Origin of the sequence: Marinomonas phaeophyticola (assembly GCF_026966905.1) — a bacterium.
GTDB classification, from domain to species: domain Bacteria; phylum Pseudomonadota; class Gammaproteobacteria; order Pseudomonadales; family Marinomonadaceae; genus Marinomonas; species Marinomonas phaeophyticola.
This window is the reverse complement of record NZ_JAPUBN010000017.1, coordinates 1-57,671: the sequence shown is the minus strand read 5'-3', so window position 1 is coordinate 57,671 and position 57,671 is coordinate 1. Positions and strand designations below refer to the sequence as shown.

The window sequence follows — 57,671 nt, the reverse complement described above, 5'->3', positions numbered from 1 at the left end:
ACACCGCCCTTTCACGGCGGTAACAGGGGTTCGAACCCCCTATGGGACGCCATTTTTACTGATTTATTTTGTTGCAAGCGTTATAGAGCAGCGGATAAATGTGCGGGAATAGCTCAGTGGTAGAGCACAACCTTGCCAAGGTTGGGGTCGCGAGTTCGAGCCTCGTTTCCCGCTCCAATTTTTACTGATGATGTTAGGCATTGGCTTAAGATTATTAAAGCCTAGAAATAGGTTGTTGCGTCCCATTCGTCTAGAGGTCTAGGACACCGCCCTTTCACGGCGGTAACAGGGGTTCGAACCCCCTATGGGACGCCATTTTTACTGGTTTATTTTGTTGCAAGCGTTAAGAGGGCGGCAGATGAATGTGCGGGAATAGCTCAGTGGTAGAGCACAACCTTGCCAAGGTTGGGGTCGCGAGTTCGAGCCTCGTTTCCCGCTCCAAATTTTACTGATGATGTTAAGCGTTGGCTTAAGGTTATTGAGACCTAGAAATAGGTTGTTGCGTCCCATTCGTCTAGAGGTCTAGGACACCGCCCTTTCACGGCGGTAACAGGGGTTCGAACCCCCTATGGGACGCCATTTTTACTGATTTATTTTGTTGCAAGCGTTAATAGGGCAGCAGATAAATATGCGGGAATAGCTCAGTGGTAGAGCACAACCTTGCCAAGGTTGGGGTCGCGAGTTCGAGCCTCGTTTCCCGCTCCAATTTTTACTAATGATGTTAGGCATTGGCTTAAGATTGTTGGAACCTAGAAATAGGTTGTTGTGTCCCATTCGTCTAGAGGCCTAGGACACCGCCCTTTCACGGCGGTAACAGGGGTTCGAACCCCCTATGGGACGCCATTTAATTTTTAATTTTTCTGTGTTATCAGAAATAAACGTACGTCCCATTCGTCTAGAGGTCTAGGACACCGCCCTTTCACGGCGGTAACAGGGGTTCGAACCCCCTATGGGACGCCATTTATTTGCGTTAGACTATTTTATCGCAATTAAATCAAGTAATACTTATGGCTACCTTTCTTAACTACTCTCCATCCAATACCCTTTCCTTAGTAGATAGAAGCATTTCCTATGGAGATGGTTTGTTCGAAACAATTTTAGTCTCTAATGGAAGTGTTCAAAATTTAAATGGACACCTTTCAAGATTGTCTAAAGGCTGCTTGGCCCTACGGATACCTTTTGGTTCGGATGATCTTTCTAAATTGGCTTTTTTTCTAAATGACCTTGCCTTATCTTACACTCGTTCCCATGTTTTTAAAGTGATAGTAACGAGAGGTGAGGGCGGTCGTGGGTATTTACCCAGTGCCGTCGCCGTTCCTAATGTTATCATTTCCACCTCAATGGCTCCCGACTATACCAAAATTGCTCAATCGGGTGTGGCCCTTGGCGTTTCCTCTGTGCCTTCAAATATTAATCGTTACCTTGCTGGTATAAAGCATTTAAATAGATTGGAAAATGTGATGGCCAAGACAAACTTAACTGAAGGTTGTTTTGAAGATGTGATGCTCGATGCTAACGGGTTTGTGGTTGAGTGTATTCAGAGTAATTTATTTTGGTTTGCTGAAGGGGGGCTGAAAACACCCTTATTAGATGGCAGTGGTGTCCAAGGAACCATGCGGAGTCGGATTTTGGTCGAAAACGAGTGCTTTCCTGTTGAAATCGGCCGCTATCTTGTTAAGGATATGCAGGCGGCGGACGAAATTTTTATCACCAATAGCTTAATGGGTATAGTGCCTATTACGAATTTTATTGGACAATCGTTTCCAATCGGCATTAATACCCGTAAAATCAAAGTCCTTTTGAATTGTTAAGCTAGGTAGTGCATGTCTGTTATAAAGTGGTTATGGCGTTTATTATTAATTGCGATCATGCTGATTGGTGTGTTTGCAGGAGGTTTATATTATGGAATTACTCAGCCTCTAATGCTTAATGAGCCAATGATTTATGAAGTGAAGCCTGGTTATACAACAACAAGAATTGGCTCTCAAATGGAGGCGCGTGGATGGATATATCATTCACTTCTAATGAGAGTCGCATCAAGACTAAACCCCCAATGGGTATCGAAAGTGGGTGAGTATGAAATTACTCCGCAAATGAATGTATTGGATGTATTAGCTAAATTTGATTCTGGTGACGCGATTCATTACAAAGTGACCTTGCTTGAAGGGCATACCACTCGTGAGTTTATGGATACCCTGACGAAAAAGGGAAATATTAAAATGACCCTGAGTGGTCTTTCCAACATAGAAATATCTAGAAAGTTGAATCTTCCATATCCGAATTCAGAAGGACTTTTTTTTGCTGATACCTATCAATACTACAAAGGCGATACGGATGTGGCCATTTTAAGGCGATCTCATAAAAAGCTGATGGATGTACTAGAGGGGGTGTGGAAGGAAAAAGACAGCAATTCCCCCTAAATGATTCCTATGAAGCGCTTATTCTAGCATCGATTATTGAAAAGGAGACAGGGGATGCGTCAGAAAGGCCTCTTATTTCAAAAGTATTTGTAAATAGGTTAAGAAAGAATATTCGCCTTCAAACCGACCCCACTGTTATTTATGGATTAGGTGAAGCATTTGATGGCAATTTAACAAGAGCTCACCTTAGAGCCGAAAATCCTTACAATACGTATCGTATCTTTGGTTTGCCTCCTACACCTATTGCCAATGTTGGTAAAGAATCTATTGTGGCAGCGGTTTCTCCAGGAGAAACGGATGCCTTGTATTTTGTGGCCAAAGGGGATGGAACCCATGCGTTTTCTCGTACTTTAAGAGAGCATAATAATGCTGTTGCGCAGTATCAGCGTTTTCAACGGCGTTCAGATTACACTTCATCACCAAAAGAAAAATAGCAGGGTTATAGGGTATGAGAGGTAAATTTATTTCTTTAGAAGGGGGTGAAGGTAGCGGTAAGTCAACCAGCCTTGCGCACATTTTGTCTTGGTTAGATGAGAGAAATATTCCCTTCATCACGACTCGTGAGCCAGGGGGAACCCCTCTTGCGGAAGAAATTCGTTCTCTTGTGCTTAATGAACGAGATGAAAAAGTCCATGATATGACAGAACTGTTGTTGGTCTTTGCATCAAGAGCACAACATATTAATGAAAAAATAAAACCGGCTCTTGATTCTGGAGTCTGTGTGATTTCAGATCGATTTGTTGATTCCTCTTTTGTTTATCAGGGTGTCGCTCGACAAGGAAATTTAGCCATAATTTCAACCTTAACGGATTGGGTGGTTGGTCAGTGTCTACCAGATAAAACCATTTTATTGGATGTGCCGGTAGAGATTGGTTTGGCGAGAGTGCAAGCAAGGCAGAAAATAGATCGTTTGGATAAAGAATCTGTATTATTTCATGAGTCAGTGCGTTCAGGATTTATGGACAGGGCAAAGGCGGATGTTAAGCGTTTTTCTGTTATTGATGCCAGCCAAGCATTAGACCTCGTATTAGGTGACATTGATGATGTTTTGACACAAATATTTGAATCGAGTGTGAATTAATGTCTTTGCCTGCCTGGTTACAAAAAGAATATCAGCAGCTTTTGTCGCTAAAAGAGTCCCGGGCATTATCTCATGCCATCCTCATTATTGGGCCTGAGGGAGTAGGCCAAGAGGTGCTTTCCTCTCAATTTGCTATTGACCTAATGTGTGAGCGATCTTCTAATGCATGCGGGGTCTGCCATTCTTGTGAATTAATGAAGGCTAATACACATCCTGATTTTTATGTTATTGATGGTCGTATCGAAAGCATTAAAGTGGATCAAATCAGAACATTAAGCAAAAAAGTTTCTCAGAAATCGCAAGTGGGCAAAACAAAAGTATTGCATATGATGCATGTACAAAATATGAATGCCAATGCGTCAAATGCTTTACTTAAAATACTTGAAGAGCCGCCAAGCGGAACCTTCTTTTTATTGACGGCTTTTCAAGCAGCCAGTTTACTGCCTACTATTCGCAGTCGCTGCTTGTTAGTTAATGTACCCACACCAAACCAACTTGAAGTAAGAGAGTGGCTTGAATTGCGGTATCCAGAAAAGAGGCTAGACACACTTTTTTGGCTAACTCAGCAGGCGTATGAGTTAGCGGAATTGGCGGATTCAGGAAAGGACCGTTTCTATTTCGATTTTCCTGATGCTTTTCAAAGTGGCATGCAATCTCAATCAGAGTTAGCGATTTTTTTAAATGCCGTGGATAACAAAAATGTATTGAATTACTTAAAAGCGGTTCAAGCATTATGTCATCAAGCGTTGATTTTTTCCGTCTCCAATGATCGCTCAGCGATGCATGCAAGCTTGTATGAAAAAATGATTTCACGGTTTGGTGTGCACAAATTACTTTCATCCTATGAGTCACTTCAGGCACTAAAAGACAGTTTAGGGCGTACTAATTTAAATGCCCCTATGCAATTTAAATCCCAAATAAACAAATGGTTTAACTAATTTATGTTGATCGATACACATTGTCACCTAGATGGACTGGATTTATCCCCGTATGAGGGGCGCTTAGATCTTGCATTAGATGCGGCCGTCAATGCTGGTGTAAAGCAGTTGGTGAGCATTTCGGTAGATTTAGACAGTCTGCCAAGCATCTTAGAATTTACTAACAGAGAGGGTGTATATGCATCCGCTGGCGTTCATCCTTTGCATACAAAAGGTTTGTTAAAAGACGAAAAGGAATTGCTTGAATTTGCGCAGCACGAAAAAGTGATTGCAATAGGAGAAACCGGTCTTGATTACCACTATGAGTCCGATAAAAAGATTCATCAGGCGCAGCGAGACAGTTTTGCTCTGCATTTATCTATCGCAGGGTCTCTTGATTTACCTGTTATTGTCCATACTAGGGAAGCAAGAGTAGATACCATCGAGTTGCTTAAAGAGTACGGTAATATTGAATCTGGTGGGGTATTGCACTGCTTTACTGAGTCCTATGAGATGGCAAAACAAGCATTAGATGAGAATTATCTGATTTCTATTTCTGGTATTGTTACCTTTAAGAATGCGCAAGAATTAAGGGATGTTGTTAAAAAAATACCTCTTGATCGATTGTTAGTAGAAACTGATGCGCCGTATTTAGCACCGATACCCTTTAGAGGTAAGAAAAACGAGCCTAAGTACGTGGCGGAAGTCGCTCAGTTTGTCGCCGATATTAAAGGGGTGCGCTATGAAGCGTTACTGGAAACCACTGCCAATAATTTCTATGGTCACTTTAAGCGAGCCTCTGCCTTAAATACGCTTAAATTAATAGGTTAATGATATAAATACAGGATGCAATATAAAGCGGTTTTCAGTGTTTTATATTGCTTAATCGGTTTATATTGAGTCCAACATCAGAAAAATACTTTATTCGAGGCAATTGTGTTTACTCAATCCAATTGCTCGTAACGACTTAGGAAGATAATGAATGACATTTACGGTAAGCCCACTTTCAATAGATCAATTATGTGCAAAAGTTCCCAAATCCCATCTTGAGTTTTCAACCCTATCTGAGCTTGATCCATTAAACGGCATATTAGGTCAAGAGCGCGCCGTTGAAGCGATTCAATTTGGTGTAGCCATGCAAAGGCCAGGCTACAATATTTATGCTATGGGGGATTCAGGCACTGGTCGTTCATCCTATGTGATGAGTTATCTAAAAGGTGAAGCTAAACGTCAGGCGGCCCCACAAGAGTGGACTTATGTACATAATTTCGATGATAGTCGTTCCCCAAAAGCCATTGAGTTTGCTCCTAGTCAAGCCAAAGTATTTGAAGATCATATTAAGGAAGTGATCGACGGCTTAATGGTCAGTTTTCCTGCTGCCTTTGAAAACCCAACCTATCAACAGCAGAAAAGCGCTATAGATCGTGAGTTTAATGAACTGTACGAATCGGCCATTAATAAAGTAGAAAAAGAAGCGGTAAAAATTGGTGTTGCTATGTATCGCGATGCTTCTTCAGTGAGCTTTGCCCCAATGAGAGATGGTAAAGCATTGGAAGATAATGAATTTGCGGCTTTATCAGATGATGAACGAGACTATTTCCAAGAAGGTGTTTCCCAATTAGAACATAGATTGAATAACGAACTGCTTATTTTGCCGCAATGGAAGCGCACAACCTATGAACAACATAAGCGGTTAAATTTAGATACAGTGAAAGAAGCGCTGGATCCATTTATGACACCTCTGTTTGAGTATTACAGTGAAAATGATGCCGTAATTGCCTACTTAAAAGCCATGCGAAGCGACTTAGATAAAAATATCATTGATCAAATGGTTGATGATAAAGTCGCAGAAAGTCGTGATGATGCGGGAAGGCGTCAGGCCTATGAGGAACTTTACGTACCCAATGTCGCGGTGACTCATCAGATCGATGGGGGGGTGCCTGTCATTTATGAAGCCCATCCAACCTATCGCAACCTTTTTGGTCAGGTTGAATACAGTAGTGATCAGGGTATGTTAATTACTAATCATCGCTTGATACGTTCTGGAAGCCTACATGCGGCTAATGGTGGCTATCTGATTCTAGATGCTGAAAAGTTACTGACAGATCATTATTTATGGGAAGCCTTAAAAAGAGCGCTAAAAAGTAAAACCTTAAAAATAGAGCATCCTTATTCTGATTTAGGCTTAACAAATACGACAACCTTGGCTCCAGAAGACATTCCATTGAAAGTGAAAGTGGTCTTAATTGGTTCTCGTGAAATTTATTATTTATTACAAGATGCCGATCCGGATTTCCAAGATATGTTTCGTGTTTTAGTTGATTTTGATGACACGCTAAAGCGCAATAAAGAATCAGAAATGGCTTTTGCAAGACTACTGAACGATCGAGTGTTAAAAGAAAACTATGCCGATGTGACACAAGCTGGGGTTGCTACCTTGATTGAATACAGTAGTCGTCTTGCAGAGCATCAAAAGGAAATGTCTGCTCGAATTGGTGACGTGTTTGAACTTCTAGGTGAAGCCGATTTCATTCGTCAATTAGCAAAAGACGATTTGACAACGGATATTCATATAAAGCGCGCTTTAAAGGCGAAAAAACACCGTACAGGTCGTGTAAGTGAAAAAATCATTGAAGAAATTGTTGATGGTACTGTGTTGCTTGAAAGTGACGGTGTGGCAGTTGGTAAGATTAATGGTTTAACCGTGATGCAAATTGGTGACAGTAGTTTTGGTGCGCCTGCACGGATATCTACAACCGTGTACCCTGGAGGCAAAGGCATCATTGATATTGAAAGAGAGTCTAACCTTGGGCAAAATATTCATTCGAAAGGCGTGTTAATTCTGTCAGGGTATCTTGGTAATAAGTATGCCCAGAAGTTCTCTCTAGATATATCCGCCTCCATCGCTATGGAGCAAAGCTATGGTTATGTAGATGGTGACAGTGCCTCAACAGCAGAATTGTGCTGTTTACTCTCGGCCTTAGTGCAAGTGCCATTGCGTCAGGATTTGGCTATCACGGGCTCGTTGAATCAATATGGTGAAGTACAGGCGATTGGTGGTGTAAATGAAAAAATTGAAGGCTTCTTTAATGTTTGTCATGCTCGAGGATTGACCGGATCCCAAGGCGTTATAATTCCTAAATCTAATGCGAATAATTTAATGTTATCAGATGATGTATTGGACGCCGTATCGGCTGGGCAATTTTCTATTTATACCATTGCAACAGCGGATGAAGCCTTAGCTTTATTGACAGGGGTTGAAGCGGGAGTAGTTAATGCGGAAGGGGAATATCCTGAAGGGACGATCAACGCAAGAGTGATACAAAAACTGGAAGAGATCTCTAAGCTTGGCGAAGAGGAAGGCGACGAAGAAGAGGAGAATGCAGAAAAAGGCACCTCGGAAAAGGCGTAGGTGTAATTTTTAGATCGCGATTCTGTAGCCGTAGCGCCACTTTATATCAGTGGTGATACGGCACGGTTAGTGTTTTCCGTTGGTGCGTTTTATTAATGTGGCCTTACATTCTGCATTTATATGCGAAAAGACAGTGTAGTATAGGTCACCAGATTTTATGTAACTGGCTACTTCTTTTATCTCACTTGGATGGTGTTTCTTTAATACTCGTCCAGGTAAAAAAACTTCCCCCGGTAAGAGTTTCAAAGCTTTTTCATTGGATGACTTGATACTGTCTAAATCACGGCACTCGGCATAAAGTGATAAGCTAGATACAGCCAGCGCTACAGGAATGGCATAAGGTATTAAGAAAGATAAATGCATGGTGTATATTTCTATTTGTGAAATAAAAAGTCTTAGTTAGCCGTTAATTATTTTCCAAGTCTACCGTTTTTAGAATAAAAAGTATCTGAAGATGTAAATCTTCTTCGCTTTCGAAAAAGTGCTGTAAAGACGTTTAACTTGCTCGACGGTTTAGTTTAAATTACCAGCAATATATTTTGGAGAGTGAATCGATTATGAATTCCTTTAGAACCCTGTTAACGGCATCCTTAATGGTTGCGGCATTCAATGCACCGGTTTATGCTCATGGTCATGGACAATGTGAGTCGACTAAATTACATGAATATATGGAAGACATGAAAACAGACCTGAAGTCATTGTCTTTTGAAATTCGTACGGGGAAAACGCAAAACGCCTTAATAAGAATTGATTCTATACAGAAAAACTTAACCTTATCACGATCTGAAACACCCTACCTTTTCTTAGAGAAAGAATTATCAGGAGAAGAGTTAGCTAAACGCACGTCAGACTACCAAAATGCCATAGATAAAACTTCTGATGTATTTTCACAACTTAAAGTAGCGATAACAAACTCTGATCAGGATCAAGTGAAAGAATTGGTTAAAGAGGTCGGTAAATTACGTAAGATAGGGCACCGTACTTTTCAAATTGAGTGTTAAAAAGTAATTAAATGCGCTGGTTTATTTTTTGACTGGTAAAGTACAGTGACGGCACTGCTTAAGACTGCTACAATTTACCTGCAATATAGTGAGGAAATCATGGCACGATCAAAGAAATCACGCACAATGCGTGGAAAACTAGGTAAAACTGGCACGAAAGAGATGATGAAAGAGCAGCGTAAAGCTCAAAAATCAAAAGAGCCGCGCCGTTTCCATGTTAAAAAAGCGCATCTACGTAAAGAACAAGCTCAAAAGAAATTGACTCGATTAGGCTTGTTACCAGAAGTTCAAGAAGCGAAACCGACAGTGAGACCGAGACGGTTTACTTTTGTAGCACCTGTTACTGAAGTTGCGGTGGATACCGTAATCGCTGAAGAAGAAAATCAAACTGACGAATTAACAACGAATGATTTGATGAATGCATTTTCTGAGTCCTTTTAAGGGCATTAAAGAATGCGGTGGTTGTTTCAAACGTTATCGTTTTAAAAAAGGCTGCTTTCGCAGCCTTTTTTATTGATGAACCTTGGTGTTAAAGAGAGATTAAATGAATTTAAAAGCGTTTGTTCCCATGTCGAGTGTCCGTTTTTTATTGAAGGCGCTTGAAGATCAGGGAGTTGATAGCGGCGCATTGTTGTCATCGCTGGAGATATCTAAGGAAGATATTGAGTTTGGAAGCTCTTTTCCTGCTCATAAATATGGATTGCTATATCAGCACATCATGTTTCTAGTGCAAGACGAGTCATTTGGCATGTTAAGTGGGGGTAAAATCCCCAACGGAACCTTTAGAATGATGTGCTTGTGTATTATCCATGCTCGTTCTCTTGCCCACTCTTTATATCGATGCAGTGATTTTTATGAGATATGCCGAGGACCAATCATTAAACCGGTATTAATCAAAAAAGGTCGTTATGCCATGGTGACGTTTGCGCCATTAGATTCGGCTTCCGAAGAGGATGTGGAAGCGCTCATGAATACCGAGTCACAAGACCGTTTACGTACGACTCTCTCTATGTGGCATCATTTTATTAGCTGGCTTATTGGACGGCGTTTATCCTTAAAGGCCGCTTATTTTACTTGCGAACGCCCAGACGACTTGGATTATTATAAAACCCTATTTCAATCGGAAGTAAAGTTTAACCAGCATGCGAACGCCTTAGTTTTCCCATCAAGCTATTTGGACCTGCCAGTTGTTCAAACAGAAGAAAGTTTAAGAGGTTTTCTAAAAACAGCACCATATCAATTACTGGTGATGGTAGATAATGATAACAGTTTAAAATCACAAGTAATGTCTATGTTAGGTAAAGATTTTTCAAGGGATGTACTCAGTGCTGATGAAGTGGCGTCAGCTCTTAATATGAGTGTATCCACATTACGTCGACGTTTGAATGAGGAAAAAACCTCTTATCAACAGATTAAAGATGAATGTCGCAAAGAAGCCGCCATTACATATATGAATGCCCCTCAACTAAGTATTAGTGATATCGCTCAGCTAATGGGTTTTGATGAGCCATCGGCCTTCTTTCGTTCTTTTAAAAAATGGACTGGGGTGACGCCGGGCGAATATCGAAAAAATGAAGAGTACTTAAAATTCGAGAAGGGGTTTAAGGAAGTAAGCAAGGGATAAAGGCTTAACTGAAACTTGTTTGATTGATTTTGTCATTGATTTAGAGGAAATGTGTTATTGAGTGAGAGGCTGAAGCCAGTCAATATATTGGATAAATAAATGTGCTTTTTTATCGGTACTAATCGGAGAATAAAAAAATGAGCGATTACCGTTATCCACTTAATGATATTACTTTTAGTTTACAACACATAGCAGGTTTCTCTCGTTTAAATGCATTGCGTTCAGAAGAGGTCTCTGATGATTTAGTTGATGCAATACTGAATGAAGCTGGCAAACTGTGTGAACAGGTTATCGCGCCAATTAATCATTCTGGTGACCAAGAAGGCTCTCAAATAATAGCAGGTGAAGTACACCAGGCAAAAGGGTTTAAAGAGGCTTTTTCTGCGTATGTTGAGGGAGGGTGGGGTGCACTTTCTGGTGCAGAAGAATATGGAGGTCAAGGGCTTCCTTTTGCCTTGTCAGCTGCAGTAAGTGAAGGAGTACAAGCCGCCAATTTAGCGTTTTCTTTATGTCCTTTACTTAATCAAGGGGCTATTGAAGCCATAGAAACCCATGGCAGTGAGGAGCTGAAACAAACTTATCTACCTAAAATGATTAGCGGAGAATGGGTAGGCTCCATGAATTTGACGGAACCTTCTGCGGGTTCAGATTTAGCAGCCATTCAAACGAAAGCCATTCCTGAAGACGATCACTATCGTCTTTTTGGTCAGAAAATCTTTATTACTTGGGGCGATCACCAGATGACAGAGAATATTGTTCATCTGGTTTTAGCCCGTTTGCCGGATGCGCCTGAAGGGGTAAAAGGCATTTCTTTATTTATTGTTCCAAAATTTCTTCTTGATGCATCCGGAAACCCATCGGAACGAAATGATGTTATTCCTGTTTCTGTAGAAAAAAAATTAGGCATACATGCTTCACCAACTTGTGTGATGAGTTTTGGTGATAATGATGGCGCTATTGGCTATTTAGTAGGCCAAGAAAATCGTGGTTTAATGGCCATGTTCACTATGATGAATAATGCTCGACAAGGGGTTGGCTTACAAGGGTTGGCTATTTCTGAAAGAGCCTATCAGCAAGCATTAGAATATGCACAAGAACGTAAGCAAGGAATGAGTGCTGATTGCACCAGAAAAGTTGAAATCATAGAGCACCCTGATGTATTGAGGATGTTAATGACAATGAAAAGCCAAATCGATGCCATGCGTTCCCTAGTCTATACTGCGGCGGTAGAGATTGATTTGGCAAACTTAGCCGATGGTGAGGCAAAGCAATTACATAATGAGAGAAATGGTATATTCACTCCTATAGTAAAAGGTTGGATTACTGAGCAAGCTCAAGAGATTACCTCTTTAGCTGTACAGGTACATGGTGGTGTTGGTTTTATTGAAGAAACAGGTGTTGCTCAGCATGCTAGGGATGCCCGTATTTTGCCTATTTACGAAGGCACAAATGGCATTCAATCTCTGGATTTAATTGGTCGAAAACTTCAGGGGGATCAAGGTGAAGGCATTCAGCGCTTGCTGGTGGATATTGAAAATGAACTCTCTGTAATTGAACTGGACCTAGTCTCAGACGCTTCGACATTACTAGATAATATAAAGCGTGTCAGAGCAGCTCTTGTTGAGGTGGCTGAAGCGCAGAAAGTGTGTTTGCAACGAATGAATGATAATCCGATTGATGCAACGGGATCCGCTTATTCCTTGATGATGCTAATGGGGTATACGATAGGGGGTTGGCTACAAGTAAGGGCACAATCTAAATCGATCTCATCTGATGTATTGTCTGATAGACAAAAAGCATCGTGGAATCAATCAGTTGATTTCTATTGTCAGCATATATTGACTCGCACATATAGCTACTATCAGGCTATTATGTTGGGCAGTGAATCCATATCATCCTTATCATCGTCAAGCTTTGTACGCTAATTATATGTTTACAGCCTGATGTTGATAGCGAGATAACGTGTATTAAAAACTTATTGATCCTATGATTAGTAGACTATACCTGTGCTGGAGGGGATATGTTAGAACGTGAAGTGATGGAGTTTGATGTGGTTATTGTTGGTGGTGGCCCCGCTGGTCTATCTTCTGCGTGTCGCATAATGCAATTAGCCCAAGAACAAGAAAAAGAGATCAGTGTCTGTTTGGTTGAAAAAGGATCAGAAGTCGGAGCACACATTTTATCCGGCGCGGTTGTAGATCCTATTGCATTAACGGAGCTGTTTCCTAATTGGAAAGAAATCGGAGCGCCACTGAATACTGAAGTAAAAGTTGATGAGTTGCACTGGTTGCATGATGACAAAGTCAGTCGTCAATTTTCCAATTGGATGATTCCGAAGACGATGCATAATGAAGGTAATTATGTCATTAGTTTGGGGAATTTGTGCCGCTGGTTGTCAGAACGCGCGGAAGAATTAGGGGTTGAAGTGTTTCCAGGCTTCACGGCCGCAAATGTATCTTATGATGAATCAGGGCGTGTCGAAGGCATTATTACGGGCGATATGGGTGTTGCGGCGGATGGTTCTGAAAAAGACGGCTATATGCCTGGGATGATATTAAAAGCGAAATACACGATTTTTGCCGAAGGTTGTCGCGGGCATTTAGGCAAAGAGCTTATTCAGCGCTTTGGTTTAGATAAGAAGGTTGACCCTCAACATTACGGCTTGGGCATTAAAGAGCTATGGGACGTGCCTGCGGAGCAAAGTAAACCAGGTACTGTCATTCATACCGCTGGCTGGCCGTTAGGAAAAGAAGCTGGTGGCGGTGGTTTCCTATATCACCTAGAAAACAATCAAGTGGTTGTGGGGCTAATTACCGATCTCAATTACAAAAACCCCTACTTAAGCCCTTATGATGAATTTCAGCGTTATAAACATCATCCTCTAATTGCCAATCATTTAAAAGGCGGTAAGCGCGTTTCTTATGGCGCCAGAGCGATTGCGAAAGGTGGATTGCGCTCTTTACCTGAAATGGTATTTGAGGGTGGTTTGCTGGTGGGGTGCGATGCTGGAACCTTGAATCCTGGTAAAATTAAAGGCACACATACGGCAATGAAAACAGGTATGTTGGCGGCCGAATCGATTGTGGCTGCATTAGGTCAAGAAAACCCACCGAGTACTCTTGCGAACTTTACAACTGCATTTCATAACTCTTGGGTTGGTGAAGAATTGCGTCAAAGCCGTAACTTTGTTCCTGTAATGCACAAATTAGGGACCTTTTTCGGTGGTGCTTATAACTGGATTGATCAAAACTTATGTTCAGGTGCGTTACCTTTTAATTTTACGGACGTCATTCCTGACTATGCGTCTTTAGAAGAGGCGGATAAGCATAAAAAAATTGCGTATCCTAAACCGGATGGTTTACTCAGTTTTGATAAATTATCCTCGGTGTTTTTATCGAATACGAATCATGAGGAAGATCAGCCGAGTCATTTACGCCTGACAGATGCAGATATTCCTATTAAACAGAATTTGCCTCAGTATGCTGAACCGGCACAACGTTATTGTCCTGCTGGTGTGTATGAGGTGGTTGAGAAGGAGAATGAGTCCGTTTTTCAGGTGAACAGTCAAAACTGCATTCATTGCAAGACTTGTGATATTAAGGATCCTGCTCAAAATATTACTTGGGTGACACCTGAAGGTTCTGGTGGACCAAATTATCCAAATATGTAAAAAGGTAAGCACCTTTATTGTTCTCATTGCTTAAACGCATTTTTAAAGGACCAATTTAGTAGACTAAATTGGTCCTTTTCGATTTTTTCTCACAAACTTAATAAATAATGCGACTTAATGAGCTTGCCTCTGGATAAAGTGTCTCTGAAGGTGAATAATGTGTCCTACTGTGGTAAAGAGGTTGTCTAATGAAAATCTGGGTAGACGCGGATGCTTGTCCCAATGTAATTAAAACGATTCTATTTCGTGCGGCTGAGCGAGTGAAAATTGAATGCATACTGGTTGCCAATCAACTCATTGCCATACCTCCATCTCAATGGGTCAGTCGACAGCAAGTTTCTCAAGGATTTGATGAAGCGGATAACTACATTGTTGATCATGTAGAAGAGCACGATCTAGTGATTACGGCAGACATACCTTTGGCTGCGGATGTCATTGAGAAAAAGGCCATTGCTATTAACCCCCGTGGAGAAATTTATACTAAGGAGAATATTAAGCAGCGCTTAGCGATGAGGGATTTCATGGAGCAAATGCGCAGCACGGGAGAGCATATAGGAGGGCCTGATAGCTTTAACCATCAAGATAGGGCCGCGTTTGCAAATGCACTAGACAAGTTATTGATTAGAAGGCGTTAGTCTTCTATCGTGAGTTTTTATTGGTAATTACTTTTTTGAATTCTCTGAAAAAACGTTTTTTGAAGACGCTTTTTCAGAAAATTTAACTTAAAGGTAATTCACTTATGAAAAGAATCATAGTCGTTGGCGGTGGCGCTGGTGGACTTGAATTAGTCACCAAACTCGGTCATAAATTAGGGAGACGCGGGTTAGCCGAAATTATCCTTGTAGACAGAAGCCGCACTCATATATGGAAACCCTTACTGCACGAAGTGGCTACCGGTTCACTTGACATTAATACGGATGGTATTAATTATCGTGCCCACTCCGCTCGTCATTATTATCAATATCAGCTCGGCACCATGATTGGTATGAACGCTGAAGAAAAAAGCATTGAATTAGAAGCTTTAGTGGATGAGGAAAACCATCAAATCCTTCCAATACGTTCCTTATCTTATGATATTTTAGTATTGGCTGTGGGCAGTGTCAGTAATGATTTTGGCACACCTGGAGTAAAAGAAAATTGTTACTTCCTGGATTCTCATAAGCAAGCGGAGCGTTTTCAACAGGCACTTTTGAATCAATTTTTACGGGTTCACCAAACCAGTGATAATGACGCTAAACTTAAATTGGCTATTGTTGGTGCGGGGGCAACGGGAGTTGAACTGGCGGCTGAACTGAATCATGTGGCGGATCTACTGAAAGCCTATGGTATGAGGAATATGTCCTCGAGGCGCATGGAAGTCAGTTTGATTGAGGCAGGAGACAGAATCTTACCGGCATTGCCAGAACGCATAGCCACATTAGCCCGTAAAGAACTGTCTCGACTTGGTGTGCAAGTCAATGAAAACACTCGGATAGTCAAGTCGACAGAAACGGGGTTCCTGACGGCGGAAGATAAAATGCTTGAGGCTGACCTTATGGTATGGGCGGCTGGAGTTAAAGCGCCTGATTTCATTAAAGAGATTAAAGGATTGGAGTTAAATAGAGCCAATCAAATTTTAGTGGATTCCCACTTGCAAGCGAAGTCAATGGACTCTATCTATGTGATTGGGGACTGTTGTGCCTATGAACAGGAAGATGGGCGCTTTGTTCCACCAAGAGCGCAATCCGCTCATCAAATGGCATCATTGGTGTATAGCAACATAGTAGCTAGCTTCACCGATAAGCCATTAAAAGAATTTGTCTATCATGATCATGGGTCATTGGTGAATTTGAGCCGCTACAGTACTGTGGGGAGCTTAATGGGGAACTTGTCGAATAAGTCTATGTTTATAGAAGGGCGAATTGCTCGTTTTGTCTATGTCTCGCTGTATAGAATGCACCAAATCGCCATTCATGGTTGGGTCAAAGCGGTACTGATTATGATTGTTAAAAAAATCAGTAAAGCGGTTAAACCAAAAATGAAACTGCATTAATGAAATACAGGAGCACTACCAGAATTGGGGTCGTGGTAGTGCTCGCTATGATGTGAATTTTTCTTAATGTACGGTGATCAAAGCAATACTATAAGCGCCCAAAATCAATTGCTTCTCGACTAATTGTCCAGACGTTATGCTCTCAGGTATGGCGAGCGCTTCTAAGTTATCTATATTTTCCATATAGTCATCAAGAGGGATGGTTTTTTTATCAGGACCGGTATTGATTGCAACCAATGTGTTGTTGCTTTCAAACTCTCTGAGGTAAATCAGGCTCTGATCATCGTTATATAAGAAGCGAATGCTGCCCTCTATAAACTCAGGATGAGACTTCCTTAAAGCCAAAAAGTCAGCGTAGGCTCTCATAACAGAGTGCGAATCCTGTTGTTGCACGGTAACGGCTTGAGGTAAATGGGTCTTGTCAACTGGTAGCCATGGTTTACCTTCACTAAAGCCCCCGTTTTCTGTATTGCTCCACGGTATGGGTGTTCTACAACCGTCTCTGCCTTTAAATTCCGGCCAAAAGGTAATGCCATAAGGGTCAACTAGGTCACTAAATTCCAGCTCAGCTTCTGCTAGACCCAGTTCTTCTCCCTGATAGAGGCAAACACTGCCCCGTAAGGTAAGTAGCATGGCCATAAAGGTTTTGGCTTGCTCCCTATTAGGATTGTTGTGAGACCACCTAGACGCGACTCGATTTACATCATGATTACCAATGGTCCAACACGGCCAACCATCACCTAATGCATTTTCTATTTGTTCCATGGTGTTACGCACGTGCCCCATAGATGCATCATGAGTTAATAAATCAAAAGAATAACACATATGCAATTTATCGTTGCCTTGTGTGTATTCCGCCATGGTTTTAAGTGAAAAATCGCAACCAACTTCACCTACCGTCGTGGTATTTGGATAACGATTCATTAAGGTTCTAATGCGCTGTAAAAAAGGGATATTTTCAGGTTGCGACTTATCGTATAGATGCAATTGAAAAGCGTAGGGGTTGTCTGGTCTTACCCCAATACCGCCTTCCAAAATCTCTTCTTTCGGTGGATTGTTTTTTAGTTCGATATCGTGATAGAAAAAATTCGCTGTGTCTAGGCGGAACCCATCAACGCCACGCTTGAGCCAGAACTCTAATACCCCCATTAATGCATCAACAACAGCGGGGTTATGAAAATTTAAATCGGGTTGGCTGTCCAAAAAATTGTGTAAATAGTACTGGCAACGACGACTGTCCCAGTGCCAAGCCGGCCCCCCAAAAACAGACATCCAATTGTTTGGCGCTGTTCCATCTGGACGTGCATCAGCCCAAACATACCAATCTTGTTTTACATTATCATGGCTCTTACGGGATTCTTCAAACCAGGGATGTTGATCAGATGTATGATTGAGCACCTGATCTATGATGACCCTTAAGCCTAATGAATGCGCTTTGTTAATTAATTCATCAAAATCAGATAAAAGGCCGAAAATAGGATCTACGTCACAATAATCAGACACATCATAGCCAAAGTCTTTCATTGGAGAGGTAAAGAAGGGTGACAGCCAAATGGCATCCACCCCTAAAGAGGCAACGTAATCGAGCTTACTGGTGATGCCAGGTAAATCGCCAATACCATCGTTGTTGGAGTCAAAAAAACTGCGTGGATAGATTTGATATATAACACCACCACGCCACCAATTTGGATTATCTACTATCATTTTTTTATCCCTTGAAGTTGCATCTAATATCGAAATAAAGTAAGCGATTATGATGCCAATGTTATATACTTATCACCAAAATACATAAGTTAAATTTCTTAAATGTTAAATGAATAACAATAACAGCACTTTTTAAATTTTTAGCTATACTATTTTATCGAACTCCTTCTTTTATCTCGTTAATTTAGGTTTACCATGTTTTCTGCTCGCGCTAGATCTGTTGCTTGGCCTTTATTCGGCTACTTTTTCTTTTTTTGTAGTCTTATTGGTACCATGGTGCCGTATATTTCTATGTATTATCGATCGATCGATCTATCTGGGTCTGAAATTGGTCGTATTATGTCTCTACTGACCTTGTCGACTATTATTGTGCCCCATTTTTGGGGGTGGTTAACGACACGATTGGGGTTGCCAAAGCTCACATTACAAATTGCAACGGGCGGCACTTTTATTGCTGTCATTCCTTTCTATTTTGCACAAGATTATGGCTCTTTTTGGGTACTTACTTTTATATTGGCGCTTTTTTATAGTGCGTTAATGCCATTAGCCGACTCGTTGGCGTTAAGGAGTATTAAGGGTCTTGGTGTGCCGTATACTCGAATTCGAGTGGGTGGTTCATTAGGCTACATTTGTGCGGTAACCCTATGTGGTTTTCTCATATCTAAAATGGGTGTTGAGGCTATTATCCCGCTTATGATGGTCTTCATTACAATTTCTTTTGCAATGACCTTTTTGCTTAATGAAAAACCGATACCGCTAGAGAAAGATAAGCAGACAGGTTCATTTTTATCGCTTCTGAAACAAAAAGAAGTCAGATTCTTTTTGTTATTAGCCTTTTTGTCTTATATGGCTCATGCCCCATATAATTTGTTTATAGCCTTACACATGTCGAATGCAGGCTATTCCGGTGAACAAATAGGCTTACTTATTTCCTTCGGCGTGGTGATGGAAATAGTGCTATTTTTGTTTTTTGGCAATATCGTTAAGCGTTTTTCCGTCGTCTACATTGTGGCTTTGTGTTTTGGCTTGGGCATTTTTCGCTGGATCTTAGTGGGGTGGTATGTTGAGAGCTTATGGATTGTATTGATTACACAGTTAACCCACTGTATCACCTTTGCTTTGTTTCATATGGTATCGATTGAACAGATACACAGACTCTTCCCAGAAAAATACGCAGCACAAGGTCAAACCATGTACAGCGCCTTTGCCATTGGCCTTGGTGGTGGCAGTGGCATGATTCTTTCCGGTTATATATGGGAAATGGGGGGGGGCATGCCGTCTTTACTTTTGCGGCTATTGTGAGTGTGGTTGCTTTAGTCACATTACTTGCTAATCAAAAAAGCTAGTGAATGGATGTTGCTTCCGACATCATAATACGAATAAACATTTCAGCCGCTCGGCTGAGAGTACGTTGTTTATGATAAATAACGCCCAGTTGTCGCGCAATATTCAGTTCTGTCAGGTCCAATATGCACAAATCGTCGTTGATAAGTGTTGAAGGTAATAATGACCAGCCCCAGCCGATACTAGTGAGCATGGTTAATGTTTCAAAGTTATTGGTGCTCATGCGAATGTTGGGTCTCAACCCATACTTTGCCAAAGATTGATCAACCATTTGTCGAGTAAAGGTGTTTTGCTTTGGCAGTACGCAGGGATAGCTTGCAAGTTGTATCAAATCAACTGATTTGAGATGTCTTAATGGATGGTCTTTGCTAACGGCACACACAAAGGGATCGGACCAAACCGGAATGGATTCTATCGATGTATCAGGTTGATTGGATAGGGTGATGATCCCTAATTCAACTTCACCACGAATAACTTGCTGATAAGCTTCCTCAGATTGAGTAAAATCCGCTTCTAAAATTACATTTGAACATTCAGACTGAAAACGCTTCAACGTGGTTGGCAAGCGCCTTAGACCAACATGATGGCTGGTGGCGATACGCAATTCACCACTTATTTCCCCTTCTTGTTGCGACATGCTGTGTTTGATTTCATTCAATTCAAGCGCAATGCTTTTTGCTTTAGGTAAAAGACGCAGTCCAGACTCAGTTAATAGAACTTTGCGACCAATACGATCAAAGAGGCGAATGTTTAAGCTTTGCTCTAGGCTGGCGATGCGCTTACTGATAGCTGGTTGCGTCACAAACAATTTTTCAGCCGCCTCAGAAAAAGAGCCCGTTTCCGCGACTTTGATAAAGGTAAGTAGTTCAGATATGTCCATCATTCCAAAAAATTATCCAAAACATGAAAAATATGAATTTGAGTAATTTAAAGCAAAGCATTAGGATAATCAAATAGATACTTAGGAGAGAGCAAATGTCAGCAAAAACACTTTACGATAAATTGTGGGATGACCACTTAGTTCAAGAGCGAGACGATGGTAGCGCTTTGATTTACATCGATTTACAACTATTGCATGAAGTAACGTCACCGCAGGCCTTTGAGGGTTTGCGTATTGCTGGACGTAAGCCATGGCGTATAAGCGCTAATTTAGCAACGCCAGATCATAACGTACCGACTACGAATACAGAGCGTCAAAGTGGTATTGAAGGTATTTCTGATCCAGTGTCTAAAATTCAAGTAGTTACATTAGATGATAACTGTGATGAATTTGGAATTACCGAATTTAAAATGCAAGACATTCGTCAAGGAATAGTGCACGTTGTGGGGCCAGAACAAGGTGCTACATTACCTGGAACGACGGTTGTGTGTGGTGATTCTCATACTTCTACTCATGGTGCGTTCGGTGCATTAGCTCATGGTATTGGTACTTCTGAAGTGGAACATGTAATGGCCACTCAGTGTTTGGTGCAAAAGAAGAGCAAGAACATGTTGGTGCGTGTGGATGGCAAATTGTCTCCATGGGTATCGGCTAAAGATGTGGTTTTGGCTATCATTGGCGAAATTGGTACTGCGGGTGGTACTGGTTATGCAATTGAATTTGGTGGCGAAGCGATTCAGTCTTTATCTATGGAAGGTCGTATGACGGTTTGTAATATGGCGATTGAAGCGGGCGCACGAGTTGGCTTAATCGGTGTTGACCAAACAACGATTGATTACGTGAAAGGCCGTCCTTATTCACCAAAAGGCGAACAATGGGATCAAGCCGTAGCCGCTTGGCAAGAGTTGCACTCTGATGCAGAGGCGCATTTCGATAATGTGGTTGTATTGAACGCGGCTGACATTAAGCCTCAAGTTACATGGGGCACATCACCTGAAATGGTGATCGCGATCGATCAGCCGATTCCACGTCCACAAGATCAAGCGGATGCTGGGGCTCAAGAAAGCTATGCACGTGCTTGGAAATACATGGGCTTAGAAGGCAAAACGACATTAGCAGACATTACCTTGGATCGTGTTTTTATTGGTTCATGCACGAACTCACGTATTGAAGATCTTCGTATTGCGGCCGAGGTGGTAAAAGGCCGTAAAGTGGCGTCTACATTAAAAGAAGCCATCGTGGTGCCTGGTTCAGGTTTAGTTAAGGCGCAAGCGGAAAAAGAAGGGTTAGATAAGATCTTTACAGAGGCCGGTTTAGAATGGCGTGAGCCAGGTTGTTCCATGTGTTTAGCCATGAACGCTGATAAGTTAGGTAATGGTGAGCATTGTGCGTCAACATCCAATCGTAACTTTGAAGGTCGTCAAGGTTTTGGAGGTAGAACGCACTTAGTTAGCCCCGCTATGGCCGCCGCGGCCGCGGTAGCAGGTCACTTTGTTGATGTTAATGAATTGGTTAAACACTAGGAGAGGATTATGCGTCCATTTACTGTACATACTGGATTAGTAGCGCCTTTAGATTTGGCCAATGTTGATACAGACATGATTATTCCCAAGCAATTCTTGAAATCCATTAAAAGAACGGGCTTTGGTAAAAACTTATTTGACGAGTTGCGTTATGAAGATGAAGGTCAGCCAGATCAAGATTGTTCAACTCGTCCATTGAAAAAAGACTTTGTGTTAAACCAAGCCCGCTACCAAGGGGCAAGTGTATTAATTGCACGTAAAAACTTTGGTTGCGGTTCAAGTCGTGAACATGCGCCATGGGCGTTAGACGATTACGGTTTTCGTGTAGTAATTGCGCCAAGTTTTGCGGATATCTTCTTCAATAACTGCTTTAAAAACGGCCTATTACCGATTGTTTTAACAGAGGCACAAGTTGAGCAGGTATTTACTGAAAGTGAGTCGACAGAAGGCTATGCGTTGAGTATTAATTTAGCCGACCAGAAAGTAACCACGCCTTCAGGAGATGAATTTTCCTTTGATGTGGATGCCTTCCGTAAACACTGTTTGCTTCACGGTTTAGATGATATCGGGTTAACATTGCAACATGCGGATGCGATTCGTACTTATGAAGACGCGCGTAAACAAAAAGCGCCTTGGTTATTTGCAGATAAAAAGTAAGGAATGTAAGAATGACTTCTAGAAATGTATTGATTCTTCCTGGCGACGGTATTGGTCCAGAGATTGTTGCACAAGCGGTACGTGTATTAGACAAAGTAAATGAAAAATTCGCTTTAGGTGTAACTCATGAATCGGCATTAGTTGGTGGTTCAGCCTATGATGAAACAGGTTCTCCTTTACCAGAAGCCACATTAACCAAAGCAAAAGCCGCTGACGCGATTTTATTGGGAGCGGTTGGTGGACCAAAATGGGATGGGCTGGATATGTCAGTACGTCCAGAGAAAGGGCTATTAGGGCTGCGTTCTAATTTAGATTTATTTTCCAACTTACGTCCTGCTATCCTGTACCCTCAACTTGCTGATGCATCTAGTTTGAAACCTGAAATTGTGGCGGGCTTGGATATATTGATTGTACGAGAATTAACGGGCGGTATTTATTTCGGTCAACCGCGTGGCATTCGTACGTTAGAGAACGGTGAACGTGAAGGTTTCAATACTTACGTTTACAATGAATCTGAAATACGCCGTATAGCGCACTCTGCTTTTATTGCCGCCCGTCAACGTGGCAAACGCGTTTGTTCTATTGATAAATCCAATGTGCTTGAAGTAACGGTATTGTGGAAAGAAATCATGGAAGAAGTGGCAAAAGAATACCCTGACGTCGAACTAAGCCATATGCTCGTGGATAATGCGGCAATGCAATTGGTACGTGCACCTAAACAATTTGACGTGATGGTCACGGGTAACATGTTTGGTGACATCTTATCTGATGCCGCGGCCATGCTAACAGGGTCGATCGGTATGTTGCCATCTGCTTCCTTAAATGCGGAAGGTCGAGGCATGTATGAGCCTTGTCATGGTTCCGCACCGGATATTGCAGGCAAAGGTATTGCAAATCCGCTTGCAACTATCTTATCTGTTGCTATGATGTTGCGATATTCTCTAGATGCGAAAGATGCCGCAGACGCTATTGAAGCGGCGGTAAGTAATGTACTGGATCAAGGTTTACGTACAAGCGACATCGCCTCTGAAGGCAATAAGGTTGTCGGTACAGAAGAAATGGGCAATGCAGTACTAGCGGCCCTTTAATTTATAAAAAGCAAAAAGGCTTTATACGCGCTTAAAGAATACTTTAGGCGCATTCACTGGGGAAACTGCTCTTGGTATGAGTGGGCCCAAACTAAAAGGTAGAAATGATGTCAAAACAGAATGTAGGTTTAGTCGGCTGGCGCGGAATGGTTGGTTCCGTTTTAATGCAACGTATGTTGGAAGAAAAAGACTTTGATCACATTGATCCAGTTTTCTTTACCACATCACAAACGGGGCAAGCTGGACCAAATATTGGTAAGGATATTCCACTTTTACAAGATGCTATGGATATTACGGCATTGAAGAAGATGGACATTATTATTACCTGTCAAGGTGGTGACTACACCAAATCTGTTTATGCTGATTTACGCGCCTCAGGTTGGAAAGGGTATTGGATTGATGCCGCATCTTCGCTCCGTATGGAGCAAGATGCCATCATCGTTCTAGATCCAGTGAATCAGAATGTGATTCAACAAGGCTTAAAAGACGGCATTAAAACGTACGTTGGCGGTAACTGCACCGTTAGCTTGATGTTATTGGCGTTAGGAGGCTTATTTGATAAAGGTCACATCGAATGGATGACGTCGATGACGTATCAAGCTGCTTCTGGTGGTGGTGCACGTCATATGCGCGAGTTGATTAGTCAAATGGGTGTGCTTAAAGACTCTGTTGCCGCGGATCTAAATAATCCTGCTAGTGCCATCCTAGATATTGACCGTCGTGTAACGGAAACTATGCGTTCAAGCGCGATGCCTGTCGATCAATTTGGTGTGCCTTTGGCAGGAAGCTTGATCCCTTGGATTGATTCTCAACTTGAAAACGGTCAAAGCCGTGAAGAGTGGAAAGCTCAAGCTGAGGCAAACAAAATTCTTGGAAACTTCGGTGCGCCCATTCCGGTTGATGGTCTTTGTGTTCGTATCGGTGCCATGCGTTCTCACAGTCAAGCGTTTACTATCAAGCTAAAACAAGATATTCCAGTAGCGGATATCGAAGGTTTGTTAGCACAGCATAACGACTGGGTAAAAGTGGTTCCTAACGAGAAAGAAATCACCATGCAACAGCTGACTCCTGCGGCGGCAACCGGTACTTTGGATATTCCAGTTGGTCGTATTCGTAAATTGAATATGGGCCCTCAGTACATCAGTGCATTTTCTGTAGGCGATCAACTTTTATGGGGAGCCGCTGAGCCATTACGTAGAATGTTACGTATCCTGCTAGAAGCGAAATAATAAATAGCAAACACCATCTATATTTGTAAAAATCCCAGATTCTGTCTGGGATTTTTTTTTACTTTATACTCTTTTTATTTCGATAAAAAATCGTAGAAGTAACCTAGAATAGGCTTCGGCCTCTTGAATGGCCAATAGATCGAAAAAACTGATCATTACACCATAAAAAATCCCCTTTTTAATCAACTCACTTTGTTTCACTATAGCATCATCGTTATTGAGAACATTGGAGACAGTCTTGTGAAACAAGCAGATATCGTTAAACAACGTAAAGGGGTTAGAACACAGGACGGTGATGGTGTCCGTTTAACCCGAGTTTTTGGCGGCAACAGTGCAAAAGATCTAGATCCTTTTCTAATGCTGGACGAATTCGGTTCCAGCGACCCTGAAGATTATAAAGGCGGTTTCCCTCCGCATCCTCATCGGGGATTTCAGACTGTGACTTATATGCTCAAAGGCAAAATGGAGCATACAGATCATCTAGGCAATGTAGGGTTGTTGGAAGACGGCGGCTTGCAATGGATGAACGCCGGACAGGGGGTCATTCACAGTGAAATGCCAAAGCAAACGGAAGGCATCATGTGGGGCTTTCAACTATGGGTGAATTTACCATCTGATAAAAAAATGAGCCCAGCTTGGTATAAAGACATTCCACGTGAACAGATTCCGGTATTTGAAGAAAATGGCATTAACTTTAAAGTTTTAGCAGGTGAACACAAAGGAATCAAAGGTGCGCTCTACGATCCAGAATCACCTACTTATTTAGATATTGAACTTAGTAAAAACGGCGCTTATCAAATGGAACTGCAACCAGAGCAAACACATCTTATCTATGTCTTTGTTGGTGAAATGATAGTGAATAAAACCAAGGTCTTCGCTGGAGAATTGGTGCAAGTTGCAAATGGGGATTTTGTGCATTTGAGCAGTGAAAATGGTGCACGTTTTTTAGTGATTTCGGGCACACCATTACAAGAGCCAGTTGTGCAATATGGTCCATTTGTTATGAACACCGAAGCGGAGATCCATCAAGCAATTTCCGACTACAACAACGGCACGCTTGCACAAGTGGCAGACGCTAAATAAAAGGCAACCTTGTTATTCGGTTAACGCTCTTTCGCACATTGTTAGGTTTATAATATGAACATACTTTTGTTATCAGGCAGCTTTCATTCAAAAAGCAAAAGCCTATCTATTTTACATTTTTTACAAGATGCTTTTCCTGATCATCAATTTCAATTACCTAAATTAGATTTATTGCCGTTTTACACGGATGATTTGAGTGATAATAAGCCTGATAATGTGCAAGACCTTATTGATCAAATTGCGGTAAGTGATGGCATCATTGTGTGTTCACCAGAATACAATCACAGCATCCCTGCCGTCTTAAAAAATGCCATCGACTGGGCATCCCGCCCAGCCTTTAACTCCGTATTAAAAGATAAGCCAGTCACCATTATCACTCAAGCAAAAAGTCCTGTGGGTGGCGCAAGAGCACAAGCTCATATCAAGCTAATATTCGACTCGACTTTATCGATACTCTACCCAAGCCATGAAATGATGATCACAGGTGTGGATAAAGCCATCTCATCAGACGGCACTCTTGTAGATGAAAACGTAAAAAGCCGACTTACTCGTCACGTCACGGGCTTCACAACCTTTGTAGGTTAGATGCGGTTTTATCCTAACATGTTGCTCTAACCCATCCGTATTACTCTAGAACACACAAAAAGCCTGCGTCACTTTCGTCGTCAGCGAATAAAAGGTAACTATGTTGGTTTGAGAAAGGAAATCAAAATAACTGATTATATATACATTTTTAAAAGTGTAGCGTAGGTCGCGGCTTCAGCCCGACAAAACTCTCACCATTTCCAAATTACTTTTGAACACGCTCGTCATTATGGTTATTTATTGAATGTCATAAAAAAGCGGTCTTTGGAAAATATTACAAGCTTGGTCGAGATTTCAATAAAATTCTCGTTCTAGGGAAACGTGTTGGCTTCAAAATTAATTTTTCTACAGCCTGGCTAGCAATAAAAACACATGTTCCATATATTGTACATATATAATAACTGAGTTATAGTTGTTCAATAAGTTGTACATATAGGTGATTTATGAAAATTGTATCTTTTACTGAAGCAAGAAATGGATTAAAAGCTGTTTTAGACTCTGTCGTTAATGATTCAGACACCACTGTTATAACGCGTCGAGATTCAGAAGATGCGGTAGTGATGTCATTAGATTATTACAACAGTTTGATGGAAACGGTTCATTTATTAAAGTCTCCTGCTAATGCAGAACATTTAAAAAAATCAATAGCTCAATATAAAAGTGGTAAAACTACGCAAAGAGATATAGTTGATGGGTAGCAGACTACTTTGTTGGACTGATGAAGCTTGGAATGATTACGTTTACTGGCAAGGTCAGGACAAAAAGACATTAAAACGTATAAACAAATTAATCAGTGACACTAAGCGTTCGCCATTTGAGGGTATTGGTAAGCCTGAATCTCTTAAAGAAAATTTGTCAGGTTTCTGGTCACGTCGAATTGATGGCACCAATCGTTTAGTGTATGCCGTTGATGATAAAACACTAACAATAATATCGTGCAGGTATCATTACTAATGTGCATACACCAAATAAAACGGCTAATCGGGTAGCCGGAGATTTCCAACCTTCAGCCCCACAACACCTTGCATGCGGCTCCGCACAGGGCGTTTTACTTAGCATGGTGAAGCGCGATCTAACCACCACGTAGCCTTCATGGTGGTTCACGACCTGTTGCTGATATCGACTTATACATTCCGAAAGAGTTTGCATCTGAAATATTGATATATGCAGATAGCTATCTTTCAAAACCTTTAGCCCATTATATTGAGGGCTCATGGGATGTAGAGTATTTTCAGTTAGTATTTCAAGAACAGAAAATTGAAATTGGTTTGTCGCCTGGAACAAAAATATTAAATAGAAAGAGCAATGAGTGGGTTGAACTAACGACAGATTACCCTAAGTCAATAATGAGAAGTTATAACGGTATTGAGGTGCCTGTAATCCCAATTTCAGAGCTGTTTGCTTATAAAGGTTTATTAGGCCGAGAAGTTGATTTAATTGATATTAGAGAATTGAACGCATTATCAGCACCATAATAAGTCATCCGTCAGGATAAAATACAGTCTGCTATTTTCGTTTTGAGGTAAGAATGAAGTGGCTGATTTTCCCCTATGAGGTAATTTGGTGTAAACGTCTTTCTAATGTTATTTATTGTATTTTTAGAGCGGATTGAGCGAAATAACCTTATCTATATATTTTATATGGCCTAGTGGAAGAGCATCTTTGTTTTTTAAAATTTGGCCTGAATACTTTATTTAGAGAGGGTATGTCATCATACGAAATGGCTTCTGATCAGAAAAATCAATTGAAAGTGCAAGGTTTTACGTTGTTATCGAATGCCTTACCTAAATCTATCCTGCAACGCTGGCAAAGACTCGCCGAGCAGCTAGAAAAAAAGGCACTTATTGCCCATGAGCAATCGACCCCCATGCATGGAGGTTGCGTGATTGAAGACCCTATTGGACCAAGAGTGATGCGCATTGATGATGTGCTTGTTTTAGATCCATCGGCGGTTATTGAGTTATTATCATGTCCGGCCATGATGACGGTTGCCCGTGAGTTATGTGGACGAGGAGCGATTCCATTGCAGCTCGATATTTTATATAAACACCAACATCCGCACCCCATTATTATGTGGCATCAGGACGCGATACATCCTAGGAGGGACCCTTACTTTAATATTGGTATTTACCTTGATGACGCGGATGCTGAAGATGGTTGTTTAAAGTACGTACCGGGAACTCAGCATGAATTGCAAGACATTCCCGCACTGGCAAATGCTCATGGTTGGGATATCCCAGGAGTCGTTGAACAACCGGCAAAAGCGGGAGATATATTGATTCAAGACATGATGGTTCTTCATGGCTCAGCGCCCAAACGTAGTCATGGTGTTCGACGAACTGTCTATATTGAGTTGCGCCCAGTTAATGGTGTTCGCGAAAGTGCATCACAAAGCGAACACTGGATTGAATTACGTAAGCGCTGGATGGGGTTGGTGTTGCAACAGGCTGACCCTGCTAATTGGCCTAAAGAATGGTGTCATGATTATCCAACGGACCTTGCTTCGCTGGAGGAAGAAAGTGAGCGTATTGTTGCTCATTGGGAAGCGCCTATCCCCGCTGTGTATGGTGTTCAAAATATTGAAAGAGCGGGCTACCCAGTGCCCGAAGATATGGAGTCATGATAGTTAACCGACCGAGCTGAACTTACTCTTTAAGTTCGGCCTTTAGGTTAGTAGAAGGGCATAAATGAGGTGTTTTATGGGCGATTAAAATATACTGTGTATTCATACAGATTATTTTTGTAGCGTGTACTTTTTGATTGCCAATTCCATGTTTTCTTTGTCTAAGAAATAATCATAGTTTTACTGGTTTGTACTGGTAGATAAATAAAAAATCCTTTAATATCAATTAGTAAACCTTTTTAGCACAGAGATAACTATATTGAGGTGTCTTTACTTTGGTCTACATTGTTATAACATTATTGTCTTAGTTAAGAGTGAGTGCTATGGAAGATAGAAGTCAGTTTTACTTAAACAAATATTTAGCTTCGTTACCTGCTGACGTTGCTCAAAAATACCGCTCTTTCAGCGCTGATTACTTTTGTGCAGACGAATACAACGCTAACTTGTGTGCGAAATTAATTTTGTGTGGTGAGAAACGTGCTTCATGTAGTATGGAATATTGGTATAGCCACGAAGGTGAGGAAATGCCACAAGTGGGCCACCTTCAAGTCGTAACGGACTGGGATGGCAACCCTGTTTGTATTATAGAGATAACGTCCGTGAGTGCATGTAAATACCGTGACGTTGGGGCGGAGTTTGCTGCTGAAGAAGGAGAAGGTGACAAATCTTTAGCATGGTGGCGTGAAGCTCATTGGAGGTTCTTTAGTCTAGAGTGCGACGAATTGGGTATCAATCCATCAGAAGACATGCTGTTGGTTTTAGAGCGATTCAAAGTAGTCTATAAATAAACTGACAATGTTAGGTTGTGGCACTGTGGTAAAAATTCGCTTTCAAAAACTGTAAAGTGATGCATTGAAACTATAATACCAGTAATACTAGGCCACCCATCACTTTATTGATGTGTCTTTGATCACCGTCTGAACTAGAGAAACAAACTCAAGGATGAGTGAGGGGAAAACTATGCCAAGGGCCAGAAGTCAGCAGCTCTGTTTGTCTGCTACTCCGTACTATCACTGTATGTCTCGATGTGTTTGCCGCGCGTTCCTATGTGGTGAAGATGTCGTAACCGGAAAGAGCTTTGAGCAACGACGCGGGTGGTTCGAAGCACGAGCCTAGCGTTACCATTGGTTTTCTTTCTTATTCGATATGACGGACTCATTAGCCAGTAGTTCTGTTCGTCTAAATTACTCTGTTTTCTACAATTGCTCTTTTGTAAGTCTCACTTATCATTCAAATTTAGTATTTCTCTCAATCATCGATTTATTCATTATGTAGAAAGATTGGTAAACCTTCTTAAAATCTTAAAATCTTAAAATCTTAAAATCTTAAAATCTTAAAATCTTAAAATCTTAAAATGGGTGTCTTGGATAAAATTCATTCAGGAAGAAAGTCTATTGAACGGGCTTCTTCACTAATCCATTGAAGTAGAGCCGTAATGGGTTTTTCGTGCCTACGGCCTTTTCTTTTCTTACTGAATGGCGTGATTTTTTAATATCTTAAGCAGAGAATCTATCTTAATAACACGCATGCTTTTGTCCGTTGACAATTTCTTATTTCGATAAATTAGTTGTCTTTGGGTTTACGGTGTGAGTGCAAAATTATTTGATCTTCAATACATATCAGTAAATATCATATGAATATCTCTAACAAGAAGGCCATTGTTTTTGGTGGCACCTCTGGCATTGGTTTAGCGACAACAAAGAAGCTGGTGCAACAGTGGTGGCAATTAGCCGCAACCCTTCAAGATTGAAACCGTTACCCAAAAGGCGTAACAGTAGAGTCTTGTGATGTTCGTGACAGCGCTGCTATAGAAGAGCTTTTAAACGAACTTGCTCCGTTCGACATTTTAGTGAGTTCGGCAACAGCAGGGTGTTGTGCGTTATGGTGCCAAGCATTTAACTGATCATGGCTCGATCGCCCTAGTTTCAGGCTCCTTAGCACGAAAATATAATCATGGACTCAGTGCTCTGTCATCAGTGGGAGGGATTGTCGAGGCGATGTCCCGAGCGGTCGCTTCTGAGTTAGCACCTCACATCCGTATTAACGTCGTTTCACCCGGTACGATAAATTGACCGAAAATAACTTAATTTCCCGTGCGGGGACCGCTGATGAGGTGGCAGAAGGCATTATGTTCGTAATCAAGAATGAATTTGTTACCGGTACGACGGTGGATATAGGTGGAGGATGCCTTCTGAGCTGTCATAAGAGCTTAATTTGAAACAGTGTGACACCAGTTACTTTGTTTGAGTTGTCTTTATTGATTGTTTATCAATTTTCTACTCATAAATAGTTTTCACCACAACATAATAAATAGGAAGAAAATAATGAAATTAATACAGGTAATGACAGTCGCTACACTTTTATCAGTTAGCAGTGTCGGTGTACTGGCTGCTAAGCCAGAAAAAACGCAAGGAATCGAAGTGACGCCATTAGAATTACAAGCTCTTGGCGCTCAAATATCGGTAATGGATGGGTATGATATTCGTGCTCGACGTTTAGTTATTAATGCTGGTGGCACGATATCAGAGCACTCACACTCAGACCGTCCAGGTGTTGTTTATATTTTAGAAGGATCAATGACTGAGCATCGAGGAGACGTTGCTAGAGTGGTTAAAGCAGGGGATACATGGCACGAATCACTAGATACTGTTCACTGGATGGAAAACACGTCGGGCAAGCCTTGTGTAGTTTTAGCAATAGATTTAGTCGCACAGAAGTAGTCATACAAAAAACATCTGCTAATTAACGTTATGGGGCTTAAATTTAGTGAGAGACGGCGACGCTGGAAGTCCAAGTTTGTTCGCCGTCATCTTTAACAGGGAGTGTTATAGGGTAGTTTAGTAAATAATCAGTGTTTTGAAATTTCATATAGATGAAATTATTTCATCCGTTAGAGAAAATAACCCTTTTGTATATGATAATCAATATCGTTATTCTCATGTTATTAAAAACAAGTAAAGCGGCACTAAGGAGAAGGCAATAATCCATCAGGGCCAAATTAAACATGGACTTTTAAACACTGCTGAATTGCAGCATATGAATACTTTATAATTTTAAAATAGCAACTAAGGGTTTTATTTATGCTTTCAAAGGCGTCTAAAATTGTTATCAGCTCTCTCATTAGCCTCAGCCCTATATTTATAGGGCAAGCCAATGCTGAAAGTATTGAACCTGTGTATACAAACGGAAAAATATCGTTGCCTTTTAGTCCTGCGATTAAATTGAATAATGGAATGTTATTTCTATCCGGACAAATTCCTTATACCAAGGAAGGTGGTATTCCAGATTATGCTGTTGATGGCGTTGATGATATGGCTGATCAGACTGAAATTGTGATGGAAAATCTGAAAAAAGTACTCAAAACTTCAGGTTATTCTTTCAACGATGTTGTGAAGGTGTCTGTGTTTATGTCGGATATTAAAAATTACAATGCGTTCAATGATGTTTACGCTACGTATTGGGGACAAGATGGTCTCTATCCTGCAAGGGAAGCAATTGAAGTCGGTGCTTTGCCTGGTGGAGAACCAAGTAAAGAGGTTCTTGTTGAGGTTTCCTTAATTGCTTTTAAAGAAGTTAATTAAAACCGATAATTATCATAGTATAAAGAAGAGAATATCATGAACAGAGAAAGTTTAATTTCAATGGCTTTTATATTACCAATAATGATGTCAATGCCAGCCATTGCAGAAGAAAAAGGACATTCTCCTAAAATAAACTCTGCTAAAAAAATCGTAACAGAGTTTTTCGATTTAGCTTATATTCAACGTTTGCCTACTGAAGCGGCTATAAAATATATATCATCAGAAAAATATACTCAACACAACCCTACGGGGAAGGATGGGCGTGAAGCGTTTATAAATGGGTTTGGAAAATATATCAAGGAATCGAACTATACATATGCTATTAAAAGAATTATCGCTGAGGATGATCTTGTTGTGATACATAGCCAAGGGTTCGTCAATCCGAATGATGCTAAAGATCTTGGTGAAGCGGTGATTGATATTTATCGTGTAGAGAAGGATAAAATTGTAGAGCATTGGGATGTAATTCAATTAGTGCCAGAAAAATCTGCTAATAAAAATACCATGTTTTAACGGTAATGCTCAATCCTTATATGGCATTTTAGATTTGGAACGAATTATTGTTCATCCAAATCTATTTTGCACTCATTAAAACATTGAGCATAGTTGAGTAATACCATATTGATGCCCATCATATCTGATAATGTGAGCCGTACTTATCTATTGCTCGATCGTCGTGACAACCAGAATGCTTTCATCTTAATGTAGGTTTTATCTAGCCTCTATAAGAGCAGTAGAAATGTTGGACTTCTTTTAGCCTGTTGAATAATCACTAATAAATACTTAATGACAGGGTGGTCAAAGTTGTATGATTACCATCCGCCTATTCCTGATATAATATTCTCTAGACCATGATAAGAAACCGATTACTTCACGCATAAGAATAAACGGGTAGCATAAAACGCTTCAGCCGAATCATATCTCTGAAGTTTATCATATGAATACGCCCCTCAAAACGCTAGGATTATGTCGTCATTAAGGATTTTACGATATTATTCCCATTTAGTAGACTCCACCACCAGAGTCGTTCTGATTTTAATTACCTAATGTGCCTGATCGACCTAAATTGCCCTCGCATCTTCTATTTGGCAAAAGCTTTCTTTCATCCATAACCTAAGTCTCTTAGCTGCTCTAGTGATTCCCATACCCTGTGAGTTAATCGAGTAGGTGTATGAGTACATCAAGACAATCACTCTTAGTAAATACGCAGTGCCTGTAGGTGTTGTGTGCTTTATTTCACACGCATGAAATTATTTCATCCGTTAGAGAAAACAACCCTTTTGTTTGTGAGCAGCAATATCGTTATGTTAACCATGAGGGCGAGGCCTATTCACTTGTCAGTATTGTGTTGATATCGGCAAGTTTTTATTGGCAATGAGAGGTTTGGTTACCAAAAGCTCATTGCCATAATAAGTGGTTTCAGAAGACATATTTATGATAGTTATTTTTTGTAAAAAAACGCAAAAAATTACCATTGGAAATGTGCTCTCTGAGTCAGTCGTTGAGCTAACAATAAATTGTTATAAATATTACAACTAAGGTATGAAATCATATGTTTAAAATAATAACATCCCTACGTAAATGTGTACTGGTCATCTTATTTGCCAGTATCAGTTCGTTCTCCGCTGCGGCAGAAAAAACAATTTTGATGCTTGTTACGGGGGCTTCCTCCATGACAAATGGAAAACCGACAGGGCTCTGGCTTGAAGAGTTTGCCGTACCCTATAAAACCTTTATAGATGCCGGGTATAGTATTAAAGTAGTAACGTCCAACGGTGGTGTTGTACCAATCGATCCACGCAGTAATCCTAAGCCTGAGCAAGCTATTGCTTGGAAGGACGCATCTGAACGTTTACAAGACACTAAGCCTCTTTCAACAGTGAATGCTGAGGATTTCGCCGCCATTTTCATACCTGGGGGGCATGGTGTGATGTTTGATTTAGCCAACGACCCTGCTGCCGCAAAACTGATTCAAGAATTTGACACGCAAGGTAAGTTTATTGCAGCGGTTTGCCATGGCCCAGCGGCACTAGTAAACGTCGTCCGTAAAGATGGAAGCCTACTTGTCAGTGGTAGGAAAATGACCTCTTTTACAGATGCAGAAGAGCGTGCAGTAAGATTGGATAAGGATATGCCTTTTTTACTTGAAACTAGATTACGTGAATTGGGAGCTAAAATAGAAACACGAGATAATTTTACAATTCATGCGATACGAGATGGAAATTTGATAACAGGTCAGAACCCGCCATCAAGTGGCGCCACAGCCGAATTAATGATTAAGGCATTATCCGAATAACAGAAATAAAAGTCGAATCATGTGTATATGAAGGTTTTATTATTGGTAATAAATATCCTTTAAGAGATAGGGTTCGAAGAACAGAAAGCAGATACAAACCATAAGTATCTGCTTTTTCCGTTTAGGAAGTCATCAAGCCGTCATGATCATTAAATGGGAATTTATTTGTGAGGGGTAATTAGGTACTTTTTACCTGTCGCTTGTTGAGAGTACGACTCGATAGAGTGTAATGTTAATGCCTCAGTGAATGACACTTCATGTGTGTAGTGGCTAGCAAAGGTCGTGGTGATTTCATCGGCAACTCGTTTACGCATCGTAGCAACCGTTTCAGAGCCTAATTTCCCTAGCGCATTAAATAGTAAGAAGCCATTAATGCCCCAAGCAAAACCAAAATTTCGATTTAAAGTAATTGGTCCACGGTTTAATGCACCATAAATATAAACTTGTTTAAAGGTATCCGTGCCATACACGCTGTACTCTCCCGCGTTACGAGCGGCCGCGGCTTCCATACAGTTAAGAATATCACTGGTTAATTGGCCGCCGCCAATTGGATCGAACGCAATTGTCGCGCCGGTATCAATAGCCGCAGCGGTTAGGTCCGCAATGAAGGTGTTACTGCTTGAGTTAACAACATATTTCGCGCCCATATCACGTAACAAAGTTTCTTGTTCTGGTTTACGCACAATGTTTATTAAATCTACACCATCGGCAATACAAATGCGGTTTAACATTTGGCCTAGGTTAGAGGCTGCTGCGGCATGAATAATGGCTTTATGGCCTTCTGCGCGCATGGTTTCTACCATCGCTAGTGCAGTCAGCGGGTTAACAAAAGAAGAGGCGCCTTCTTTAGCCGTAGTGCCTTCTTTTAATATTAAACAGCTTTGTATATTCGCACAATGATATTGACGATACGTTCCACCACCAATGACGGCAACGGTTTTTCCCATTAAGGCTTGCGCCGCTGGTGATGATCCTGCAGCAACCACGGTTCCAGCCCCTTCATTTCCCACTGGCATTGTCTTGCCAATTCGATTTTTCAATGCAGGCATAAACTTATTCGGGACATCAGCAGTAATGACTGGGTTTTGTTTACTGCCTGATTGAGTCGCTGTTGATATATTCGCCGCACTAAATAGAACGCCTAGATCGGAGGGATTTAGTGGGGCGGCTTCAATGCGAATAACCACTTCGTCGGCGCTAGGTTGGGGCATTGGAATGTCTTGTAATGCCAAAGTTAACGTGTTGTCTTCGTTGATCGTTGAAGTTAGTTGGATATTTGTCATTGAGTTTTGCTCCTGCAAATAAATAGATTACGAGAACCAATTATGTAATGAATTGGTTCTACCTTGTCTTTGCTGTATTCAATAAGTGTGATGGCTATGAATTGTTGTTATCGTTATAATTTACTGTTATTGATATGGATTATTTAGGGCTAGCGGCTTCAATTTGAGCTTTTACCTTTTCTATAAACTCAGGCATATTTGCCTGACGGTCGGTTTCTACTTGTTGAGTAATGTCCAATTGGCTAATGGAATCGTGCCACGGTTTCATTCCTGGTATCTCTGCCTGTACATCCCATTCCAGTTGGCTAGCGCCAAAAGTGTTCACTATGGTATTGACGTAATATACGTAGATGTCCGCCATGGTAAACTGCTCTCCTGCAATCCAAGGTGAAAATTGACATAAGCGGTTTAAAGCGGTAATGCCTCGGGCTAATACTTGACGTACTTCCGTTTTAAGCGATTTAGGGATGTCCGTGCCTGAAAAGACATAAGGTATAAATCGTCTGCATGGCAACTCAAAATAGAGCTCAGCTATTTTCATGATTTGACGAACAACAGCGCGTTCGCTTGTATTTTCTGGATATAACGACGTTGTAGGGTAAGTCTCTTCGATGAAATCACAAATAACACTCGATTCAGAAAGAGAAAAGCCTTCCGCGGTTGTAATTGCAGGTACTTTCCCTACTGGACTTATGGCTAGTAATTCTTCACTGCCACTGTAAATTAGGTTTTCTCTAAAGGGCAGGTTTTTGTAAAGAAGTACATGCTTTACTAAGTTGTAATAGTTACTAGAGGCAAAACCGTGCAAAGTAATCATAAATCTGTTTTCCATTATTAAGGTGAAACTGGATTTTAATTATTGTAAAAGGTAATCAAAACCCCTGTATTTCACATCCGACAATCAGTTTGCCGTTGTGAGGGTTAAGTTAAACTCATTATTACTTGTTTTAATTGCATTATATATAAGGGAAAATGCGAATCACTTTTGCTTATAAAGCAATAGTATGTCAATGATGTTTCATCCTTTTTGCAGAGGGTGTTCGATAGAACGATCATTTAATGGGGAAATGACTTGGATCAACTGCGTGCAATACGGTATTTCATTAAGGTTGTCGAAACAGGCAGTTTTACCAAAGCGGCTAGGGTATTTAATGTACCTCCTTCATCTTTGTCGAGAAGGGTGGCGGATTTAGAGAAAAATCTAGGCGCTACCTTGCTAAAGCGATCGACTCGAATAGTAAAGCTAACCGAAGTGGGGCAAATTTATTATAAGGATGTTCAGCAAATATTGAGTCAACTAGAACGAAGCCATGAAACAGTACGCAGTTATCAGACAACACCAATGGGCCGTTTACGCATTAGTTCAATGGTTGGGTTTGGTGACAGAATATTGCTGCCCTTATTAGATGAGTTCAGCGCTTTATATCCTGAAATTGTATTAGATGTCAGTTTAAGTGATGAGTTATCTACGCTAGGGCGTGACGATGTTGACATTGCTATTCGAGGGGGATATGCCCCAAATGAACGCGTGTTAGCGATAAAGCTTATGGACAATGGCTTTATCCCAGTAGCGTCACCAAGTTATTTAGCAAAATACGGCAGACCTAACAGCGCTCTTGAGTTAAAACAGCACAAGGGTCTTTATTTTAAAATGCCAACCGGACCAACGCCTTGGTTATGTAATATGAATGGTCAATGGCATGATGTCTCTGGTCCAGCCGTAGCGATTTCAAATAACGGATCATGGCTGGCGAGAAAAGCCTGTAACGGTGAAGGCATCTTAATGTCAACTCGATGGGCACTCGCATCTTTGCTTGAATCAGGACAGTTGCAAGAACTGAAGTTTGAGCATGAATTGGCGATCACTCAACATTCTGATATGGCTGTTTATTTGTTGTACCAAAAACAGCGTTACCTGGTGCCAAAAGTCAAAGCGGCGGTAGACTTTTTAGTCGCAAAAATAAAATGAAAATTGAAATAAGCTAGTGTATAGATTGAATTCCTTATTTATTATTTTATTTCAAAAACCTACGTTAATTTTGTACCGTATTTTTACAGAATGTGTTATGGCTAGGATGTGTCTTTGCTTTGACTCCAGAATTGAAAAATAATAGCTTTACTGTGGTCTGATTTTATAACAATACGGTAATCAGAATGGCTACTGAATACAGCGCAAGCTCGTGTCTAAAGGGTAGGGGAATTTGCTTAGACATTTGATGGATATGACGCATTTTATGGCTTGCATGTGTTAATTGAGGTAATCTACGCAAAAATAGCCTATTGCACGAGTCATTCATGAGTTTTTCAGCACTTCAGTTACATCCAACTTTATTAGAAACCCTTACCTCTTTAGGCTATGGAACGCCGACCCTTATTCAAAAACAAGCTATTCCGTTGATTCTAGAGGGGCGTGATGTGGTTGCTGCGGCTCAAACGGGGACGGGTAAAACGGCGGCTTTTTGTTTACCTTTGCTAAATGCCTTATGCAAAGGAAAGCGTGGTCCTGCTCATTCTGTTCGTTGTTTAATCTTGGCTCCAACCCGCGAGCTTGCTGCACAAATAGGTGACAGTGTACGTACCTACAGTAAAGGGCTAAATTTACGTAGCCAGACCGTTTATGGTGGCGTTCAGGTTTATCCACAGGTAAATGGCTTAAAGCGCGGTGCCGATATTTTAGTGGCAACTCCTGGTCGTTTAATGGATTTAGTGCAACATGAAGCCGTGAATTTTACCCATTTAGAGTCCTTAGTCTTAGATGAAGCGGATCGAATGTTGGATTTAGGTTTTGAAAAGTCATTGAATGAGTTACTGACACTGATTCCTAAAAGTCGACAGACGCTTATGTTTTCAGCCACTTATTCAGATCACATCCGTAAGCTTGCGAAGTTGTGGCTCTCTAACCCTGCTGAAGTGGCCGTCAATAAGCGTAATCAAGTCGCTCGAACCGTTCGTCATCAGCTGTATCCAGTTGATAAAGCTCGTAAGGGTGAACTGTTAGCCGAGTTGTTGGGCCGTCAGCATTGGGAGCAGGCGCTTATTTTTGCTCGTACGAAACGTGGGGCGGATGAGGTTACCGAAATACTGCAGTCCCAAGGGTTTAATGCCGGAGCGATCCATGGAGATAAATCGCAGCCTGTTCGTCTTAGTACGTTAGATAAGTTTAAGTCTGGAAAGTTGTCTTATTTGGTGGCTACAGATATTGCTGCACGAGGTTTGGATATTCAAAACCTTCCTGTGGTGATTAACTTAGATCTGCCTCATGTAGCAGAAGATTATATCCATCGAATAGGTCGTACTGGTAGGGCAGGTCAAGAGGGTCGAGCCGTTTCTTTAGTTTGTGCAGATGAATTTGAATCGTTACAAGCCATCGAAGCATTACTGAAAACACGTATTAGCCGTAAAGAAATTCTTGGTTTTGAGCCCGATCATAGGGTGCCAGATTCGCATCCGAGATCACAAAAAAAGGCTGTTAAATCAGCAAAGCCTAATAAGTCAAAAAAACAGCTACCTACACCGGACGTTACTGAAGGGCCAGGATTAAGAACCAGTCCATTTGCTAAACATCCATTTAGTAAATAATTTTTATACATAATGGAATGAGAAAGTGAGTTTATATGGGTGGGAATATTAAATTGCGCTATTGTTAGTATCGAGTATGTTTTGTTGGTGGTCATTCTTGCTGTTTAATTGATTGTCTACATATTTACTCTTATTGTTTTGAATTATAAAATATTGGCGATTCAGTCTCTTTACAAATGTAAACATCTATCTAGGAGGATAAGTATGTCAGATAAAGTTGATCTTAAAGTGGCGTCAAAAGAATCGGTTGCCTTTGAATTGGCTCAGGATATAGCGATTAAAGAGAAGCTTCATGAAGACCCAGCTCTTTACCGAAAAAGATTTTTAGATTTATATGTCGAGTGCTTGAATGCGACTACAGGGTTTAGATCAAAGTAATTGACCTTTCTAATAGTAATAAAGCTCCATGATAATGACTTTCGATTCACTGGAGCTTGAATTGATTTAGCTGTGATTTTGAGGGTTTTGGTCATAAATATAGGGTATAGTTTTATTCTATCTATACCCTATAGTATTAAAATAAAAAACCAAAATGGCTTATATTCATGGTATCTGAAAATCTTCTTTCTCAAGCGTTGAACCCATCAAAATGCATTGAAGAAAAATTTCGTATTATCGGGTTCAAAGTGATTTTCATTCTAGCCGTTTTAATTGCGGCCGTTGTGTTCATAAGTTCACCGAGTAACATCTTTATTGCTATAATTTTTCCTGCGGCTTGGTTCACATTATCCTCATTGGCATTATATAAACCGTCTTCAAGCCAACTTTTAGCAAGAGTATGGGTAATATTTACTGTTCCTTTGGTGCCTTTTTTGGTGCTTTCTAATGGGATTATACCCGCAACGTTAGTATCATTAGGTGCAATTCTTCCTGCCTTATTGGTCGGTGGTTTGTGGCGAGTTGTTGCGGCTTTGACTTTGGCTTTTTCAACCTTGTTGGTTCCTTTTTCGGAATTGTCATATGACTCGGCAGTTTGGGTAAGGCTGTGTATTGCTAATATAACGATTACCGTAGTGATTTTAATTATTTTAAATATTTTAGAAAAGACACTGATAATCAGTTTAGAAAATACAACAGCGTTAGAAACAGCGCTCGAAGGTCAGCGTCGAGCAAGCAATGCCCAGTCATTATTTTTAGCGACTATGTCTCATGAAATACGAACACCGATGAATGGGATGTTAGGACTATTAGATGCGGTTCTTGAAGATGAACTTCCAAAAAAACAGCGTATACATCTTGAAAAAGTCCAACGCTCCAGTTATCTCCTACAAAATATCTTGAACGGAATTCTCGATTATTCAAAGCTGAATGCAGGAAAGCTCATATTTGAAGCTGTGCCTGTCAGTGTTCGACAGTTGATATCGGATACTGAGTCTATTTTTCAAATACCAGCAAAAAATAAAGCTATTAGTTTAACCTATTATATTGATCCCCAGCTTGCTGACGCTCATTTAGGTGACCCCACCCGTATTGCTCAAATACTAAATAACCTATTAAGTAATGCGATCAAGTTTACTCATAAGGGGAGTGTTAGCTTGTCTTTGAGTGTAATCAGTACGTCAAATGATTCTCAACAGTTAACGTTTTGCGTTCGTGATACAGGGATTGGGGTATCAGATGAAGAAAAAACACGAATTTTTTCACCCTTTATGCAGGCGAATCAATCGACCAAACGGAACTTTGATGGTACTGGTCTAGGTTTACAAATTGTAAAGAGTCTTGTTGAACAAATGCAAGGAGCCGTTTGGGTTGAAAGTCAGGAAAAGGTTGGAAGTCAATTTTATGTCACGCTAACATTACCTCTAACATCAGATTTACCGGTTAATATCGATCAGAATTCACTCCGTCGGAACCAACGATTTATGGGTAAGGTATTGGTTGTTGAGGATAACGAGATAAATCGATTTGTTGCCCAGGAATTACTTAAGACGCTTGTTGATGATGTGTCATACGCTAAAGATGGACAAGAAGCGGTGGAGCTTGTAAAAAAAGAAACATTCGATCTTATTTTTATGGACCTGAATATGCCTAATATGGACGGGTTTGAAGCCACTCAACTCATACGAAAAGAAAATAAAGTAATACCTATTGTTGCCCTTACGGCTGCTGTGCTAGCAGATGAAGTTGAAAAAGCATTGTGGTCTGGTATGAATGGGCATTTAGCTAAACCGATCGATAGAGATAAGTTGTTTCACGTTTTGGCTCGTTACCTTCTGACTGAAGGGAAGAATTAGAGCTCAACTCAAGGATGAGTCATTTTATAAAAAGTAGCTCTAAACTCATGGCAGTTCTTGCTTCTATTTTCTGCCGTGGGATAAGAGTGTTGAAGTGCTGTCTTGTTCCATTTTGCAAGTTTATACATCACTTTTGCACTCGATATGACCTTATTTTTTGATCCAAAAAACACTCGTAATCGTAAGTTAGTCAATAACCTAGGTGACTAGGTATGTATTATGTCTTTAAGTTTAGGGTTTTATTTATTTCTTTTCAAAATTAAGAGGTAAATGCCTTATACTAGTTTAAATTTCAGTTTCAGAATAAGGTATTTATGACCAGCTCTTCAGCACCAAAATTTGGCGTTTTAATGGTAAATTTGGGAACACCTGATGCGCCAGAACCCACTGCGGTTAGGCGCTATTTAAAAGAATTTTTATCCGATCGACGAGTTGTCGACTTGAATCCTATTTTATGGAAACCAATTCTAAATTTAGTAATTCTAAATATTCGCCCTCCTAGAGTCGCTAAGGCTTATAAATCCGTATGGATGGAAGAAGGCTCACCTTTGTTTGTTCTTGGAGAGAGATTACGTAATAACATTTCATTATCGTTAAATGTGAATTCTCAGACTAATATTCCAATCGTACATGCCATGACTTATGGAAACCCTTCTATCCTTGAAGGGGCTAATCAATTAAGAAAAGCCAAGGCTAATAAAATTTTAGTACTGCCTATGTATCCGCAATTTTCAGCAACGACAACGGCGGCGGTTTATGACAAGTTAATGGCTGGCTTGAAAAAATGCCCTAGCTGGCCAGACTTAATGTTGATAAAAGACTATGCGGATCATCCTTTATATATTCAAGGGTTGGTTGAATCCATTAGAAAACAATGGGATGAGCAAGGTGAAAGGCGGCACTTAGTTTTATCATATCATGGTATTCCTAAGCGTTACGCTGATAATGGCGACCCTTACCCAAAGCGTTGTTTGCTCACAAGTAGGCTAGTGGCTGAGGCTCTAGGCTTAGACGAAAGTGAGTGGTCTCATGTTTATCAGTCAAGATTCGGACGAGAAGAATGGTTGCAACCTTATGCGGATGTAACGCTTCGCTCTTTTCCAGCGAATGGCATTAAACGGATCAATATTATCAGTCCCGCTTTCTCTGTCGATTGCTTGGAAACATTAGAAGAAGTAACGTTTGAGCTAGGAGATGAATTTAAAGCATGCGGTGGTGAAGCCTACAATTATATTCCAGCGTTAAATGACTCGGATGCTCAAGTCGCTTTGTATTGCGACTTAATTAAACAGAATAGTAAACAGTGGGAATGCTAGGTATGAAAGAAATTGATTTAAAGAATATTAAAACCATAGCGTTCGATGCAGACGATACTTTATGGCGTAACGAAGAAATTTTTATGGCAGCACAAGACGATTTTATACGCTTGTTGTTAGATTATCATGATGAAAATTACATTAGATCACATTTACTTGGTATTCAAACCCGCAACCTGACAACTTACGGTTATGGCATCAAAGGGCTTACCCTTTCTATGATTGAAACGGCTATTGAATTAACGGAAGGACGCATTCTTGGCCGAGAAATTCATGAAATCATTCGCTTATCCAAATCCATGGTGGCAGAACCTATCGAGTTGCTACCAAATATCGAAAACGTTTTAAAGAGCATTCACGGGAAATATCAGTTAATGGTGATCACTAAGGGGGATCTATTAGACCAAGAGAGTAAATTGTCTCGATCAGGTTTAGTTCCATACTTTGATTACATCGAAGTAGTGAGCGATAAAACACCACAATCTTATTCGGATATTTTAGATCGATATCAGATTGATAAATCAGAGTTTCTTATGGTGGGGAACTCCTTGAAGTCTGATATATTGCCAATACTGGATATTGGTTCAAACGCGATACATATACCGTATTTGTTTACTTGGGAGCACGAGCAAGTAAAAGAAGATACATTGAAGGAGTATGCTCATATTTCTACACTAGGAGAGGTCAAAGAGTTACTTTCCTTTATTTAATATATTTAGTTTTTTATAAGGTAATGACGTGATGAAAACTGTAAAGATACTTTTATTAGTGGGTACCACTTCCTTAGCGGTTAATTCTGCTCATGCAAACGAAACCGTTGATAAAGCCACAGAGTCCGTGAGTAATTTTTTTACTGAAGTGAAAGAAACGACAATAGAGACAACAGGGAAAGTCGTTGATAAAAGTACGGAAATTGGACGTGAAGCCGGTAAAAGGGCTAAAGAATCAGGTGAAATTCTATGGGATAAGACAAAAAACGCAGGTAAAAAAACCTCTGATTTTATCGGCAAAGGGATTGATAAAATCTCGGGTGATAAATGTGAATTAGAGACTGAAAGCTGCGTGAAAAAGACTGATTAGGTTATTCGGGGCATTCGTTCATGGTTGATTTCAAGCAAAACTTGCCGACAATTCCTGGAACCTGGGAAGATGAGTTTATCCAGCAAAAAGATGTTAAAGTAGTATCGCCCTATGTTCGTTATAAATGCCCCAAGTGCCAAAATGGATTAGTAAAAAGAACAGGAAAAAGTGGCGTTTTTTGGGGGTGCAGTCACTACCCTAAATGTGATTACTCAGCGAATGATGTTGCTGGAAAGCCTGTACGACCTATTCGATATCTCTGTCCTTTATGCCAATCACCGTTAAAAAAGCTCAAAACCAAAACAACCGTATTTTGGGGGTGCTCTAATTATCCAGACTGCTCATTGACGCTTGAAAATAAAGACGGGAAACCCATTGAAGGAAAAAAATACCCGTGCCGTATATGTGGTCATTTTCTTGTTCGGAAGATGGGCAAGAGTGGACATTTTTGGGGCTGTATTGATTTTCCAAAATGTCGTCATACCCTTAATGATGACAATGGCAGCCCAGTTTTAAGAAAGTGATAGCGGGGAAATGCTTTTTCACACCTATTTGTTGAACAGCTTGCAAGTTAATAAAATAGCTGAAATTTCAATGAAAAACAAAAGTTTAAGCGATACTAGGCAGTTTTTTCCTTATAACCTTCTTTTTAGGTCTAATGATCGTTAAAATGATCAGAACACAATTTTTTAGGTAGTTATATGGTTTTTTCAGACGCAGAGTATGATCATGTTATCTTACTGGCTCATGGTAGTACCGATCCTTTATGGAAAACACCTTTTGAAATGATATTTGAAAGAATCGTTTCAGAATCCAGTCGAGACAAATGCAGTTTGGCTTATATGGAATTATCCGAGCCATCATTAGCGCATGTGATAAATGAACTAGATGAGTCTGTTCGTACTGTAGCGGTTTTGCCTTTGTTTTTTTCTGTTGGTCGTCATTTACGGCATGATGTCCCCGCAATGATAAATGCAATGAATAAAAACCATCTTAAAATAGAATTATTGCCTCCTATCGGTGATGACGAAAGAATTAGAGCGTCAATGGTAAGTATTGTGAAAAACCATTTGGGTGAGCCTGAATGATAAATACGGCGGATTCAGATCTATCTTTAAGGAAGTCTACCAATGCTATTTAAGTATTTACCTGATGAAATTTTTCAGGCATTAGCTGGCTCGAATAAACAGCTGATTGAGCGCGTGCTAATTGATTTAGCGGAAGTTTTTTATGACCACGCTGAAGATCCAATTAAAGATAAGTCCACAATAGTTGAGTCAATTGAAGATAGCTTGCATAAAATGGATATGTTGAGCTGGCAAGAAGATAATAAAGATGCGTTTGACTCTCCTAAGACGATTCATGAATATGCTTTAAGAATATATCACCGATTAGTAAATACCGGTTGGTTAGTTGAAGAGCAGGAGCTTTATTACATCAGTGTTTTGATGTCTCCTCAGATTTCAATGTTACTAAAGGCGTTAGTTGAAATTAGTCGGCATGGGAAACGTAATTACGGCGCAACGGTTTTAAGTATTCTTAGCAATTTGGAATCTGTAACGAATTCTCCTCTAGAAAGAGGAGTGACGCTAAATCAATCGGCTGAAGCCTGTCGTGATTTCTCGGCTCATTTAAACCAAATTCTTCTTGGTATACGTAGCCTACAACGAGAGTTGTTTGCAAGTAAGGACCCAAAAGCCATTGTTTCAGGCTTCTTTGACTTATTTGTGGATGGGATTTTAATTGCGGATTATAAAACCTTAAAAACCAGTAACAACCCATTTCGGTTTCGCCGGAAAATTCTTGAATTAACACAATCCTTTTTATCTGATCAAGAAGTGTTTAAACGTATCTGTCAGTGTTATGCAGATCAACAAGTGATTTCATTTTCAGCCGCCGAGTCGCTTGTTGAAAGTGATTGTCTTACGATCATTCAAACCTTTAGTAATATTGAGCAAAGGTTAGAACGTATAGATGAATACCGTTATCGGCTTGAAAAACGTGCGGCTGATACGGCGCGCTACATGGACAGTTCAAGACCTGGGATGGCGAATAAAATTGCTGGTATCATTACTGATGCTGCAGCGAAGTCACAATTACCCATGCTTAAAAGCGTTATTGGTTGTCGCATTGTTGGTATGGAATCGGCGGCGGCACCATTAAAGAAACGTGAACCACCATTACCCCGTATTATAACGCCTGCTAGCGTTTCTCAAAATGCAATCGCGGTAAGGGATTCGAATCGTCGTTTTCATGAAGCAAGGCAGGTTACCGTTGCTAAGCTTCAAGGCTATGCTCAACGACAATTGGGAGAGAACAAAGAGAAGCATATTTTGGACTTTACCATCGAAAGTGTCGAAGATTTTGTCTGTTTTGATCATCTTAGGTATGTTGGGTCACTTGGCATCAATGCAAAGCAAATAGAAGAAGAATTTGACGTTATTTTTACTGATAAATATGTAGATGTTCATGAATTCATTGAATGTCGTGAATTTGTGGTCAGTCGCAGGAGTAAAACATGCTAAAAGAATTAAAAAAAGTTGCAGAAGAATCCGGTAAAGATGTAAAAGATTTTCAACATACCGCAAATTTTCTTTTAGCGAACCAATTTGCTAGTGCCTATAAGCATGGTCAGCGCAAACACTATTTATTAGTTGAATCTTATCAAGATTATTTTAGTCATTTGTTTGAAGCACTTGGAATGAAGCTTTATGTGAATGAAAACGAACGGTTGAGTGGATTATTGCCTATCGAAAGGGAAGCTTTTTTGCGTTTAAAGACGGATGAAACGTTATTCTTGCTTGTATTAAGACAATTGTATGAAGAGAAAATTGAAAACTTTGAGGTAGATAACGGATTTGTTTCCACACATACAAATGCGATTCTTGAACGCTTTGTACAGTTAGTTAAGCGTGACGTACCTAATGAAACTCGGTTTAAAGATATTTTAACCTTATTAAGTCGTCATGGCGTTATTATTCGTGGTAAGCCATTTGATGAAGATGTAAAAAATATCATGATCAATATTACTCCTGTAGTACGTTTGATCGTAACTGAGGCGTATCTGCGTCAACTTGAGTCCTTCACTGTATCAGATGATGTAGATGAAGAGGATATGATATCCAGCGATATGGATTCTGATGTGACAACAGCCAGCGAATAATTAGGTATCTAAATGAAAAAATTAAATAGAATTGTTTTGGTTAATTGGTATTTGCTGGGTGCTGAAGAAATTAATATTCGCGGAAATACGGCTATTATTGGACCAACGGGTTCTGGTAAGTCTTCTTTATTGGATGCGATACAAACAGTATTGACTGGTGCGAGTAAAAGACACCTTAATTATAATGCGAGTGCCAATGATGGTAAGGCAAGTGGACGGAGTATTCGATCCTATATACTCGGCATGATTGATGCTGGCCAAGCAAATGCTAAATCATTCGGTCCCCAACCTCGCCCTGATGCGATAAGTTATCTTGGTTTGGTGTTTGAGGATTCTAATACTGGTAATGAAAGTACGGTTGGTATTTGTTTATCTGCATCGTTGGCTTCTCCAGAGGAAGATATACTAGGTCGTTTTGTGCTACCTAATTATGGCGTGGGTAAAAAAGATTTTATTGATGCTTTAGAAGGGCGTAGCTTTAAAGCTAAGCCTTGGCTAGAAGTAAGAGAAAAACTGAAAAAAGTTGTATTGATCCTTATATTAAATCCGGTAGCGCGTCTGCTACTCAGTATATAAATCGCTACTTAGAAGAATTAAGTCCAAATAGTGACAGATTGATTACGTTAGACAGCTTTTTAAAGAACTTTAAAAACGCTTTGAAATTTGTACCAATTGCGTCACCTACGAGATTTGTGCAAGATTTCGTATTAGCAGAAGCGCCTCTGCAAGTGGGGGCCTACCAAAAATCTTTGTTAGAATATCGCCAGCTTGAATCGAAAACTCAAGAAGTCGCAAAGCGTATTGATGATCTAAATTTAATTGTTATAGATTGTGAAAAAAAGCGGCAACAAGAACAGAATGTTATCAATTATCAATGGATAGCAACAGAAGCTAGATTTGATGAACTTGGCGCTAAGCAAGATGAAATACAAGATCAGTTCGAGATGCAGCAAGAGCGTGAAGATGAAATTCAGCAGGAATTGCAAACTCAAAATGAGTTGTATAAACAGTTGCAAAGCCAATTATTGCGTTTAGAGCAACAGTTTGAGAATTCAGATATTGGTTTCAAATTGCAGCAGCTTGAACAAAGTAAAAGTTTACTTACTCGACAAATTCAACAAGAAGGCAAGTCACTGCAACAAACAAAACAATTAATGGAACTCTTGTCGACTTTACCTTCTTTTGAAGATTTGCTTTCCACTCAATTAAACAATATTGCTAATAAATGTTTGCCTTATAGAAATGTACTACAAAGTGACTTTAGTGTAGAAGGAAGCCTCACTGCTTTTGAGTCACTTTTACTAAATTTAAATACGGCTCTTGATGAAGAAAAAGTAGACTCTTTCAAAGACGCACAGAAATCAATCGTACTATTCTTAATTTAAAAGATGAATGTAAACAACTTGAATCTGACGTTTCGTCTCTTAAGGGAGGAAGTAGCCCTCTATCACAAAATACTAAGCGTTTGATTGCGCTACTTAAGCAGTCAGGTATTCAAGCAACGCCTTTAAGTCATTTGGCTGAAGTTACTGATCTAAAGTGGCAAGATGCAATTGAAGGTTATCTAGGTCAACAGCGTGAAGCCTTAATAGTCGATCCAGATGATGCCGAGCAAGCAATCAAAATTTTCAGAACCCATCGTAAGCAGCTAATGGGCTGTCGTGTGATTGATACAAGTCAGACAAGATTGTGGTTAAGCCGTGGAGACCGTCACTCCGTATTACAGTATATTCATTGTAATGATGATCATGCTCAAGCTTACTTAAACCGACGTTTAGGCAGTATTAAACCCGTTGAGACCGAGAGACAGTTGTTGCGTGAAGAAAGTGCTATGACATCTGATGGGATGTTAAAACTCGCGGGGACTATCTCTACTATTCGATCCGTACCACATATGATGGTCGGTATTAATACAGATGGTATGCGTCAGCAAAGAGAGGGGCAGTTAAATACGCTTACTCATGAGTTAATGCAACACCTTAAAAATGATCAACGTTTGGAGCAAGCGGATCAGTTATTAGGACGTCTACTAGCCAATAATCAGTTTGAGGAAGGAAGCTTATCAAACTCTCAATCCATCCTGGTTAAAGCAGCAGAAGAAATTGCCCAGATAGATGTAGAAATCATGTCATTGCAACAACGCGATGATACGGCTATACAAGAAAAAATTGACTCATTAAAAGAACGATTGTCAAAAGTCGAGCTCGAACAGAAAAAGCTTGATAGAGAAAGACAACTTATATCCGAGCAATACGGTAGCTTAAACACTCAAAAAAGCCAATTAGGGAGTGCTTTAAGTGCATTAGACGAAGAGCGTTCTCGACTCACAAGTCATCCATTTTATAATGCTGAATATTCGAGTGAGCGCTATGCTTTATTAGAATCTAGTATGGTAAATGGTGGGGCTATTTATAAAGAAGCGATGAGCCGTTCAGAAAAAGCTAATGAAAAAGCGCGAAGCTTCGATCAAAAAGTTCGCAAAGAAGTGGCTGATTATTATGCTCGCTTCCATCAGGCTGATTTAGATGATGATATTCAGTTGGATTATTTAGAGTCCAAATTTGAAGAGTTTGAGCAATATGTCAATCATCAAATTACCGTATTGTCCGAAACTGAGTTGGCAAAATATGCGAAAAGAGCGGAACTAGCTCGTAGAGAAGCGGAAGAAACATTCAGAAGTGATTATGTATCTAAGTTAAAAGACTCACTGGATCAAGTTGCTCATATTATTAGAGAGCTGAATGGCAGTTTGAAAAGACGCCCTTTTAATCAGGAAGTCTATCAGTTTCGCTATTATCCAAATGGGGATATGAAAGATATTTTAAATTTGGTTGAAGAGTTTAGTAAACAAGATCAAGCGAATGTTGGGGGGCTGTTTGACCCAGCATTAACCCAAGATGGTGGTCATATTGTGGCTATTACTGCGATTCAGGAGCTGATTACAAATGATGATAAGCAACAAGATTTGGCCGATTATAGGAAATTTTATAATTTTGAAGTCGATATTCTTGATGCGGACGGAAATAAAAAAACAACCTTGAGTCAACGTATTCAAACTGGTTCTGGTGGTGAGCACCAAATTCCTTTTTATCTTGCTATTGCTGCGGCTTTATCAACAACGTATCGACTTCAAGAAACCCTGGAAGGTAAGGTTGAAGGTGGCTTCTCTTTAGCCATGTTCGATGAAGCCTTTAATAAAATTGATATGGCTAAAACATCGACTTGTATGGGATTTATGAAAGATATTGGTTTGCAAGTCATTGCCGCTGCCCCAGATGACAAACGAGCGGTAATGGCCGCTAATATGGAAACAATAATTAGTGTATGGCGTGAAGGCGGTGCCGTATCTATTGATGTGGCCTACCCACAAATTAAGGGAAAAGAGTTATTGGCTGGTGATAGTGTTAATGCAGAAGAAAATGTCTCTAATATTGATACTACTGAGGAGTGATAATGACGGCTAACACAATTAAGAACGAAATTTTAACGGCTTTAAATAATGCGTTAAATTATGATTCGATTGCTTTAGATAATGAAAGTTATAAGCATAATGTTCCAGAGGGCAGTGAGTCTCATTTTAAATTGTTATTAGTAAGTGAAATTTTTGAGGGCAAGAGGTTAGTTCAAAGGCATCAGCTTATTTATAAAGCACTATCTGATGTTATGCCAAAATTCCATGCTCTTGCGATGCATCTCCATACTCCAGAGGAATGGGCATTAAAGAAAGAAACGGTGCCGGATTCACCTAATTGCCATGGGGGCGAATAGGCACGAGCCTGTCGTTAACTTATGAGTATATCGGTGAAAAAAACGAATCTGAATCTAGCGTATTAATTCATATTCAAGGAAGTTTTGACTTTTCTTTATTTAATGATTTTAGGGAGTCCTATATTAACTTAGGAAATGACTACAAATTATATAAAATCAATTTAGAGAGTGTTGAGTATTTAGACAGTGCGGCCTTGGGAATGTTGCTCAGTATGCGCAGTTCCTTAGCTGATGATTGCCAAATTGAATTGTGTGGAGCGAATGATTTTATTAGAAATATATTGAGAATTTCTCGCTTTGATAAATTGTTTGAAATTAGGTAAAGAGGCATGAAGCTATTAATTATTGATAGTCAGCCTGTTTATCAAGAGATCGTCAGTTGGTGCGCTGAAACAAAAGGGCTGACGAGTTATGTTGCGTCAAATTTTGCTGCGGGTTGGGATGCATTTCAGAAGTTAGAGCCTAGCATTGTGGTCATTGATAGTATTATTAATGGCGGCTCAGCGTTTAAATTGGTTGAGATGATTAAAGTCGCTGCTGGTGAGCGTTTTTGCCCGGTTATTTTTCTAAGCTCAAATCTTGATGATTTCACGATGAACCATTGCTTTAGGGCTGGAGGCGATGACTTTATTCCTAAACCTTTTAATGAAGTGTTATTTAATACTCGCTTAAGTACACACGTAAAACATGTATTGGTTGTTGAAGAGCTTTATAAAAAAAATCACGATTTAATGTTTTATCATAAAAAAACAGAAATTGAGCACAAAATGGCGAAGCAAGTGCTTAATCATGCTCAAAGACATAATGATGGCGATGATGGCAATCTACAGGTTACTCGCTTGTCTGCAACATCGTTTAATGGCGATATTGCATTAGTAAAGAAAAGATCTGATGGAGCTAAGTTGATTTTTATTGGAGATTTCACTGGGCATGGACTCGCTGCTTCGATTGGTGCACTGCCTGTCACTCAAGTTTTTTTTGACGCTGTTGAAAAAATGTTACCAATAGAAAATATTTTAAGTGAAATCAATCGTGTCTTATATGGGGTGCTCCCTGTTCATATGTTCTGTGCAGCCTATTTATTAGTTATTTCCCCTAATGGAGAAGTTCATTACTGGGGAGGTGGAATGCCTGATGGATTTGTAACCAATGGAAAGAATGTTCGCCGTTTTTCCTCTAACCACTTGCCGCTAGGTGTATTGTCAGCAACAAAGTTTGAAAATGACATTAGTACGTTTAATGTAGGAGAGAAGGATATCCTGTTAATTGCAACGGATGGTGCGAATGAGTTAAAGAACAAAGAAGGTGTCATGTTAGGAGATGCTCATTTAGAGCGCTTTTTCATCGAGAGTGTCAGTGAGTCGGAAAGTATGTCTAAAGTGCATGAATCTTTGATCAGGAAAATAGTAACTTATCAAGATGACCAAGTTCAGCAAGACGACATTACATTAATGTTATATCAAAGGTAAACTTTTCTGATTATTTGGTGTCTATACTACATCCCAAACTTATTGGGGCTAATTAGCTAATCAGGAATTGAGAAATGCTTAAACAACACATTAATTTGAAAAATATCCTAACTGCTTTTATTATTTTTGTCTTTGTTCAGTCTTTATTTTTTAAATTCACGGACTCATTTGAGACTCAGTATATATTTGGTATTTTAGGTGAGTGGTCAGGTCTTAATTGGTTTGGAGTCTACGGTGGTTATTTGGTAGGTATTTCTGAACTGATTGTCTCACTAATTTTAGTGACTCGTTATAACCCACTAGGAGCTTTAATGGCTGTTGGTGTAATGACTGGCGCCATTTTTTTTCATCTTGCAACGCCTCTGGGCATTATTCAGCCAGCATTTAATGAATCGGGTGACATTATTGGGAATGACTCTGGAACATTATTTGTGATGGCGTGCTTTGTCTGGTTAAGCGCAGTGATATTAACAGTTAAAGATATGCAATCTGAATCGAGTGTGTTGCGTTTACTGGTTTCAAAAGTAATGTAACGGACCCAGCTGCGAGATATTAATTAGAGCGGGCATTGTTAAAACGGTGCCGAGCTTGCTCTATATAATAGCGCATCCCATTTTTTACCTTGACTACCAAGGACTTAAAAAGTCTGTTTCTGTTTTGATTCTCATTCAGTATGATAAAGATCATTTTTCATTAAATGTTGCTATAAAATCGGTCTTTAGCTTTCCATATTGCTCTGCATCTTTTAACATCTGCATGTAATTAATAGGGGAGCTTAGGAGAAACAATGACCATAATTCGCGGTGACGATCTGACAACAAGCGTGGCAGACGCTTTGCAATTTATTTCTTATTACCATCCAATTGATTTTGTTGATGCTGTACATGAAGCCTATAAGCGTGAAGAAAGCCAAGCGGCAAAAGACTCGATGGCTCAAATACTTATTAACTCAAAAATGTGTGCCGAAGGTAAGCGTCCTCTTTGTCAAGATACTGGTATTGTTACTGTTTTCTTAAAAGTAGGAATGAATGTGCAGTGGGATACAGATTTAAGTGTGTCCGAACTCGTAAATGAAGGTGTACGTAAGGCTTATTTATTACCTGATAATGTCCTACGTGCTTCTATTTTATCAGACCCTGCTGGCGCCAGAAAAAACACCAAAGATAACACGCCAGCCGTTATTCATATGGAAATTGTTCCAGGTGATAAGCTAGAAGTGCATGTAGCAGCGAAAGGTGGCGGTTCGGAAAATAAATCGAAATTAGCTATGTTGAATCCATCAGATAGTATTGTTGAATGGGTTAAGAAAACCGTACCAACTATGGGGGCAGGTTGGTGTCCTCCAGGTATGTTAGGTATTGGCATCGGTGGCACGGCCGAGAAAGCTATGGTTATGGCCAAAGAGTCCTTAATGGAACCGATTGATATTCATGAATTAAAAACGCGTGGACCTCAAAACCGGTTAGAAGAGCTACGCTTAGAAATCTTTGAAGCGGTTAATAATCTAGGGATTGGTGCGCAAGGCTTAGGTGGTCTAACAACCGTACTTGATGTGAAAATTATGGATTACCCAACTCATGCTGCGTCACTGCCTGTTGCTATGATTCCAAATTGTGCTGCGACACGTCATGCTCATTTTATGTTGGATGGCAGTGGTCCTGCAGATTTAGTTCCTCCATCGTTGGATGATTGGCCAGATATTGCTTGGGAAGTGGGTGATAGTGTTCGTCGTGTTAATTTAAACGAAATTAAGCCTGAAGACGTTAAATCTTGGAAACCAGGTGAAACTATTTTACTGAATGGTAAAATGCTTACAGGTCGAGATGCTGCCCACAAAAAAATGGTAGAAATGCTAAAAAATGGTGAGAAATTACCTGTAGATTTAGCTGGTCGATTTATTTATTACGTTGGACCTGTTGATCCAGTGAGAGATGAAGCGGTTGGCCCCGCTGGCCCGACAACCTCAACTAGAATGGATAAGTTTACTCATACTATGCTTGCAGAAACAGGTCTGTTAGGAATGATTGGTAAAGCCGAGCGTGGTCCAACAGCGATTGAAGCGATTAAAGAGTTTGGTGCTGTTTATTTAATGGCTGTAGGTGGTGCTGCATATTTAGTATCAAAGGCTATTCAAAAGGCAGAAGTGGTTGCGTTTCCAGAGTTAGGTATGGAAGCTATTTATGAATTTGATGTAGTTGATATGCCTGTTACTGTAGCCGTAGATAGTCAAGGTACTTCTGTTCATATCACTGGGCCAGCGGAATGGAAAGCTAAGATTGAAGCTCAAATACTAGAGATTAAATAAACCTGATCATTAATGGTTGTTATAAAGGGCGCTCCGGCGCCTTTTTTGGCTTTTATAAGGTGGATTAGGTCGAATTTAGTACAAATATTACAAATTTATTATAGTCTTGAGGTTTTTTTATGAAAATTTCAAAAAAAGGTTGCACTAAATCTGTAGATCCTTAATATACGCCCTCGCTGACACGGACAACCACTCAGAACAACGAGTAAGCGTCCAACAAGAAAAACAACACGGTTTGTTCTTCTTGTCTTATTTTAGTTAGCACGCTCTTTAAAATAGTTAATCAGATAATTTGTGTGGGCGCTCGCTGGAGACTTCGAAAATATTTTGAAGTCTTACGAGAGTCCAAACACTTTCAATTCGTTCTTGTTTGTTTGATTTGTCAAACAAACATGTAAGTTTAGTTAGAGTTAAATTTGAGTAAGCACGCTGATTTATCAGCAAAAGATCTTAAACTGAAGAGTTTGATCATGGCTCAGATTGAACGCTGGCGGCAGGCTTAACACATGCAAGTCGAGCGGAAACGATGTAGCTTGCTACAGGCGTCGAGCGGCGGACGGGTGAGTAACGCGTAGGAATCTGCCTAGTAGTGGGGGACAACATGTGGAAACGCATGCTAATACCGCATAATCCCTACGGGGGAAAGGAGGGGATCTTCGGACCTTTCGCTATTAGATGAGCCTGCGTGAGATTAGCTAGTTGGTAGGGTAAAGGCCTACCAAGGCGACGATCTCTAGCTGGTCTGAGAGGATGACCAGCCACACTGGGACTGAGACACGGCCCAGACTCCTACGGGAGGCAGCAGTGGGGAATATTGGACAATGGGCGCAAGCCTGATCCAGCCATGCCGCGTGTGTGAAGAAGGCCTTAGGGTTGTAAAGCACTTTCAGAGGGGAGGAAAGGTAATTGATTAATACTCGATTGCTGTGACGTTACCCTCAGAAGAAGCACCGGCTAACTCTGTGCCAGCAGCCGCGGTAATACAGAGGGTGCAAGCGTTAATCGGAATTACTGGGCGTAAAGCGCGCGTAGGTGGTTTGTTAAGTCGGATGTGAAAGCCCAGGGCTCAACCTTGGAATGGCACCCGATACTGGCAGGCTAGAGTACGATAGAGGAGTGTGGAATTTCCTGTGTAGCGGTGAAATGCGTAGATATAGGAAGGAACATCAGTGGCGAAGGCGACACTCTGGATTGATACTGACACTGAGGTGCGAAAGCGTGGGGAGCAAACAGGATTAGATACCCTGGTAGTCCACGCCGTAAACGATGTCTACTAGCCGTTGGGTTGTAATGACTTAGTGGCGAAGCTAACGCGATAAGTAGACCGCCTGGGGAGTACGGCCGCAAGGTTAAAACTCAAATGAATTGACGGGGGCCCGCACAAGCGGTGGAGCATGTGGTTTAATTCGACGCAACGCGAAGAACCTTACCTACTCTTGACATCCAGTGAATCCGAAAGAGATTTTGGAGTGCCTTCGGGAACACTGAGACAGGTGCTGCATGGCTGTCGTCAGCTCGTGTTGTGAAATGTTGGGTTAAGTCCCGTAACGAGCGCAACCCTTATCCTTATTTGCCAGCACTTCGGGTGGGAACTTTAAGGAGACTGCCGGTGACAAACCGGAGGAAGGTGGGGACGACGTCAAGTCATCATGGCCCTTACGAGTAGGGCTACACACGTGCTACAATGGCGCATACAGAGGGCTGCGAACTAGCGATAGTAAGCGAATCCCACAAAGTGCGTCGTAGTCCGGATTGGAGTCTGCAACTCGACTCCATGAAGTCGGAATCGCTAGTAATCGTGAATCAGAATGTCACGGTGAATACGTTCCCGGGCCTTGTACACACCGCCCGTCACACCATGGGAGTTGATTGCTCCAGAAGTAGCTAGCTTAACCTTTCGAGGAGGGCGGTTACCACGGAGTGGTCAATGACTGGGGTGAAGTCGTAACAAGGTAGCCCTAGGGGAACCTGGGGCTGGATCACCTCCTTAAACGATACGAAGCTCTGGTGAGCGTTCACACAAATTATCTGATGACTACTTTATAGCAGCAATTGTTCTAGGATAGAGTCCTAAGCAAGGGGTTGATGAAAGCGATTATGTGATGACCAGTCATCATAATGTTCGCGTTATTCATGAATGTCTGACTTAGTGCTTTGCACTAAACTTGCTCTTTAACAATGTGACTTTTTGAAATAGACGATAATCAAGCGTCAAACCGGTGGAAAGCATCTTTCTCTTTATTGAGAATAACCTGGATGACTTTCTAAATCGTAAAATCCAGTGATGACACAAAAGCATCGTTGGTATGTGATCTGAGTGTTGTTTTGATACTGACTTTTCTTTTAGAAAAGTGAGGGATTAAAAAACTACTTTGGGTTATATGGTCAAGTGACCAAGCGTGCACGGTGGATGCCTTGGCAGTCAGAGGCGATGAAGGACGTGGTAATCTGCGATAAGGTTCGGGGAGTTGATAAACAAACTTTGATCCGAACATTTCCGAATGGGGAAACCCACCCGCTTGCGGGTATCATTAAGTGAATACATAGCTTAATGAGGCGAACTCGGGGAACTGAAACATCTAAGTACCCGAAGGAAAAGAAATCAACCGAGATTCCCTAAGTAGCGGCGAGCGAAAGGGGATTAGCCCTTAAGTTGATTTGGTGTTAGTAGAACAAGCTGGAAAGCTTGGCCGTAGAGAGTGAAAGCCTCGTATACGAAAACAC

Annotated in this window: 53 protein-coding genes, 8 tRNA genes, 2 rRNA genes and 1 pseudogene (1 of these 64 running past the window's edge); 59 read left to right on the top strand and 5 right to left on the bottom strand. The window is 40.5% G+C overall.

What is annotated here, in order from left to right:
* The 15 genes from O1D97_RS11540 to O1D97_RS11470 form a co-directional block, all read left to right on the top strand.
* Positions 1-52 (top strand) — tRNA-Glu (locus O1D97_RS11540) (it extends 24 nt beyond the left edge of the window).
* A 50-nt stretch (positions 53-102) separates the two neighbouring features.
* Positions 103-177, top strand: a tRNA-Gly gene (locus O1D97_RS11535).
* A gap of 62 nt (positions 178-239) precedes the next feature.
* Positions 240-315, top strand: a tRNA-Glu gene (locus O1D97_RS11530).
* A gap of 51 nt (positions 316-366) precedes the next feature.
* Positions 367-441 (top strand) — tRNA-Gly (locus tag O1D97_RS11525).
* A 62-nt stretch (positions 442-503) separates the two neighbouring features.
* Positions 504-579 (top strand) — tRNA-Glu (locus O1D97_RS11520).
* Positions 580-630: 51 nt separating this feature from the next.
* Positions 631-705: transfer RNA gene (locus tag O1D97_RS11515), tRNA-Gly, on the top strand.
* A 62-nt stretch (positions 706-767) separates the two neighbouring features.
* A tRNA-Glu gene (locus tag O1D97_RS11510) sits at positions 768-843 on the top strand.
* Between the two features lie 41 nt (positions 844-884).
* Positions 885-960, top strand: a tRNA-Glu gene (locus O1D97_RS11505).
* A gap of 47 nt (positions 961-1,007) precedes the next feature.
* Positions 1,008-1,811, top strand: a complete 804-nt coding sequence (gene pabC, locus O1D97_RS11500; RefSeq protein WP_269125727.1) for an aminodeoxychorismate lyase — start codon at positions 1,008-1,010, stop codon at positions 1,809-1,811.
* Between the two features lie 12 nt (positions 1,812-1,823).
* The gene (locus tag O1D97_RS11495; protein WP_269125726.1) at positions 1,824-2,420 is read left to right on the top strand and encodes an endolytic transglycosylase MltG; all 597 of its coding nucleotides are present in this window, start codon (positions 1,824-1,826) and stop codon (positions 2,418-2,420) included.
* The gene (mltG, locus tag O1D97_RS11490; RefSeq protein WP_269125724.1) at positions 2,390-2,854 is read left to right on the top strand and encodes an endolytic transglycosylase MltG; all 465 of its coding nucleotides are present in this window, start codon (positions 2,390-2,392) and stop codon (positions 2,852-2,854) included. The genes O1D97_RS11495 and mltG overlap by 31 nt, the downstream gene beginning before the upstream one ends.
* Before the next feature lie 14 nt (positions 2,855-2,868).
* A complete protein-coding gene (tmk, locus tag O1D97_RS11485) occupies positions 2,869-3,501 on the top strand; it encodes a dTMP kinase (RefSeq protein WP_269125722.1) in 633 nt (210 codons plus the stop codon).
* Positions 3,501-4,439 carry a DNA polymerase III subunit delta' gene (holB, locus tag O1D97_RS11480; protein ID WP_269125720.1) on the top strand — a complete coding sequence of 313 codons (939 nt, stop codon included), beginning with the start codon at positions 3,501-3,503 and terminating at the stop codon, positions 4,437-4,439. The genes tmk and holB overlap by 1 nt, the downstream gene beginning before the upstream one ends.
* A 3-nt stretch (positions 4,440-4,442) precedes the next feature.
* A complete protein-coding gene (locus tag O1D97_RS11475; protein WP_269125719.1) occupies positions 4,443-5,249 on the top strand; it encodes a TatD family hydrolase in 807 nt (268 codons plus the stop codon).
* Positions 5,250-5,400: 151 nt separating this feature from the next.
* Positions 5,401-7,830 (top strand): Lon protease family protein, encoded by a 2,430-nt coding sequence (locus tag O1D97_RS11470; RefSeq protein ID WP_269125717.1) that lies wholly within the window; start codon positions 5,401-5,403, stop codon positions 7,828-7,830.
* Positions 7,831-7,896: 66 nt separating this feature from the next.
* Here the strand turns inward: O1D97_RS11470 and O1D97_RS11465 are convergent, their stop codons facing one another.
* A complete protein-coding gene (locus tag O1D97_RS11465; protein ID WP_269125715.1) occupies positions 7,897-8,193 on the bottom strand; it encodes a hypothetical protein in 297 nt (98 codons plus the stop codon).
* A gap of 194 nt (positions 8,194-8,387) precedes the next feature.
* Here O1D97_RS11465 and O1D97_RS11460 point away from each other — a divergent pair, with 194 nt between their 5' ends.
* The 7 genes from O1D97_RS11460 (at position 8,388) to O1D97_RS11430 (ending at position 16,157) form a co-directional block, all read left to right on the top strand.
* Positions 8,388-8,831 (top strand): cytochrome b562, encoded by a 444-nt coding sequence (locus O1D97_RS11460; RefSeq protein ID WP_269125713.1) that lies wholly within the window; start codon positions 8,388-8,390, stop codon positions 8,829-8,831.
* 99 nt (positions 8,832-8,930) lie between these two features.
* Entirely contained in the window at positions 8,931-9,272 is a 342-nt protein-coding gene (locus O1D97_RS11455) for a hypothetical protein (RefSeq protein WP_269125711.1), read from the top strand.
* Positions 9,273-9,375: 103 nt separating this feature from the next.
* Positions 9,376-10,455 carry an AraC family transcriptional regulator gene (locus O1D97_RS11450; RefSeq protein WP_269125709.1) on the top strand — a complete coding sequence of 360 codons (1,080 nt, stop codon included), beginning with the start codon at positions 9,376-9,378 and terminating at the stop codon, positions 10,453-10,455.
* Between the two features lie 137 nt (positions 10,456-10,592).
* Positions 10,593-12,380: an acyl-CoA dehydrogenase family protein gene (locus O1D97_RS11445; protein ID WP_269125708.1), complete on the top strand. Its 1,788-nt coding sequence runs from the start codon at positions 10,593-10,595 to the stop codon at positions 12,378-12,380.
* 95 nt (positions 12,381-12,475) lie between these two features.
* Complete coding sequence (locus O1D97_RS11440) at positions 12,476-14,125, top strand: electron transfer flavoprotein-ubiquinone oxidoreductase (RefSeq protein WP_269125706.1); 1,650 nt, start codon at positions 12,476-12,478, stop codon at positions 14,123-14,125.
* 188 nt (positions 14,126-14,313) lie between these two features.
* Positions 14,314-14,760: a YaiI/YqxD family protein gene (locus O1D97_RS11435; protein WP_269125705.1), complete on the top strand. Its 447-nt coding sequence runs from the start codon at positions 14,314-14,316 to the stop codon at positions 14,758-14,760.
* Positions 14,761-14,864: 104 nt separating this feature from the next.
* Positions 14,865-16,157, top strand: a complete 1,293-nt coding sequence (locus tag O1D97_RS11430) for an NAD(P)/FAD-dependent oxidoreductase (protein ID WP_269125703.1) — start codon at positions 14,865-14,867, stop codon at positions 16,155-16,157.
* Between the two features lie 63 nt (positions 16,158-16,220).
* Here O1D97_RS11430 and O1D97_RS11425 read toward each other — a convergent pair whose 3' ends face one another.
* A complete protein-coding gene (locus O1D97_RS11425; RefSeq protein ID WP_269125701.1) occupies positions 16,221-17,861 on the bottom strand; it encodes an alpha-glucosidase in 1,641 nt (546 codons plus the stop codon).
* 195 nt (positions 17,862-18,056) lie between these two features.
* On the opposite strand from O1D97_RS11425, the gene O1D97_RS11420 reads away from it, so the two are divergent.
* The gene (locus O1D97_RS11420; protein WP_269125699.1) at positions 18,057-19,163 is read left to right on the top strand and encodes an MFS transporter; all 1,107 of its coding nucleotides are present in this window, start codon (positions 18,057-18,059) and stop codon (positions 19,161-19,163) included.
* 40 nt (positions 19,164-19,203) lie between these two features.
* Here O1D97_RS11420 and O1D97_RS11415 read toward each other — a convergent pair whose 3' ends face one another.
* Complete coding sequence (locus tag O1D97_RS11415) at positions 19,204-20,088, bottom strand: LysR family transcriptional regulator (protein WP_269125697.1); 885 nt, start codon at positions 20,086-20,088, stop codon at positions 19,204-19,206.
* A gap of 92 nt (positions 20,089-20,180) precedes the next feature.
* On the opposite strand from O1D97_RS11415, the gene leuC reads away from it, so the two are divergent.
* The 16 genes from leuC (at position 20,181) to O1D97_RS11335 (ending at position 34,750) form a co-directional block, all read left to right on the top strand.
* Complete coding sequence (gene leuC, locus O1D97_RS11410) at positions 20,181-21,608, top strand: 3-isopropylmalate dehydratase large subunit (protein ID WP_269125695.1); 1,428 nt, start codon at positions 20,181-20,183, stop codon at positions 21,606-21,608.
* 9 nt (positions 21,609-21,617) lie between these two features.
* On the top strand, positions 21,618-22,265 hold the full coding sequence (gene leuD, locus O1D97_RS11405) for a 3-isopropylmalate dehydratase small subunit (protein ID WP_269125694.1): 648 nt from the start codon (positions 21,618-21,620) through the stop codon (positions 22,263-22,265).
* An 11-nt stretch (positions 22,266-22,276) separates the two neighbouring features.
* Complete coding sequence (gene leuB, locus O1D97_RS11400) at positions 22,277-23,353, top strand: 3-isopropylmalate dehydrogenase (RefSeq protein ID WP_269125692.1); 1,077 nt, start codon at positions 22,277-22,279, stop codon at positions 23,351-23,353.
* 107 nt (positions 23,354-23,460) lie between these two features.
* Positions 23,461-24,582, top strand: a complete 1,122-nt coding sequence (gene asd / locus O1D97_RS11395; protein ID WP_269125690.1) for an aspartate-semialdehyde dehydrogenase — start codon at positions 23,461-23,463, stop codon at positions 24,580-24,582.
* A 240-nt stretch (positions 24,583-24,822) separates the two neighbouring features.
* Positions 24,823-25,665, top strand: a complete 843-nt coding sequence (locus O1D97_RS11390; RefSeq protein ID WP_269125689.1) for a pirin family protein — start codon at positions 24,823-24,825, stop codon at positions 25,663-25,665.
* 54 nt (positions 25,666-25,719) lie between these two features.
* Positions 25,720-26,250, top strand: a complete 531-nt coding sequence (locus O1D97_RS11385) for an NADPH-dependent FMN reductase (protein ID WP_269125687.1) — start codon at positions 25,720-25,722, stop codon at positions 26,248-26,250.
* A 443-nt stretch (positions 26,251-26,693) separates the two neighbouring features.
* Positions 26,694-26,948, top strand: a complete 255-nt coding sequence (locus O1D97_RS11380) for a type II toxin-antitoxin system Phd/YefM family antitoxin (RefSeq protein WP_269125685.1) — start codon at positions 26,694-26,696, stop codon at positions 26,946-26,948.
* Positions 26,941-27,204, top strand: a complete 264-nt coding sequence (locus O1D97_RS11375) for a Txe/YoeB family addiction module toxin (protein ID WP_269125683.1) — start codon at positions 26,941-26,943, stop codon at positions 27,202-27,204. The genes O1D97_RS11380 and O1D97_RS11375 overlap by 8 nt, the downstream gene beginning before the upstream one ends.
* A gap of 203 nt (positions 27,205-27,407) precedes the next feature.
* Positions 27,408-27,725, top strand: a complete 318-nt coding sequence (locus tag O1D97_RS11370) for a hypothetical protein (RefSeq protein WP_269125681.1) — start codon at positions 27,408-27,410, stop codon at positions 27,723-27,725.
* A gap of 230 nt (positions 27,726-27,955) precedes the next feature.
* Entirely contained in the window at positions 27,956-28,873 is a 918-nt protein-coding gene (locus O1D97_RS11365) for a phytanoyl-CoA dioxygenase family protein (RefSeq protein ID WP_269125679.1), read from the top strand.
* A 323-nt stretch (positions 28,874-29,196) separates the two neighbouring features.
* Positions 29,197-29,661, top strand: coding sequence for an ASCH domain-containing protein (locus O1D97_RS11360; protein WP_269125677.1), 465 nt, complete (start codon positions 29,197-29,199; stop codon positions 29,659-29,661).
* Positions 29,662-30,747: 1,086 nt separating this feature from the next.
* Complete coding sequence (locus O1D97_RS19905; protein WP_428981116.1) at positions 30,748-30,945, top strand: SDR family oxidoreductase; 198 nt, start codon at positions 30,748-30,750, stop codon at positions 30,943-30,945.
* A 252-nt stretch (positions 30,946-31,197) separates the two neighbouring features.
* Positions 31,198-31,593 carry a cupin domain-containing protein gene (locus O1D97_RS11350; RefSeq protein ID WP_269125675.1) on the top strand — a complete coding sequence of 132 codons (396 nt, stop codon included), beginning with the start codon at positions 31,198-31,200 and terminating at the stop codon, positions 31,591-31,593.
* A 360-nt stretch (positions 31,594-31,953) separates the two neighbouring features.
* Positions 31,954-32,454: a RidA family protein gene (locus tag O1D97_RS11345; protein ID WP_269125673.1), complete on the top strand. Its 501-nt coding sequence runs from the start codon at positions 31,954-31,956 to the stop codon at positions 32,452-32,454.
* A 36-nt stretch (positions 32,455-32,490) separates the two neighbouring features.
* Positions 32,491-32,967: a nuclear transport factor 2 family protein gene (locus O1D97_RS11340; protein ID WP_269125671.1), complete on the top strand. Its 477-nt coding sequence runs from the start codon at positions 32,491-32,493 to the stop codon at positions 32,965-32,967.
* A 1,039-nt stretch (positions 32,968-34,006) separates the two neighbouring features.
* Positions 34,007-34,750: a type 1 glutamine amidotransferase domain-containing protein gene (locus tag O1D97_RS11335; protein WP_269125670.1), complete on the top strand. Its 744-nt coding sequence runs from the start codon at positions 34,007-34,009 to the stop codon at positions 34,748-34,750.
* A gap of 161 nt (positions 34,751-34,911) precedes the next feature.
* Here the strand turns inward: O1D97_RS11335 and O1D97_RS11330 are convergent, their stop codons facing one another.
* Positions 34,912-36,033, bottom strand: a complete 1,122-nt coding sequence (locus O1D97_RS11330; protein ID WP_269125669.1) for a zinc-binding dehydrogenase — start codon at positions 36,031-36,033, stop codon at positions 34,912-34,914.
* Between the two features lie 139 nt (positions 36,034-36,172).
* A complete protein-coding gene (locus O1D97_RS11325) occupies positions 36,173-36,850 on the bottom strand; it encodes a glutathione S-transferase family protein (protein ID WP_269125667.1) in 678 nt (225 codons plus the stop codon).
* A 255-nt stretch (positions 36,851-37,105) separates the two neighbouring features.
* Between O1D97_RS11325 and O1D97_RS11320 the strand changes: the two genes are divergently transcribed.
* The 20 genes and pseudogenes from O1D97_RS11320 to O1D97_RS11220 form a co-directional block, all read left to right on the top strand.
* Entirely contained in the window at positions 37,106-38,002 is an 897-nt protein-coding gene (locus O1D97_RS11320; RefSeq protein WP_269125666.1) for a LysR family transcriptional regulator, read from the top strand.
* Positions 38,003-38,328: 326 nt separating this feature from the next.
* Positions 38,329-39,612 carry a DEAD/DEAH box helicase gene (locus O1D97_RS11315; RefSeq protein WP_269125664.1) on the top strand — a complete coding sequence of 428 codons (1,284 nt, stop codon included), beginning with the start codon at positions 38,329-38,331 and terminating at the stop codon, positions 39,610-39,612.
* Positions 39,613-39,816: 204 nt separating this feature from the next.
* On the top strand, positions 39,817-39,990 hold the full coding sequence (locus O1D97_RS11310; RefSeq protein ID WP_269125662.1) for a hypothetical protein: 174 nt from the start codon (positions 39,817-39,819) through the stop codon (positions 39,988-39,990).
* A 167-nt stretch (positions 39,991-40,157) separates the two neighbouring features.
* The gene (locus tag O1D97_RS11305; protein ID WP_269125660.1) at positions 40,158-41,846 is read left to right on the top strand and encodes an ATP-binding protein; all 1,689 of its coding nucleotides are present in this window, start codon (positions 40,158-40,160) and stop codon (positions 41,844-41,846) included.
* A gap of 314 nt (positions 41,847-42,160) precedes the next feature.
* A complete protein-coding gene (hemH, locus tag O1D97_RS11300; protein WP_269125658.1) occupies positions 42,161-43,162 on the top strand; it encodes a ferrochelatase in 1,002 nt (333 codons plus the stop codon).
* Between the two features lie 2 nt (positions 43,163-43,164).
* Positions 43,165-43,872, top strand: a complete 708-nt coding sequence (locus tag O1D97_RS11295) for an HAD family hydrolase (protein ID WP_269125656.1) — start codon at positions 43,165-43,167, stop codon at positions 43,870-43,872.
* Positions 43,873-43,903: 31 nt separating this feature from the next.
* Positions 43,904-44,242, top strand: coding sequence for a hypothetical protein (locus tag O1D97_RS11290; protein ID WP_269125654.1), 339 nt, complete (start codon positions 43,904-43,906; stop codon positions 44,240-44,242).
* A gap of 20 nt (positions 44,243-44,262) precedes the next feature.
* Positions 44,263-44,766 carry a DNA topoisomerase family protein gene (locus O1D97_RS11285; RefSeq protein WP_269125652.1) on the top strand — a complete coding sequence of 168 codons (504 nt, stop codon included), beginning with the start codon at positions 44,263-44,265 and terminating at the stop codon, positions 44,764-44,766.
* A 177-nt stretch (positions 44,767-44,943) separates the two neighbouring features.
* Positions 44,944-45,330, top strand: coding sequence for a sirohydrochlorin chelatase (locus O1D97_RS11280; protein WP_269125650.1), 387 nt, complete (start codon positions 44,944-44,946; stop codon positions 45,328-45,330).
* Between the two features lie 42 nt (positions 45,331-45,372).
* Positions 45,373-46,767: a Wadjet anti-phage system protein JetA family protein gene (locus tag O1D97_RS11275; RefSeq protein WP_269125648.1), complete on the top strand. Its 1,395-nt coding sequence runs from the start codon at positions 45,373-45,375 to the stop codon at positions 46,765-46,767.
* Positions 46,761-47,405, top strand: coding sequence for a DUF4194 domain-containing protein (locus O1D97_RS11270; protein WP_269125646.1), 645 nt, complete (start codon positions 46,761-46,763; stop codon positions 47,403-47,405). The genes O1D97_RS11275 and O1D97_RS11270 overlap by 7 nt, the downstream gene beginning before the upstream one ends.
* A 12-nt stretch (positions 47,406-47,417) precedes the next feature.
* Positions 47,418-47,981, top strand: a complete 564-nt coding sequence (locus tag O1D97_RS11265; protein WP_269125644.1) for an ATP-binding protein — start codon at positions 47,418-47,420, stop codon at positions 47,979-47,981.
* A gap of 731 nt (positions 47,982-48,712) precedes the next feature.
* A pseudogene (locus O1D97_RS11255) lies at positions 48,713-50,856 on the top strand (SbcC/MukB-like Walker B domain-containing protein); the annotation flags it as partial.
* Between the two features lie 2 nt (positions 50,857-50,858).
* Positions 50,859-51,173, top strand: a complete 315-nt coding sequence (locus tag O1D97_RS11250) for a BolA family protein (RefSeq protein ID WP_269125638.1) — start codon at positions 50,859-50,861, stop codon at positions 51,171-51,173.
* Positions 51,155-51,496: an STAS domain-containing protein gene (locus O1D97_RS11245; protein WP_269125636.1), complete on the top strand. Its 342-nt coding sequence runs from the start codon at positions 51,155-51,157 to the stop codon at positions 51,494-51,496. The genes O1D97_RS11250 and O1D97_RS11245 overlap by 19 nt, the downstream gene beginning before the upstream one ends.
* A 6-nt stretch (positions 51,497-51,502) precedes the next feature.
* Positions 51,503-52,642 carry a fused response regulator/phosphatase gene (locus tag O1D97_RS11240; protein WP_269125635.1) on the top strand — a complete coding sequence of 380 codons (1,140 nt, stop codon included), beginning with the start codon at positions 51,503-51,505 and terminating at the stop codon, positions 52,640-52,642.
* 74 nt (positions 52,643-52,716) lie between these two features.
* Positions 52,717-53,175, top strand: coding sequence for a hypothetical protein (locus O1D97_RS11235; protein WP_269125633.1), 459 nt, complete (start codon positions 52,717-52,719; stop codon positions 53,173-53,175).
* A gap of 254 nt (positions 53,176-53,429) precedes the next feature.
* Entirely contained in the window at positions 53,430-54,947 is a 1,518-nt protein-coding gene (locus O1D97_RS11230; protein ID WP_269125631.1) for a fumarate hydratase, read from the top strand.
* Between the two features lie 452 nt (positions 54,948-55,399).
* Positions 55,400-56,937, top strand: a 16S ribosomal RNA gene (locus O1D97_RS11225).
* 393 nt (positions 56,938-57,330) lie between these two features.
* Positions 57,331-57,671: ribosomal RNA gene (locus O1D97_RS11220) — 23S ribosomal RNA — on the top strand; the annotation flags it as partial.

What these genes read in the sequence shown, in the direction of transcription:
- pabC (WP_269125727.1), top strand. Translation starts at nt 1,008, where the DNA reads ATGGCTACCTTTCTTAACTACTCTCCATCCAATACCCTTTCCTTAGTA.
- O1D97_RS11495 (WP_269125726.1), top strand. Translation starts at nt 1,824, where the DNA reads ATGTCTGTTATAAAGTGGTTATGGCGTTTATTATTAATTGCGATCATG.
- tmk (WP_269125722.1), top strand. Translation starts at nt 2,869, where the DNA reads ATGAGAGGTAAATTTATTTCTTTAGAAGGGGGTGAAGGTAGCGGTAAG.
- holB (WP_269125720.1), top strand. Translation starts at nt 3,501, where the DNA reads ATGTCTTTGCCTGCCTGGTTACAAAAAGAATATCAGCAGCTTTTGTCG.
- O1D97_RS11475 (WP_269125719.1), top strand. Translation starts at nt 4,443, where the DNA reads ATGTTGATCGATACACATTGTCACCTAGATGGACTGGATTTATCCCCG.
- O1D97_RS11470 (WP_269125717.1), top strand. Translation starts at nt 5,401, where the DNA reads ATGACATTTACGGTAAGCCCACTTTCAATAGATCAATTATGTGCAAAA.
- O1D97_RS11465 (WP_269125715.1), bottom strand. Translation starts at nt 8,193, where the DNA reads ATGCATTTATCTTTCTTAATACCTTATGCCATTCCTGTAGCGCTGGCT.
- O1D97_RS11460 (WP_269125713.1), top strand. Translation starts at nt 8,388, where the DNA reads ATGAATTCCTTTAGAACCCTGTTAACGGCATCCTTAATGGTTGCGGCA.
- O1D97_RS11455 (WP_269125711.1), top strand. Translation starts at nt 8,931, where the DNA reads ATGGCACGATCAAAGAAATCACGCACAATGCGTGGAAAACTAGGTAAA.
- O1D97_RS11450 (WP_269125709.1), top strand. Translation starts at nt 9,376, where the DNA reads ATGAATTTAAAAGCGTTTGTTCCCATGTCGAGTGTCCGTTTTTTATTG.
- O1D97_RS11445 (WP_269125708.1), top strand. Translation starts at nt 10,593, where the DNA reads ATGAGCGATTACCGTTATCCACTTAATGATATTACTTTTAGTTTACAA.
- O1D97_RS11440 (WP_269125706.1), top strand. Translation starts at nt 12,476, where the DNA reads ATGTTAGAACGTGAAGTGATGGAGTTTGATGTGGTTATTGTTGGTGGT.
- O1D97_RS11435 (WP_269125705.1), top strand. Translation starts at nt 14,314, where the DNA reads ATGAAAATCTGGGTAGACGCGGATGCTTGTCCCAATGTAATTAAAACG.
- O1D97_RS11430 (WP_269125703.1), top strand. Translation starts at nt 14,865, where the DNA reads ATGAAAAGAATCATAGTCGTTGGCGGTGGCGCTGGTGGACTTGAATTA.
- O1D97_RS11425 (WP_269125701.1), bottom strand. Translation starts at nt 17,861, where the DNA reads ATGATAGTAGATAATCCAAATTGGTGGCGTGGTGGTGTTATATATCAA.
- O1D97_RS11420 (WP_269125699.1), top strand. Translation starts at nt 18,057, where the DNA reads ATGTTTTCTGCTCGCGCTAGATCTGTTGCTTGGCCTTTATTCGGCTAC.
- O1D97_RS11415 (WP_269125697.1), bottom strand. Translation starts at nt 20,088, where the DNA reads ATGATGGACATATCTGAACTACTTACCTTTATCAAAGTCGCGGAAACG.
- leuC (WP_269125695.1), top strand. Translation starts at nt 20,181, where the DNA reads ATGTCAGCAAAAACACTTTACGATAAATTGTGGGATGACCACTTAGTT.
- leuD (WP_269125694.1), top strand. Translation starts at nt 21,618, where the DNA reads ATGCGTCCATTTACTGTACATACTGGATTAGTAGCGCCTTTAGATTTG.
- leuB (WP_269125692.1), top strand. Translation starts at nt 22,277, where the DNA reads ATGACTTCTAGAAATGTATTGATTCTTCCTGGCGACGGTATTGGTCCA.
- asd (WP_269125690.1), top strand. Translation starts at nt 23,461, where the DNA reads ATGTCAAAACAGAATGTAGGTTTAGTCGGCTGGCGCGGAATGGTTGGT.
- O1D97_RS11385 (WP_269125687.1), top strand. Translation starts at nt 25,720, where the DNA reads ATGAACATACTTTTGTTATCAGGCAGCTTTCATTCAAAAAGCAAAAGC.
- O1D97_RS11380 (WP_269125685.1), top strand. Translation starts at nt 26,694, where the DNA reads ATGAAAATTGTATCTTTTACTGAAGCAAGAAATGGATTAAAAGCTGTT.
- O1D97_RS11375 (WP_269125683.1), top strand. Translation starts at nt 26,941, where the DNA reads ATGGGTAGCAGACTACTTTGTTGGACTGATGAAGCTTGGAATGATTAC.
- O1D97_RS11365 (WP_269125679.1), top strand. Translation starts at nt 27,956, where the DNA reads ATGTCATCATACGAAATGGCTTCTGATCAGAAAAATCAATTGAAAGTG.
- O1D97_RS11360 (WP_269125677.1), top strand. Translation starts at nt 29,197, where the DNA reads ATGGAAGATAGAAGTCAGTTTTACTTAAACAAATATTTAGCTTCGTTA.
- O1D97_RS11350 (WP_269125675.1), top strand. Translation starts at nt 31,198, where the DNA reads ATGAAATTAATACAGGTAATGACAGTCGCTACACTTTTATCAGTTAGC.
- O1D97_RS11345 (WP_269125673.1), top strand. Translation starts at nt 31,954, where the DNA reads ATGCTTTCAAAGGCGTCTAAAATTGTTATCAGCTCTCTCATTAGCCTC.
- O1D97_RS11340 (WP_269125671.1), top strand. Translation starts at nt 32,491, where the DNA reads ATGAACAGAGAAAGTTTAATTTCAATGGCTTTTATATTACCAATAATG.
- O1D97_RS11335 (WP_269125670.1), top strand. Translation starts at nt 34,007, where the DNA reads ATGTTTAAAATAATAACATCCCTACGTAAATGTGTACTGGTCATCTTA.
- O1D97_RS11330 (WP_269125669.1), bottom strand. Translation starts at nt 36,033, where the DNA reads ATGACAAATATCCAACTAACTTCAACGATCAACGAAGACAACACGTTA.
- O1D97_RS11325 (WP_269125667.1), bottom strand. Translation starts at nt 36,850, where the DNA reads ATGATTACTTTGCACGGTTTTGCCTCTAGTAACTATTACAACTTAGTA.
- O1D97_RS11315 (WP_269125664.1), top strand. Translation starts at nt 38,329, where the DNA reads ATGAGTTTTTCAGCACTTCAGTTACATCCAACTTTATTAGAAACCCTT.
- O1D97_RS11310 (WP_269125662.1), top strand. Translation starts at nt 39,817, where the DNA reads ATGTCAGATAAAGTTGATCTTAAAGTGGCGTCAAAAGAATCGGTTGCC.
- O1D97_RS11305 (WP_269125660.1), top strand. Translation starts at nt 40,158, where the DNA reads ATGGTATCTGAAAATCTTCTTTCTCAAGCGTTGAACCCATCAAAATGC.
- hemH (WP_269125658.1), top strand. Translation starts at nt 42,161, where the DNA reads ATGACCAGCTCTTCAGCACCAAAATTTGGCGTTTTAATGGTAAATTTG.
- O1D97_RS11295 (WP_269125656.1), top strand. Translation starts at nt 43,165, where the DNA reads ATGAAAGAAATTGATTTAAAGAATATTAAAACCATAGCGTTCGATGCA.
- O1D97_RS11290 (WP_269125654.1), top strand. Translation starts at nt 43,904, where the DNA reads ATGAAAACTGTAAAGATACTTTTATTAGTGGGTACCACTTCCTTAGCG.
- O1D97_RS11285 (WP_269125652.1), top strand. Translation starts at nt 44,263, where the DNA reads ATGGTTGATTTCAAGCAAAACTTGCCGACAATTCCTGGAACCTGGGAA.
- O1D97_RS11280 (WP_269125650.1), top strand. Translation starts at nt 44,944, where the DNA reads ATGGTTTTTTCAGACGCAGAGTATGATCATGTTATCTTACTGGCTCAT.
- O1D97_RS11275 (WP_269125648.1), top strand. Translation starts at nt 45,373, where the DNA reads ATGCTATTTAAGTATTTACCTGATGAAATTTTTCAGGCATTAGCTGGC.
- O1D97_RS11270 (WP_269125646.1), top strand. Translation starts at nt 46,761, where the DNA reads ATGCTAAAAGAATTAAAAAAAGTTGCAGAAGAATCCGGTAAAGATGTA.
- O1D97_RS11265 (WP_269125644.1), top strand. Translation starts at nt 47,418, where the DNA reads ATGAAAAAATTAAATAGAATTGTTTTGGTTAATTGGTATTTGCTGGGT.
- O1D97_RS11250 (WP_269125638.1), top strand. Translation starts at nt 50,859, where the DNA reads ATGACGGCTAACACAATTAAGAACGAAATTTTAACGGCTTTAAATAAT.
- O1D97_RS11240 (WP_269125635.1), top strand. Translation starts at nt 51,503, where the DNA reads ATGAAGCTATTAATTATTGATAGTCAGCCTGTTTATCAAGAGATCGTC.
- O1D97_RS11235 (WP_269125633.1), top strand. Translation starts at nt 52,717, where the DNA reads ATGCTTAAACAACACATTAATTTGAAAAATATCCTAACTGCTTTTATT.
- O1D97_RS11230 (WP_269125631.1), top strand. Translation starts at nt 53,430, where the DNA reads ATGACCATAATTCGCGGTGACGATCTGACAACAAGCGTGGCAGACGCT.